Annotated in this window: 38 protein-coding genes, 2 tRNA genes and 3 pseudogenes; 22 read left to right on the top strand and 21 right to left on the bottom strand. The window is 73.7% G+C overall.

The features are described 5' to 3' along the window. Nucleotides 1–436 precede the first annotated feature (436 nt). Entirely contained in the window at nt 437–1,954 is a 1,518-nt protein-coding gene (locus tag DSZ44_RS17110; protein ID WP_110853841.1) for an HNH endonuclease signature motif containing protein, read from the top strand. A 35-nt stretch (nt 1,955–1,989) separates the two neighbouring features. Here the strand turns inward: DSZ44_RS17110 and DSZ44_RS17105 are convergent, their stop codons facing one another. Both DSZ44_RS17105 and DSZ44_RS17100 read right to left on the bottom strand, forming a co-directional pair. Continuing rightward, on the bottom strand, nt 1,990–3,486 hold the full coding sequence (locus DSZ44_RS17105) for an AAA family ATPase (protein ID WP_110853840.1): 1,497 nt from the start codon (nt 3,484–3,486) through the stop codon (nt 1,990–1,992). A 142-nt stretch (nt 3,487–3,628) separates the two neighbouring features. Further along, the gene (locus DSZ44_RS17100; protein WP_110853839.1) at nt 3,629–3,841 is read right to left on the bottom strand and encodes a helix-hairpin-helix domain-containing protein; all 213 of its coding nucleotides are present in this window, start codon (nt 3,839–3,841) and stop codon (nt 3,629–3,631) included. Between the two features lie 92 nt (nt 3,842–3,933). On the opposite strand from DSZ44_RS17100, the gene DSZ44_RS17095 reads away from it, so the two are divergent. Beyond that, a complete protein-coding gene (locus tag DSZ44_RS17095) occupies nt 3,934–4,815 on the top strand; it encodes a DUF2268 domain-containing putative Zn-dependent protease (RefSeq protein ID WP_110853838.1) in 882 nt (293 codons plus the stop codon). 4 nt (nt 4,816–4,819) lie between these two features. Here DSZ44_RS17095 and DSZ44_RS17090 read toward each other — a convergent pair whose 3' ends face one another. After that, entirely contained in the window at nt 4,820–5,653 is an 834-nt protein-coding gene (locus DSZ44_RS17090; protein WP_110853837.1) for an ABC transporter permease, read from the bottom strand. Next, on the bottom strand, nt 5,650–6,366 hold the full coding sequence (locus DSZ44_RS17085; RefSeq protein ID WP_110853836.1) for an ABC transporter ATP-binding protein: 717 nt from the start codon (nt 6,364–6,366) through the stop codon (nt 5,650–5,652). The genes DSZ44_RS17090 and DSZ44_RS17085 overlap by 4 nt, the downstream gene beginning before the upstream one ends. Nucleotides 6,367–6,519: 153 nt before the next feature. On the opposite strand from DSZ44_RS17085, the gene DSZ44_RS17080 reads away from it, so the two are divergent. From DSZ44_RS17080 to DSZ44_RS17060, 5 genes are all read left to right on the top strand, one after another. Then, nucleotides 6,520–7,716 carry a sensor histidine kinase gene (locus DSZ44_RS17080; protein WP_146237601.1) on the top strand — a complete coding sequence of 399 codons (1,197 nt, stop codon included), beginning with the start codon at nt 6,520–6,522 and terminating at the stop codon, nt 7,714–7,716. After that, nucleotides 7,713–8,363 (top strand): response regulator, encoded by a 651-nt coding sequence (locus tag DSZ44_RS17075; RefSeq protein WP_110853834.1) that lies wholly within the window; start codon nt 7,713–7,715, stop codon nt 8,361–8,363. The genes DSZ44_RS17080 and DSZ44_RS17075 overlap by 4 nt, the downstream gene beginning before the upstream one ends. A gap of 193 nt (nt 8,364–8,556) precedes the next feature. Next, the gene (locus tag DSZ44_RS17070) at nt 8,557–8,745 is read left to right on the top strand and encodes a VOC family protein (RefSeq protein ID WP_110853833.1); all 189 of its coding nucleotides are present in this window, start codon (nt 8,557–8,559) and stop codon (nt 8,743–8,745) included. Nucleotides 8,746–8,840: 95 nt separating this feature from the next. Further along, a tRNA-Gln gene (locus tag DSZ44_RS17065) sits at nt 8,841–8,912 on the top strand. Between the two features lie 55 nt (nt 8,913–8,967). Further along, nucleotides 8,968–9,040, top strand: a tRNA-Glu gene (locus DSZ44_RS17060). 264 nt (nt 9,041–9,304) lie between these two features. Here the strand turns inward: DSZ44_RS17060 and DSZ44_RS17055 are convergent. Together DSZ44_RS17055 and DSZ44_RS17050 are read right to left on the bottom strand one after the other, a co-directional pair. After that, nucleotides 9,305–11,611: a multicopper oxidase family protein gene (locus tag DSZ44_RS17055; RefSeq protein ID WP_258369676.1), complete on the bottom strand. Its 2,307-nt coding sequence runs from the start codon at nt 11,609–11,611 to the stop codon at nt 9,305–9,307. Between the two features lie 202 nt (nt 11,612–11,813). After that, nucleotides 11,814–12,206, bottom strand: a complete 393-nt coding sequence (locus DSZ44_RS17050) for a DUF3151 domain-containing protein (RefSeq protein ID WP_110853832.1) — start codon at nt 12,204–12,206, stop codon at nt 11,814–11,816. Between the two features lie 83 nt (nt 12,207–12,289). Here DSZ44_RS17050 and DSZ44_RS17045 point away from each other — a divergent pair, with 83 nt between their 5' ends. After that, entirely contained in the window at nt 12,290–12,667 is a 378-nt protein-coding gene (locus tag DSZ44_RS17045; protein WP_110853831.1) for a DUF4180 domain-containing protein, read from the top strand. Here DSZ44_RS17045 and DSZ44_RS19110 read toward each other — a convergent pair. The 4 genes and pseudogenes from DSZ44_RS19110 to DSZ44_RS17035 form a co-directional block, all read right to left on the bottom strand. Continuing rightward, nucleotides 12,656–13,330: pseudogene (locus DSZ44_RS19110) on the bottom strand (alpha/beta hydrolase); the annotation flags it as partial. The gene DSZ44_RS17045 and the pseudogene DSZ44_RS19110 sit on opposite strands and share 12 nt — an antisense overlap. Before the next feature lie 581 nt (nt 13,331–13,911). Continuing rightward, entirely contained in the window at nt 13,912–14,361 is a 450-nt protein-coding gene (locus DSZ44_RS18910) for a DMT family transporter (protein WP_258369678.1), read from the bottom strand. A gap of 112 nt (nt 14,362–14,473) precedes the next feature. Continuing rightward, nucleotides 14,474–14,710: pseudogene (locus DSZ44_RS18905) on the bottom strand (EamA/RhaT family transporter); the annotation flags it as partial. 274 nt (nt 14,711–14,984) lie between these two features. Continuing rightward, nucleotides 14,985–15,716: an IclR family transcriptional regulator gene (locus DSZ44_RS17035; protein ID WP_110853829.1), complete on the bottom strand. Its 732-nt coding sequence runs from the start codon at nt 15,714–15,716 to the stop codon at nt 14,985–14,987. Nucleotides 15,717–15,826: 110 nt separating this feature from the next. Between DSZ44_RS17035 and leuC the strand changes: the two genes are divergently transcribed. Continuing rightward, nucleotides 15,827–17,254, top strand: coding sequence for a 3-isopropylmalate dehydratase large subunit (gene leuC / locus DSZ44_RS17030; protein WP_110853828.1), 1,428 nt, complete (start codon nt 15,827–15,829; stop codon nt 17,252–17,254). A gap of 13 nt (nt 17,255–17,267) precedes the next feature. Then, nucleotides 17,268–17,942 carry a 3-isopropylmalate dehydratase small subunit gene (leuD, locus tag DSZ44_RS17025; protein ID WP_110853827.1) on the top strand — a complete coding sequence of 225 codons (675 nt, stop codon included), beginning with the start codon at nt 17,268–17,270 and terminating at the stop codon, nt 17,940–17,942. A 154-nt stretch (nt 17,943–18,096) separates the two neighbouring features. Here leuD and DSZ44_RS17020 read toward each other — a convergent pair whose 3' ends face one another. From DSZ44_RS17020 to DSZ44_RS17000, 5 genes are read right to left on the bottom strand one after another with little or no spacing between them, the layout of a single operon-like run. Further along, a complete protein-coding gene (locus DSZ44_RS17020) occupies nt 18,097–19,119 on the bottom strand; it encodes a LacI family DNA-binding transcriptional regulator (RefSeq protein ID WP_110853826.1) in 1,023 nt (340 codons plus the stop codon). 36 nt (nt 19,120–19,155) lie between these two features. Beyond that, nucleotides 19,156–20,115: a glycoside hydrolase family protein gene (locus tag DSZ44_RS17015; RefSeq protein ID WP_110853825.1), complete on the bottom strand. Its 960-nt coding sequence runs from the start codon at nt 20,113–20,115 to the stop codon at nt 19,156–19,158. A 44-nt stretch (nt 20,116–20,159) separates the two neighbouring features. Next, entirely contained in the window at nt 20,160–21,005 is an 846-nt protein-coding gene (locus tag DSZ44_RS17010; RefSeq protein ID WP_110853824.1) for a carbohydrate ABC transporter permease, read from the bottom strand. Beyond that, the gene (locus tag DSZ44_RS17005; RefSeq protein WP_258369671.1) at nt 21,002–21,931 is read right to left on the bottom strand and encodes a carbohydrate ABC transporter permease; all 930 of its coding nucleotides are present in this window, start codon (nt 21,929–21,931) and stop codon (nt 21,002–21,004) included. Before DSZ44_RS17005 ends, DSZ44_RS17010 begins: the two co-directional genes overlap by 4 nt. Nucleotides 21,932–21,989: 58 nt before the next feature. After that, nucleotides 21,990–23,312: a sugar ABC transporter substrate-binding protein gene (locus tag DSZ44_RS17000; RefSeq protein WP_110853823.1), complete on the bottom strand. Its 1,323-nt coding sequence runs from the start codon at nt 23,310–23,312 to the stop codon at nt 21,990–21,992. A 372-nt stretch (nt 23,313–23,684) separates the two neighbouring features. Here DSZ44_RS17000 and murA point away from each other — a divergent pair, with 372 nt between their 5' ends. The 9 genes from murA to DSZ44_RS16955 all read left to right on the top strand — a co-directional run bounded on the left by murA (nt 23,685) and on the right by DSZ44_RS16955 (nt 34,169). Next, nucleotides 23,685–25,004, top strand: coding sequence for a UDP-N-acetylglucosamine 1-carboxyvinyltransferase (murA, locus tag DSZ44_RS16995; RefSeq protein ID WP_110853822.1), 1,320 nt, complete (start codon nt 23,685–23,687; stop codon nt 25,002–25,004). A gap of 112 nt (nt 25,005–25,116) precedes the next feature. Continuing rightward, the gene (locus DSZ44_RS16990) at nt 25,117–26,097 is read left to right on the top strand and encodes an ABC transporter ATP-binding protein (protein ID WP_110853821.1); all 981 of its coding nucleotides are present in this window, start codon (nt 25,117–25,119) and stop codon (nt 26,095–26,097) included. Nucleotides 26,098–26,135: 38 nt separating this feature from the next. Further along, the gene (locus DSZ44_RS16985; RefSeq protein WP_110853820.1) at nt 26,136–26,960 is read left to right on the top strand and encodes an ABC transporter permease; all 825 of its coding nucleotides are present in this window, start codon (nt 26,136–26,138) and stop codon (nt 26,958–26,960) included. 35 nt (nt 26,961–26,995) lie between these two features. After that, the gene (locus tag DSZ44_RS16980; RefSeq protein ID WP_110853819.1) at nt 26,996–28,240 is read left to right on the top strand and encodes a sensor histidine kinase; all 1,245 of its coding nucleotides are present in this window, start codon (nt 26,996–26,998) and stop codon (nt 28,238–28,240) included. Continuing rightward, nucleotides 28,237–28,842 (top strand): response regulator transcription factor, encoded by a 606-nt coding sequence (locus DSZ44_RS16975; protein WP_110853818.1) that lies wholly within the window; start codon nt 28,237–28,239, stop codon nt 28,840–28,842. The genes DSZ44_RS16980 and DSZ44_RS16975 overlap by 4 nt, the downstream gene beginning before the upstream one ends. Before the next feature lie 470 nt (nt 28,843–29,312). Then, the gene (locus DSZ44_RS16970; RefSeq protein WP_110853817.1) at nt 29,313–31,166 is read left to right on the top strand and encodes a hypothetical protein; all 1,854 of its coding nucleotides are present in this window, start codon (nt 29,313–29,315) and stop codon (nt 31,164–31,166) included. A gap of 65 nt (nt 31,167–31,231) precedes the next feature. Next, nucleotides 31,232–32,260: a WxL protein peptidoglycan domain-containing protein gene (locus DSZ44_RS16965; protein ID WP_110853816.1), complete on the top strand. Its 1,029-nt coding sequence runs from the start codon at nt 31,232–31,234 to the stop codon at nt 32,258–32,260. A 104-nt stretch (nt 32,261–32,364) separates the two neighbouring features. Further along, entirely contained in the window at nt 32,365–33,147 is a 783-nt protein-coding gene (locus DSZ44_RS16960; protein ID WP_110853815.1) for a lysophospholipid acyltransferase family protein, read from the top strand. Further along, the gene (locus DSZ44_RS16955; protein ID WP_110853814.1) at nt 33,144–34,169 is read left to right on the top strand and encodes an NAD(P)H-dependent glycerol-3-phosphate dehydrogenase; all 1,026 of its coding nucleotides are present in this window, start codon (nt 33,144–33,146) and stop codon (nt 34,167–34,169) included. Before DSZ44_RS16960 ends, DSZ44_RS16955 begins: the two co-directional genes overlap by 4 nt. On the opposite strand, the gene DSZ44_RS16950 is transcribed toward DSZ44_RS16955, so the two are convergent. Continuing rightward, a complete protein-coding gene (locus DSZ44_RS16950) occupies nt 34,166–34,828 on the bottom strand; it encodes an AMIN-like domain-containing (lipo)protein (protein WP_110853813.1) in 663 nt (220 codons plus the stop codon). The genes DSZ44_RS16955 and DSZ44_RS16950 overlap by 4 nt on opposite strands. 9 nt (nt 34,829–34,837) lie before the next feature. Next, nucleotides 34,838–35,986: a trans-sulfuration enzyme family protein gene (locus tag DSZ44_RS16945; RefSeq protein ID WP_110853843.1), complete on the bottom strand. Its 1,149-nt coding sequence runs from the start codon at nt 35,984–35,986 to the stop codon at nt 34,838–34,840. Nucleotides 35,987–36,214: 228 nt separating this feature from the next. Here DSZ44_RS16945 and DSZ44_RS16940 point away from each other — a divergent pair, with 228 nt between their 5' ends. After that, nucleotides 36,215–37,381: a D-alanine--D-alanine ligase family protein gene (locus DSZ44_RS16940; RefSeq protein WP_110853812.1), complete on the top strand. Its 1,167-nt coding sequence runs from the start codon at nt 36,215–36,217 to the stop codon at nt 37,379–37,381. An 89-nt stretch (nt 37,382–37,470) separates the two neighbouring features. Here DSZ44_RS16940 and DSZ44_RS16935 read toward each other — a convergent pair whose 3' ends face one another. After that, nucleotides 37,471–37,974, bottom strand: a complete 504-nt coding sequence (locus DSZ44_RS16935) for a DUF3515 family protein (protein WP_181424705.1) — start codon at nt 37,972–37,974, stop codon at nt 37,471–37,473. A gap of 62 nt (nt 37,975–38,036) precedes the next feature. Between DSZ44_RS16935 and DSZ44_RS16930 the strand changes: the two genes are divergently transcribed. Both DSZ44_RS16930 and DSZ44_RS16925 read left to right on the top strand, forming a co-directional pair. Then, nucleotides 38,037–39,032 (top strand): thiamine-phosphate kinase, encoded by a 996-nt coding sequence (locus DSZ44_RS16930; RefSeq protein ID WP_110853810.1) that lies wholly within the window; start codon nt 38,037–38,039, stop codon nt 39,030–39,032. Nucleotides 39,033–39,082: 50 nt separating this feature from the next. Next, on the top strand, nt 39,083–40,096 hold the full coding sequence (locus DSZ44_RS16925) for a pirin family protein (RefSeq protein ID WP_110853809.1): 1,014 nt from the start codon (nt 39,083–39,085) through the stop codon (nt 40,094–40,096). Here DSZ44_RS16925 and DSZ44_RS16920 read toward each other — a convergent pair. The 3 genes and pseudogenes from DSZ44_RS16920 to DSZ44_RS18900 all read right to left on the bottom strand — a co-directional run. Then, nucleotides 40,056–40,631 carry a GNAT family N-acetyltransferase gene (locus DSZ44_RS16920; protein ID WP_110853842.1) on the bottom strand — a complete coding sequence of 192 codons (576 nt, stop codon included), beginning with the start codon at nt 40,629–40,631 and terminating at the stop codon, nt 40,056–40,058. The two genes, DSZ44_RS16925 and DSZ44_RS16920, sit on opposite strands and share 41 nt — an antisense overlap. A 96-nt stretch (nt 40,632–40,727) precedes the next feature. Then, a complete protein-coding gene (rpmB, locus tag DSZ44_RS16915) occupies nt 40,728–40,925 on the bottom strand; it encodes a 50S ribosomal protein L28 (RefSeq protein ID WP_110853808.1) in 198 nt (65 codons plus the stop codon). Between the two features lie 374 nt (nt 40,926–41,299). Next, a pseudogene (locus DSZ44_RS18900) lies at nt 41,300–41,444 on the bottom strand (IS110 family RNA-guided transposase); the annotation flags it as partial.

The following is a 41,444-nucleotide window of genomic DNA, read 5'->3' as shown; positions in this document are numbered from 1 at the left end:
CAGATCGCGGTACCCCTGGCCCGTGGTCGGGAACTGCGCATCGCCAAGTCGCGCACCGGTCGCGGCGATCACCGCCACGTGATGGGTCTCGGCGTGAGTGTCGACACCGGCGATGACATCGACTCGTTCACTGGTCATGATGGTGTTGCCTTCCTCCAGGGGACAGGCACACCGGCCAGGTGGGCAGACAAGACGTTGATGGGACTTTTGGTCGAGCTCCTATTAGGTCATGTCCACCTGGCCGGCATGCGTTACAGGCCCCGGCGAAGGCCGACGGATCATGTCGAAGACAACCCCCACAAAGAGGCGTCAGTCAGTGGCTGGGTCAGACCCCCGCTGAGGCCGTTACATCATCAACGTCAGTGGTCACTTGTAGCGTCGGGGGTAGAGGTTCCCACCCGGGAGGGTAGAGGTTCCCACCCGGGAGGTGAGCGCGATGGCCGCAGAGACGCAGGCTGAGGCGCCGCCGTGGCGGGAGGCGGGCGCCGGGCCGGCGGACCCCGTGGCCGCGGTCGGCGGGGTCACCGAGACCCTGTCGGCGCTGACCTCCGTCACCTGGCACGACCTCCCCGGCCAGGCCGCTCACGACGTCCTCGACGATCTCGAGCGGGCCGCGCGGCACCTCGCCGCGCTGCGTGCGCAGGTGCTCACCGTCGTGGAGGCCAACGGCCTGTGGGCGCTGCAGGGCTCGCGCACCTTCTCGGCCTGGCTCCGGCAGCGCACCGGCACCACCGCGGGTGCCGCCTCCCGCCAGGTCCGCGAGTCGAGGGCGCTGCGCGACCACCTGCCGCTCACCCGAGCCGCGCTCGCGGAGGGCCGCATCGGACAGGACCACGCCGCCGTGCTCGTCCGGGAGGCCGTCCGTACCCAGCAGCTGCGGACCCAGCTCACCGACGAGCACCTGGGCGAGGCGTTCCTCGTCGAGCAGGCGGCCGCGATGGACGCCGGCACCTTCACCCAGCTCGTCCGCGCCTGGGCGGTCGCGGCCGACCCCGAGGGTGCGGACAGCGCGTGGCGCGAGGCCGGCAGCAAGGAGGAGCTGACGCTCTCCCGCACCACCGACGGTTTCCACCTCCGTGGCTGGCTGGACGAGGTGTCCGGCCAGATCGTCGGCACCGCGCTGCAGGCGCACGCGGGCCGCAAGGGCAAGGGTGACGAGCGCACCCCGGCGCAGCGCCGCGCCGCTGCCCTCGTCTCGCTCGCCAGCCAGTCGCTCGACGCCGGCATCCAGGGCGCCGCTGCACGGATCCGCCCCCACCTCACGGTGACCACGTCGCTGGAGACGCTGCGCGCGCTCGCCGCGGCCATGGGCTCGGCCATCCCGCCGCACGGCCCCGACGGCCGGCCCTACGCGCCGGGTGCCACCTTCGGTCCGTCGAGCCAGGCGGCGCTGACTGCCGCCGGCGGCCCGCGGGACGCCGCGGCGCCCGAGCGGGAGGGCGAGGTCCCGCTGTTCGCCGCCTCGGAGGAGACCCGCCGCTGGCTCGAGCAGTGGGAGTCGGGGGACGAGCACGTCATCTCCACCGCCATCGACCACGAGCAGGTCCGCGGCCTCGAGCCGCCCACCCTCGAGGACGGCACCCCCATCCCGCCCGCGGTGCTCGCCCGGCTCGCCTGCGAGTCCCAGATCTCCCGGGTGATCTTCGGGGCTGTCTCCACCATCCTCGACGTCGGCCGGGAGAAGCGGATCTTTCCCGCCAACCAGGTCCGGGCCGTCATCGCACGGGACAAGCACTGCCAGTACCCCGGCTGCGACGAACCACCGGGCTTCGGGGAGATCCACCACTCGCTGTGGTGGGCCCAGCACCTCGGAGGGACCGACGTCGAGCACGGTGTGCTCCTGTGCTGGCACCACCACGACTGGGTGCACGCGCACGAGATCACCATTACGCGGTCCGACGGCCGGTGGTGGTTCCGTGACCGCCACGGCTGGCTCATCACCGCCGACCCGTAGCCGGAGGCCGAGGGGACAGGTGTGCCCGCGGCCGCTCAGTCCTCGCGTACCGCGTGCCCGGTGCCGCCCAGCACCACCCGCGTCATCGCGTTGCGGGTGTCGAGCAGCTCGCCGAGAGCGGCGTCGAGGTCCTCGGCCGTGACGGCCAGGCTCTCGCCGCCCGAGCCGCGCTCCGCCGCGAACAGGGCAGCCCGCCTGAGCAGCTCCTTGACGAAGGACGCCGTGACCCCGTCCGTGCGCTCCACCACGGCGTCGAGGTTCGACCGGTCCAGGGTCAGCGTGCCGGCGTAGAGCTCGAACAGGCGCCGCCTCGCCTCGGCGTCGGGGAGCGGGAGCTCCACCGCCTGATCCACTCGGCCCGGGCGAGCGGCGAGGGCCGGCTCGAGCAGGTCCGCGCGGTTGGTCGTGAGGACGAAGACGACGTCGGCGTCCTCCGCCAGGCCGTCCATCTCCCCGAGGAGCTGGAAGAGCAGCGGGTGAGCGCCGGAGTGGAGATCGCGGTCCTCGGCGATGAGGTCGACGTCCTCGACGACGACCATCGCCGGCTGCAGCGCCCGCGCCACCGAGCACGCCTCGCTGATGAGCGACAGGGCGCCGCCGGTCAGCTGGATGACGGTCGTGTCAGTGAGGCTGCTGACGAGGTGGCGCACCGTGTGGGTCTTGCCCACCCCCGGCGGGCCGTACAGCAGCAGCCCGCGCTTGAGGTGCTGCCCGGCGGACAGCAGCCGATCCTTGTGCCGAGCCACCTCGACGACCTGCCGCCGGATGGCCTCGGCAGCCGCCTCGGGCAGGATGACGTCCTCCGGACCCACCGCGGGACGCTCGTGGAGCTGCAGCAGCGTGCCACCGTGCCCGAAGACCTCGTGGTCGAAGGACAGCACCTGGCCGCGGAAGACGTTGTGCGTCGTGGCGAGGTCCTGGATCTCGTGCGCCGCCGTGGCGACGGTCGCCGCGTCGGCGCCGGTGATCTCGACCGTCACCGTGGTGAGGCCCGACTCCGGCTCGGCCCCGCGCAGCAGCACGGCCAGCGGGCTCCCGTGGTCGTCCACGAGGTAGACCGCGCACCGCACGCAGGACGCCACCCGTCCGCCCGGCCCGCTCGGCAGGTTGACGCGCGAGACGTTCCCCGGCCGCGGGCCGAAGGGGTCGTGGTTGCCGCCGACGCCCTCGAGCAGCTCCGCGAGACCGAACTGCCGGTGCTGGTGGCCGACGATCCCCACGAGGCGGTGGCTGCGGTGGTCGGCGGCCAGCCACGCGTCGAGACCGGCCTGCACGTTGACGTGCTCGTAGGCGGGCCGGCTCTCCTCGACGACGTCCAGCTCCTCCACCGGAGCGGCGAGGTGGGCGTGCAGCAGGCTGGACAGCGTCTCCCGCTCCTCCGCCCGGGCGACGCCGACCAGTCCGCGAGCCGCTCGCCGCGCGAGCCTGCCCACGTCGGCGAGCTCGAGCCGTCCGTCGCGGCCCGTCGTCGCCGCGCCGGCGTCGTGCAGCGGCGTGCCGTGGGCCGTCCAACCGAAGGATGCGCTCCGCATCGTGCTCCTCACCGTCGGGGGTCTTCCCGGTCCCCGGCCATCCTTGCGCAGGCGGGCCCCGCACACGCACGGTTCGCCCGGTGCTGAGGACCTCGGCCCAGCCGGGCGACGCCGCCCGTGCGGAGGCGAGCGGCGCCGGCCGCTACGGCGTGAGGTCCCGGCCCTGCTCCGCCAACGCCTCACGCAGCAGCCGGACCGCCCGGGGGCCCACACCGTGGAGCATGAGCAGCTCCCGCTCCGACATGGCAGCGACCTGGTCGAGCGTGGTCACGCCCCGATCGAGCAGGGCGCCGGTGGCCGGCCGTCCGATCCGGGGCAGGTCACCGACCTGGTCGGGCAGGTCACGGGTGCTCACCGCACCATCGTCCCCGCCGCGGGGCGCGGGGGGAAGTGCCGTCGACACACTGCTTGACCCTCCCGTGACGTCAGGCCCTAGCGTCACCGACCATGACCTTCACCGTCCTCGACAGCCACACCGCCATGAGGCGGGTCCTCACCGCACCGGTCGAGGAGCGCGCCACCCTCGTGCGCCCGTTGCTCGACCGCGCCGCCGGCATGTACCGGTACTTCCCGGGGGAGGTCGACGTCGTGGAGATGCACCACCTCGGCAACGGCTTCCGCCTCGACCGGGAGGACCACCGCTACCTCCCGGCCCTGGACCGCATGGCGGGCGCGGACGTGTGGACCCGCATCGGCAGCGCCCTGGACGACGCGCTCGCCGTGCAGCTCGCGGCCACGCCCGGCATCACGGTGCCGGACGAGATCGTCGTCCTCCTCGTCCTCGGCAACCCCGACGACAAGCTCTTCATGGACGCCGGCCGGGGCATGAGCGCCAACGGCAGCGTCACCGGCTACCTGTGGGTCAACGTCTGGCCCACCGACGAGGTCCTCACGCAGATCGAGGCGATCGCCGTCCACGAGCTCCATCACAACCTGCGCTACGCCAACCGGGTGTGGGACCCGGCCACCGTGACGGTCGGCGAGCACGTCGTCTCCGAGGGCCTGGCCGACGCCTTCACCCGTCAGCTCTACGGTGACCTCGGCTACGCGCTCGTCGGCCGCGCGGTCCTGGACGACGACGCCGCCGTCGCCAAGGTCCTCACCGGCCTCGACGTCACCGGGATGGAGCACTTCACCGCCTGGGTGCTGGGCGACGCGCACGCCACCCGTTTCGGCGGAGCGCCGGTGGGGCTGCCCACCGGCGCTGGCTACGCGGCGGGGAACCGGCTCGTCGACGCGTACCTCGCCGCCACGGGTCAGACCCCCGCCGACGCGCTCCTCGCCGACCGGGAGGACGTCATCGCCACCGCACGGGCGGCGGGCGTCTGAGCGCTCAGCCCCGCCGCGTCACCGCCTCGCGGCGGGCCGCCCACACGGTGACCACACCGAGCAGCGCCGCGGTGCCCACCACCGCGACGAGGTGGACCCACACCGGCTGCAGCGCGCGACCGGTCCAGAACTCGACGTCCTCCGCCGGCATCACGGTGCGGTAGGCGAGCTGGCCGAAGTGGTAGGTCGGCAGCCACTGCGCCACCCGTCCGACGACGTCGGGCAGCTCGCTGAGCGGGAAGAAGAAGCCCGAGGCGAAGCTCAGCGGCAGGAAGACGAGGTTGGCGATGACGGTCGCCGCCCGCGGCCGCGCGAGGTAGGCGATGGCGAAGCCGAGGGTGCTGAACAGCAGCACCCCGCTGACGAGGGCCGCGCCGAGGGCGAGCCACTCCGTCGCTTCCAGCCGTACGCCACCAAGGGTGGCGGCCGCGACCGACATCGCCACGACGATGGCCAGCGCGTGCACGACGGCGCTGGCCGCCTTGCCCGCGAGGTGCACCCACGTGGGGAAGGGCGTCGCGGCGAGCGTGCGCGGCCAGCCGCGGCCGCGCTCCTTGGCCACGTCCTCGCCGAAGGTGAAGATGGCGAGCGAGACCACGCCGTAGCAGCCGAAGGACACGAGCATCGCCAGCCCGACCCGCGTCCCGCCCGGGAGCAGGCTGCCGGCATCGGGTAGACCGAACATCGCGTAGAGGATGACCGGGACGGCGACCGCCCCGACCGCGAACTCCGCGCTGCGCAGGGACGAGCGCAGCTGGACGAGCGAGTGGTACCCGAGCAGCCGCGCGGTGCGGCCGGCCGAGGGGCCGGTGGGGAGGTGGAGAGCGGTGGCGGTCATCGCCAGGCTCCTTCCGGGGTGGTGGTGGACTCCTCGGTGAGGGCGAGGAACACGTCCTCGAGGTGGGCGTCGCCGCTGAGGAGCTCACGCGGTGGCGCGTCGACGAGGACCCGCCCGGCCGCGACGACGACGACGCGGTCGGCGACCGCCTCGGCCTCGGGAAGGTCGTGGGTGGCGAAGAGGATGGTCGCCCCGTCGGCGACGCTCGCGCGGGCGAGCCGCCAGAACGCCCGGCGGGAGGCGACGTCCATCGCCGCCGTCGGCTCGTCGAGGAGGAGCAGCTCCGGCGCCCCGACGAGGGCCATGGCGAGCAGCAGCCGCTGGCGCTCGCCGCCGGAGAGGGTGGTGACGGTGCGGCCGGCCCGGTCGGTGAGCGCCGTGCGCTCGAGGACCTCACCGACGGGTCGCGGGTCGGGGTAGGCGCGGGCCATGAGACCGACGAGCTCGCCGACGGTCACCTGCTCGGGCAGCCCGGCGGACTGGAGCATCGCGCCGACGCGCGCCCGGACGGTGCCGGGCGCGTGACCGAGCACCGAGACGGTGCCCGCCGTGGGGCGGACCAGGCCGAGCAGCAGCTCGAAGATCGTCGTCTTGCCGGCCCCGTTGGGCCCGAGCAGCGCGACGACCTCCCCACGGTGGACGGCGAGGTCCACGCCGTCCACCGCCCGCGTGGTGCCGTAGTGCTTGTGCACGTCTGTCATGAGAACGGTCATCGTGGCCTCCTAGTGGCACCACTGACGCTAGGAGGGGTGAGGGGGCCGGCGGTGGTGCCGGAAGGCATGACCTCGAGCAGTGACTTCCGGCACCCCCGGACCGCACCACGCGGGCCTACGATCGGTGCTGTGACCTACGCCACGGATGCGCGGATGAGTGCTGTGACCGGGCTCGCGGCGGCGCTCGTGGCCGGCGGCGCCGCGCTCGTCTCGGCCGCGACTGGCGGCTGGCAGCCGGAGCCGGCGCTGGCGGCCGCGTGGTGCCTGGCCTTCGCCGGGTACGTCGTCGTCTTCGTCCTCCACGCCGAGGTCCTCGTCCCACGTCCGCTGCTCCCGGACCGGGCAGCGGCCGTCCTCCTCCTCGTCGCGGGCCTCGCCGTGTGGTTCCTCGCCCCCGAGCTCAACTGGATGGCCACGCTCTTCGTCGTCACCGCCGCGTCCTGGACGTCCCTCGCGCCGGCGCGGGCCGTCGTCGCGGTCGTCGCCGTCCAGTCGGCGGCCGTGGCGGCGGGCATGCTCCTCATCGGGGCCGACGGCGCGGGCGTCCTCGGAGCGGCGGGCGCCTTCGCCTCGTTCCAGGCCTTCGCCGTCGTCGTCGTCGGGAGCGCGGAGCGTGAGGGTGCGGCCCGTGCCGAGACCGACCGGGCGCACGCCGAGCTGCGGGCCGCGCACGAGCAGCTCCGCAGCGCCCACGCCGAGCTGCGTGCGGCGACGGCCCTCCTCTCCGCGGCGAGCCGGGACGCGGAGCGTCTGCGCATCGCCCGGGACCTGCACGACGGCGTCGGTCACCAGCTCACGGCCCTCGCCCTCGAGCTCGAGATCGCGGGCCACCGCGCCACGGGTGACGGTGCCCGCCACGTGACGCGGGCCCGCGAGGTCGCCAAGGACCTGCTGGGGGAGGTCCGTGCGACCGTGGGCGCGCTGCGCGACGAGCCGCAGCGCCTCGAGCAGACGCTGCGCGAGCTCCTCGGGCGCCTCCCGGGCGTCCAGGTCCACCTCGCCGTCGACGTCCCCGAGCCGCCGGGCCAGGAGGTGGCGCTCGTCCTCGTCCGCGCGGCGCAGGAGGTGGCGACCAACACGCTGCGGCACGCGGCCGCCCGCCGCCTCGACGTCACCGTCTCGCAGGACGACGACGGCGCCGTCACCCTGCGTGCGCACGACGACGGCCGCGGGGTCCCCGCCGTGGTCCCCGGGCACGGGCTGCAGGGGATGGTCGAGAGGGTGCGGTCCGTGGGCGGGCTCGTCGTCGTCGACTCCGCGCCCGGCGCGGGCTTCTCCGTGACCGTCCACCTGCCGGCTCCCGCGCACGGTCGTGGCGCGGTGGTCGCGCGCGAGCAGGTGGTGACGTGATCCGGGTGGCGGTGGTCGACGACCAGACGCTCGTGCGGCAGGGCATCATCGGGCTCCTCACGCTGAGCGACTCCGTCACCGTCTGCGGGGAGGGCGCCGACGGTGACGACGCGCTCGCGCTCGTCGCGGCCGGCGGTATCGACGTGCTGCTCCTCGACCTGCGGATGCCCAGGCGCGACGGCATCGCCGTCCTCGAGGAGCTGGGGACCCGCGGCCTGACCCTGCCCGTCCTCGTCCTCACGACCTTCGACGACGACGACCTCGTCCTGCGTGCGCTGCGCGCGGGTGCCCGGGGCTACCTCCTCAAGGACGTCACCCTCGAGCAGCTCGTCGCCGCGATCACGCTCCTGGCCGGCGGCGGCACCCTGCTCCAGCCGGGACTGAGCGACCGGCTGTTCCGCGCCGCCCAGCGCGACCGTCCCGCCGTCACCGGCCTGGACCGTCCCGAGCCGCTCACGCCGCGCGAGCTCGACGTCCTGCGCCTCGTCGCCGCCGGGTACTCCAACGCCGAGATCTCCGGCGCGCTCCATCTCGCGCCGGGGACCGTGAAGAACTACCTCTCCGCCGTCTTCGTCAAGCTCGGGGTGCGCGACCGGACCCGGGCGGTGCTCCGCGCCCTCGACCTCGGGCTGCTCGAGACGGTGTGAGCCCTTGGCCCGTGCCCCGCGCGGGAGGACGATGGAGGACGTGTCCGCCCTCGTGCCGCACACGCCTCCCATCTCTACCGCGACGACGACGGGACCGTCGTCCACGCCGAGGCGCGGTGGCCCGACGGCGGGGGCGTCATGTTCGGCAGCCGCGGGAAGCAGGGGGACCGGGGAGCGCTCGGACCCCACGGGCGTGTCCGTCGTCGCCGCCGATGCCGCGACCGTCGACGCCGCGTGGGCGCGGGCCAGGGACGGCGCGGACCTCGGGGTGACCGAGGCGCTGCGCGACACCGACTACGGCTCGCACACCTTCGGCGTCCGGGACCGGGACGGCAACCTCTGGACGGTCGGGACCTACCGCGGTACGGGCGCGACGGTGTGACCACCCCCACCGGTCCCGGCTTTGATCCTCGCCCGCGGAGCAGGGTAGTGTTACCGCCCGGTAGGACGTTCGCAGCAGCGGGCGGAATACCCCCATGGGGTATGGTGTAATTGGCAGCACGACTGGTTCTGGTCCAGTTAGTCTAGGTTCGAGTCCTGGTACCCCAGCGGTTTGAGTGAGGCGGAGAGATCCGGTAAACTCAGCCAGGTTGAAAATGCTAGAGGCCCCGTCGTCTAGCGGCCTAGGACACCGCCCTCTCAAGGCGGCGGCGCCGGTTCGAATCCGGTCGGGGCTACACGAGAAAGGCCCCCATCCCGAGTGGATGGGGGCCTTTCGCATGTCACGCGACGAGTGCTTCCCGAGAAGTGTGGCGAGAGCCACTGCCCGGGTTCTCCCGGTGGCTGCATCGCCGCTCGGCGTCCCAGCGGCGTGAGGTAATCGCCCCGCGCCCGTCCCGTCCTGCGCCGGGTGTCGCGTCGGTCACACGACAGGCGGTGCCCGGACGCGGAAGGGTCCGGCCCTGCTGGGCCGGACCCTTCCGGGAGCGCCGAGCGCCGGCTCAGTGGTGGTCGTGGCCCGGGCCGGGCAGCGTCGTCGGCGGCTCCGTCCCCGGCTCGACGACGACGAACTGGCCCATCAGCCCGAAGTCCTCGTGGCGCAGCAGGTGGCAGTGGTACATGTACGGCATCTCGGGGTTGGCGTAGTGCTCGAAACGCATGATGAGGCGGTACTCGCGGCCCGGCTCGGTGTAGATCGTGTCCTTGCGCCCCGAGAGCTCCGGCGGCGGAGGCGCCCCGTCCACGGAGAGCACCTCGAACTGCACGTCGTGGATGTGGAAGTTGTGCGGCATCGGGTCCTCGTTGCGCACCACCCACACCTCGGTCGTGTCGACGGTGACGACCTCGTCGATGCGGTTCATGTCCATCCGCTGACCGTTGAGCGCCAGCCCCTTCATGACGAAGGTGCGCGTCGTGGCGGCGTCGGCCTCGTCGAGGCGCTCGTGGTCGGACAGCTCACCGGCGACGACGGCGGACGGCGCGAGCTCGTCGGCCGCCTCCAGGCGCAGGACGTCGAGGGTGTCCAGGGCGCCGTAGCCGTCGGGGTCGGCGATCTCGCCCAGCTGCTGCGGGTAGGAGCGCAGCATCGTCTCCGAGCCGGGCTCCATCTCGACGACGATCTCGGCCCGCTCGCCCGGCGTGAGCTGGACGCGGTTCGTCTCGTGCGGCGCCGGCAGCAGCCCGCCGTCGGAGGCGACGAGCTGGAAGGAGCGGTCGTCGTCGAAACCGAAGTTGTAGCTGCGCAGCGTCGATCCGTTGAGCAGCCGCAGCCGCACCCGCTCGGTCGTCACCTCCTGGACCGCGCCGATCGTCCCGTTGACCATGAGGGCCTCGCCCATGACGCCGCTGGGCACCGGCGACTCCATGGTGAGCTGGCCGTCCTCGGTGAAGGACTTGTCCTGGACGATGACGGGGATGTCGTCCACGCCGTACTCGTCGGGCAGCCCGACGGTGTCGGCCTCGTCGTCGTCGAGGATGAACATCCCCGACATCCCGAGGTAGACGTGCTTCTCCGTCCGGCCGTGCGGGTGGGGGTGGTACCAGAGCGTGGCGGCGGGCTGGTCGATGAGCCACGTGGGCCGCCACGTGCCGCCGGCCTCGACCTCCTGGTGCGGCCCGCCGTCCATCTCCGGCGGCAGGTGCATGCCGTGCCAGTGGACGCTCGTGGACTCCCCGAGCGTGTTGGTGACCTCCACGGCCACCTGCTCGCCGCGCCGCGCCCGCAGGGTGGGGCCGAGGAAGTCGCCGTTGAAGCCCCACGTCTCCGTCTCGACACCGTCCCGGAAGGACGTGGTCCCGGCCTGCGCGGTGAGCTGGAAGACGCGCGTGCCGTCCTCGTCGACGACGGAGTCGGCCAGCGGCGGGATGGACAGCGGCTGGTCGAAGTCGGGCTCGGGCTGCCCCGGGTCGACAGGGTCGGTGGGGCCGTCCGGGTCGCCCGGCACGACGACCGGGTCGCTCGGCGTGCCGGAGCTGCGGCGCACGGCCAGCGAGTCGGTGCCGTCGCCGTCCCAGTCGCCCACGAGGGTGACGTCCCCCGGCCGTCCGAAGGCCACGCTCCGGTCGGCGGGACCGTTGCGGAGCTGGTGAGCCAGGTGGTAGCGCGCCCCGCGACGCACGGCGAGCGCGTCCTCGCCCGAGCCGTCCCAGTCGCCCACGTACACGTCGTCGGCGTCGCGTCCGTAGCAGACGACGGTGTCGGCCGGGCCCGAGCGCATCGTCGTGTTGATGAGGTAGTGCGCCCCGCGACGGACGGCGAGGGCGTCGACGCCGTCGCCGTCCCAGTCGCCGACGACGACGGTGTCGGTCGCGCGCCCGAAGCGCAGCACCCGGTCCGCCGGGCCCGAGCTGATGGAGTCCTTGAGGAAGTACTCCCCGCCGCGGCGCACCGCGAGGGTGTCCGTCCCGTCCCCGTCCCAGTCGCCCACGAGGATCTCGTCGCCAGGGCGGCCGTAGGTGACGACGGCGTCCGCGTCCCCACCGGTGAGGGAGTTGGAGACGTGGACGGTGGTGCCGCGCCGCACGGCCAGGGTGTCGGTGCCGTCCCCGTCCCAGTCGCCCACGAGGATCTCGTCACCGGGCCGCCCGTAGGTGAGGACGTGGGAGGTGCGGCGCAGGTCGTTGTCGGCCAGGTGGAAGGTGTTGCCCGGGGGGACGGCTGCGGGTGCCGCCGCTGCGGGCGCCGCCGTCGTCGCCTGCGCGGCGCTCGCCGCTGGCGCGAGTGCCTGGGCCGGTCCGACGCAGAGGAGGGGAGTGGCGAGCGCGACGGCGGCGCCCAGCGTCAGGGCGGGACGGAGGGAGGAACGCATGGGTGCGAGGGCCTTTCACCTGTGGAGGACAGGGGCGCGGCGGAGGGACCGCTGGCACGCCGTGCGGTCCGTTCCGCGCGTGTGCTCGCACACGATCATGGCTCACCCAGGCCGTTTTGTGAACCTGTTGCTCAAAAACGGGCATATCGATGTGAGAAGCCGGACCGCACCTGGGTGCGGTCCGGCTCGAGAAGGGCGGCGGTCAGGCAGTGGCCTCCGCGAGGAAGGTCCGGCAGCGCTCGGCCTCGTCGTCCTCGCCGATGGCGGCAGCGGCGTCGCCCAGCGCCTCGAGGGCGCCGAGGAAACCCTGGTTGGGGACGTGGTCCGCGGGGATCGGGCCCTGGCCGCGCCAGCCCGCCCGGCGCAGCGCGTCCAGGCCGCGGTGGTAGCCCGTGCGGGCGTAGGCGTAGGCCGCCACCGGGTCCTCCTCGCTCATCGCCTCGCGGGCGAGCACCGCCCAGGCGAAGCTCGCCGCGGGCAGGCGCGCGGCGACCTCGCGGGGGTCGTCACCGCGCTCGACGGCGACGCGAGCGGCCATGTCGGGGTGGTCGTCGGGCAGGTACGTGGGCTCGGGCCCCAGGAGGTTCTTCTGCATCGCTCCAGTGTCGCAGGTGGCAAACCGGGAGCGGGGTGGAAAGTTCTCGCCCCGGTGTGCCCCGCGGCCGTAGCCTGCCGCGCATGAGCGTCCAGACCGTCGGGAGCACCGTCGTCCTGCACCTGCCCGCGCAGGGGAGCCCCATCGCCTCCGAGCAGGACGCCCTGGACCTCGTCGGGGACACGTGGGGGACCGGGGCGGAGGTCCTCGCCGTTCCCGTCGAGCGGCTCGCCCCGGAGTTCTTCGACCTGCGCACCGGGCTGGCCGGGGCGGTGACCCAGAAGCTCGTCAGCTACCACCTGCGGCTGGCGGTCCTCGGGGACATCGACAAGCACCTCGAGGGGAGCGGGGCGCTGCGCGACTTCGTCCGGGAGTCCAACCGCGGCCGGCACGTGTGGTTCCTCGCGGACGCGGAGGCGCTCACCGCCCGCCTCTCCGGCGGCGCCGGCTCACCCGCGTGAGCGCACCGCCCCGACGAAGGCCTCCACGCCGTCGACGACCGCGGTGAACCGCGGGGAGCGGAAGAGGTCGAAGGAGTGCTGGCCCGCCGGCAGCTCCGCGTAGACGACCGGCTCGGTGGAAGCGGCGCGCAGGTGGGCGACGAAGCGCCGCGCCGTCTCGGCGTGCGCGAGGGAGTCCTTCGCGCCGTGCGCGACGAAGAAGGGCGGCGCGCCGGACGCGTCGTGCCCGCGCGGCCCGGCCTCCGACGTCGGCCCGCCGACCTCGTAGTACCCGCCGTACCAGCCGTAGAGGCCGACGACGGCGGACACCGAGGTGTCGGCCTCGGGGAAGCCGGGCTGGTAGCGCGGCTCGTTCGGCGTCAGCGCGGCGATCGAGGACATGTGCGCGCCGGCCGACCCGCCCGCGAGGACGAGGGTGCCCGGGTCGGCACCGTACTCGCTGCCGTGCTCACGCACCCAGGCGATGACCCGCTTGAGGTCGGCGAGGTGGTCGACGAAGCTCGCGTGCGGACGCAGCCGGTAGTTCGCGGAGATCGTCACCCATCCGCGCTGCGCGAGCCGGAAGAGGAGCGCGCGGGACTGCTGGCTCTTGCGCCCGCCGGCGTACCCGCCGGCGTGGACGTGGACGAGCACGGGGGCGCCGTCGGGGCGTGAGCGGTGGCGGTAGAGGTCGAGGAGGTGGGCGCGGCCGGCGTCGCCGTAGGGGATGTTCCGCAGACCCTCGACGTCGCGCGGACGGAGGACGACCGGCAGGACCATCCGCCCCAGCGGCGGCCGGCGGTCGAGCTGTTCCCGCAGGCGACGGTCCAGCCCCTCGTCCCAGTCCGGCCCGAGTCCCTCGTCGAGCGCGGCGGCGACGACCGGGCGCGCCTGCGAGCCGCGCCACGCGATGACGAGCAGCCCGGCCACGAGGAGCAGCGTGAGGACGAGCGTGAGCGTCTGGCCGGCCGGCTCGTCCCAGCCGTCGACGAGCCCGGGCACCGTGCCGACGAGGACCACGAGCAGGATGAGGAAGGGCGCCTCGTTGTACGCCGCCGCGACGCGGAAGGACAGGCCCGCCAGCCACGCCGGCCGTCGGGGGGAGACGAGCGTGAGCGCGACCAGCGCCCCGTGCACGAGGAGGCCTGCGAGCAGTCCGTACCGCATGCCCAGCACGGTATGGGGAGTGGCGGGGGAGCTGTCGCCCCCTTTTCCGGGGAGCTCAGCCGCGGGGGACGCGGGGGCTCGCGCGCCGAGTACGCCCGTCAGCCGGGGGGCGTGCTGCCGTCGGCACGAGCCGGTCGCGGGGGTGCGGTCCTCCGGCCGAGGGCGACGCCGGCCACGGCGATGACGCCACCGGCGAGCGTCAGCACGGTGGGGACCTCGCCGAGCAGCACCCACGAGAGGATCACCGACACGACGGTGACGAGGTAGGACACCGAGCCCAGCCGCCCGGCGGGGATGCGTGCCAGCGCGTACGCCCACGTCGAGAAGGCGAGCGCCGTGGAGAACACCCCCAGGTAGACGACGCCGAGGATCGCCTCGGTCGAGGCCGTCCCCAGCTGGTCCGTCAGGGCGGGGGCGAAGGGCAGGAGGACGACGGACCCGACGACGAAGCCCAGCCAGGTCGCGGCGACGCCGTCCAGCTGCCGCAGGATGACCTTCTGGAGGAGCACCGACGCGGCGTAGAGCACCGCGGCGAGCAGCGCGAGCACCGATGCCGCGGGCCGTGCCGGGACCGATGAGCCCGCCGCGGGGGACGCCGAGGGACATGATCGTCACTCCGACCAGGCCGACGGCACTGCCGAGGACCAGGCGCCGGGGCAGCCCCTCTCCCAGCAGGGTGCCCGCCCCGAGGGCGATGAGCAGCGGTGCGACGTTGACGAAGAGGGCGGCCGTCCCGGCGGCGATGTGCTGCTCGGCGGCGTTGACCGCGAGCTGGTACCCGGCGAACCACAAGGCGCCGTAGACGAGCACGAGGAGGAGGACGCGCCCGCGGGGGAGGCCACGCAGCACGCCGGCGCGCAGGGCGACAGGGGTGAGCGCCACGGTGGCCACGGCCATGCGCAGCAGGGCCATCGGGGCCCGGCGCGAGCTCGGGGCCCGCCGCCCTGATGACGACGAAGGACGAGCCCCACATGAGCACGGTGACCGCGACGGCAGCAATGGCCAGCCGTGAGCCCGTGCGCGCAGGCGGTGCGGGAGCGTCGAGGGTCATGCGGTCAGGTCTCCCCGTGTGGTCGAGCACGTCCCCATTTTCGGACGTCGACCGCCGGGTGTCGCACTGTTTCCCGGCAGGAGGGCCCGCCGACGGCGGTGGACGCCGTCGGGGCGGGCCTCAGCCCTCCTGGGTGTCCTCGGTGCGACGCAGCACCTCGGTGAGGCGGTTGGCGGCCGAGACGACGGCGCCGGCGTGGAGGCGGCCCGGCTGGCGGCCCATGCGCTCCATCGGCCCGGAGACCGACACGGCGGCGAGCACGCGGCCCGAGGGCCCGCGCACCGGCGCGGAGACCGAGGCGACGCCCGGCTCGCGCTCGCCGACCGACTGCGCCCACCCGCGGCGGCGCACCCCGGAGAGGATCGTCGCGGTGAAGGTGGCGCCCTGCAGGCCGCGGTGGAGGCGGTCCGGCTCCTCCCAGGCGAGGAGGATCTGGGCCGCCGAGCCGGCGGACATCGTCAGGGTCGCCCCGACCGGGATCGAGTCGCGCAGGCCCATCTGCCGTTCGGCGGCGGCCACGCAGATGCGTTGGTCGCCCTGGCGGCGGTAGAGCTGCACCGACTCCCCGGTGTGGTCGCGCACCGCAGTGAGCACCGGTCCGGCGGCCGCCAGCAGGCGGTCCTCGCCGGCTGCGGACGCGAGCTCGCTCAGGCGGGGACCGAGGATGAAACGGCCCTGCATGTCGCGTGCGACGAACCGGTGGTGCTCCAGTGCGACGGCCAACCGGTGGGCGGTGGGCCGGGCGAGGTGGGTGGCAGCGACGAGCTGCGCGAGGGTCGCCGGCCCTGCCTCGAGGGCGCCGAGAACCGTGGCGGCCTTGTCAAGGACGCCGACTCCGCTAGAGTTGTCCATGTGGCGATATTGGCATCTCAGCCACTGAGATGCAAGCCCCCGGGCCGACCAGGGTCCGGGAATGGACTGAGAAGGGCCGCGGCTACCGCCGCGCCCGAGAGGTGGAGAACATGAGCGGCACCCTGGCGGAGAAGGTCTGGAACGCGCACATCGTGCGCGAAGGAAGCGACGGCGCCCCCGACCTCCTCTACATCGACCTGCACCTCGTGCACGAGGTGACGAGCCCGCAGGCCTTCGAGGGACTGCGGCTCGCGGGACGCCCGGTGCGCCGCCCGGACCTCACGATCGCCACCGAGGACCACAACACCCCCACCCTCAACATCGACCTGCCGATCGCGGACACGACGAGCCGCACGCAGATCGACACGCTGCGCCGCAACGCTGAGGAGTTCGGCGTGCGCATCCACTCCCTGGGTGACGCCGACCAGGGCATCGTCCACGTCGTCGGTCCCCAGCTCGGGCTGACCATGCCCGGCCTCACCGTCGTGTGCGGCGACTCCCACACGAGCACCCACGGCGCCTTCGGCGCGCTCGCCTTCGGCATCGGCACGAGCGAGGTCGAGCACGTCCTGGCCACCCAGACCCTTCCGCTGCAGCCCTTCAGGACGATGGCGATCAACGTCGACGGCCAGCTCCCCGAGGGCAGCACGGCCAAGGACATCATCCTCGCGATCATCGCCAAGATCGGCACCGGCGGCGGCCAGGGCTACGTCCTGGAGTACCGCGGCGAGGCCATCCGCTCCCTGTCGATGGAGGCGCGGATGACCATCTGCAACATGTCGATCGAGGCCGGCGCCCGCGCCGGCATGATCGCCCCGGACGAGACGACCTTCGAGTACCTCAAGGGCCGCCCGCACGCCCCCGAGGGTGCCGACTGGGACGCCGCCGTCGAGTACTGGAGGACCCTGCGCAGCGACGACGACGCCATCTTCGACGTCGAGGTCAACCTCGACGCCTCCGACCTCGAGCCCTTCGTCACCTGGGGCACCAACCCCGGCCAGGGCCTGCCGCTGTCGGCCACCGTGCCCGACCCCGCCGAGATCGGCGACGAGGGTGACCGCGTCGCCGCCGAGCGGGCGCTGGAGTACATGGGCCTGGAGCCGGGCACCCCGCTGCGCGACATCCCCGTCGACACCGTCTTCATCGGCTCGTGCACGAACGGGCGCATCGAGGACCTGCGCGCCGTCGTCGACGTCATCAAGGGGCGCAAGAAGCACGACGACGTCCGCGTCCTCGTCGTTCCCGGTTCGGCCCGCGTCCGCCTCCAGGCCGAGGCCGAGGGCCTGGACCAGGTCTTCCTGGACTTCGGGGCCGAGTGGCGCAACGCCGGCTGCTCGATGTGCCTGGGCATGAACCCCGACCAGCTCAAGCCGGGGGAGCGGGCCGCCTCGACCTCGAACCGCAACTTCGAGGGCCGCCAGGGCAAGGGCGGGCGCACCCACCTCGTCTCGCCGCTCGTCGCCGCCGCGACCGCCGTCCGGGGGACCCTGTCCTCGCCCGCCGACCTCGAGCCCGCCCGCGAGCTCGTCAACGCCTGAGAAGAGAAGCGCCATGGAGAAGATCACCCAGCACACCGGCGTCGGCGTCCCGCTGCGCCGCAGCAACGTCGACACCGACCAGATCATCCCGGCGGTCTACCTCAAGCGGGTGACCCGGACCGGCTTCGAGGACGCCCTGTTCGCCGCCTGGCGCGGTGACCCCGACTTCGTCCTCAACCAGGACGCCTACCGCAGCGGCTCGGTGCTCGTCGCGGGTCCCGACTTCGGCACCGGCTCCTCCCGCGAGCACGCCGTGTGGGCGCTCAAGGACTACGGCTTCAAGGCCGTCCTCGCCTCCCGGTTCGCCGACATCTTCCGCGGCAACTCCGGCAAGCAGGGCCTCGTCGCCGGCATCGTCGCGCAGGAGGACATCGAGCAGATCTGGAAGGTCCTCGAGACCGCGCCGGGCACCGAGGTGACCGTCGACCTCGTGTCGCGCACCGTCAGCTGCGGCTCGGTCGTCGCCCAGTTCGAGATCGACGACTACACCCGCTGGCGCCTCATGGAGGGCCTGGACGACATCGGCCTCACCCTCCAGCACGAGGAGGACATCACCGCCTACGAGGAGTCCCGCGCCGCCTGGCGGCCCCAGACCCTGCCGGCCAAGCACCTGCCGCCCGTCGAGATCGTGGCCGCCCGCCCCGTCGACGACGGCGTCCCCGCCCACGAGCAGGCCCCCCTCCGCTGACACGGGGCGCTCCCAGCCGCCCATATCGCCGAGAGCTGAGTTGTTACGCGCAACAACTCAGCTCTCGGCGTGTGTGGGGGAGTGACAACTCAGCTCTCGGCGTGTGTGGGGGAGTAACAACTCAGCTCTCGGCGTGTGTGGGAGGGGGAGGGGGCTAGGCGGGCGGCGGCGGGGCGACGGAGCCGCGGCGGACGACCGGGCAGGGGACGAGGAGCTCGCCGGCAGGGTCGGCGCCGTCGCGCTCGGCGATGAGGGCACGCGCGGCGAGCCGGCCCATCTCCCGGTGCGGCAGCGCCATCGTCGTCAGGCCCGGCGTGAGCTCGCTGGAGACGACGTAGAGGTCGTCGAAGCCGATGACGGACAGGTCCTGCGGGATCCGCACCCCCCGAGCCGCGGCGGCCCGGTAGACCCCGATCGCCATCTGGTCGTTGAAGGCGAAGATCGCCGACGGCGGCCGCTCCGAGTCCAGCAGCACCCCCGCGGCGCGGTCACCGCCCGCGGAGTCCGAGCGTTCGCGCACCACCAGGCCGGGGTCCCCCTCGAGCCCGTGCGCGGCGAGGACCTCCTGGTAGCCGCGCAGCCGGCGGTCGACCGCCGGGCCGTCGTGCAGGTCGCGGATGAAGCCGATGCGCCGGTGCCCGTGCCGGACGAGCTCCTCGACGGCGGACTCGGCACCCTGCTGCTCGTCGGGCACGACGAAGGTCGTCGTCCCCTCCGCGGGGCGCGAGTCGAGGAGCACCGTGGGCAGCCCGTCGAGCACCGGCGGGAGGGTCACCGAGCGGTGGTACATCGTCGCGTAGAGCGCGCCGTCGACCTGCTGCTGGCGCAGCGCGCGCACGGCGTGCTCCTCGAGGGTCTTGTCCCCGCCGGTGTTGACGAGCATGAGGAGGTAGCCGGCCTCCCAGGCGGCGTCCTGCGCGCCCTGGATGAGCTGGCCGGCGTACGGGGTGGTCGCGATGACGTCGCTGATGAAGGCGAGGGTCCCCGAGCGCCGCGTGCGCAGCCCCCGGGCGAGGGAGTTGGGCACGTAGCCGAGCTCGGCGGCCGCCGCCCGCACCCGGTCACGGGTGCTGCCCGCAACCCGCGCACCGGCCGTGTCGTTGAGGACGACGGAGACCGTCGACGGCGCCACCCCCGCGAGCTCGGCGACGTCGCGGATACGTGGCCTCCTCGTCACCCCGGACCTCCCTCGTCGGCTGCTCGCCCCCACACTCTAGGACGGTCGCGTCACCCGGATCGTCCCGTCCTCGTCCACGGACACCGGCATCGGGTCGCTGATGCGCCCGCCGAAGCCGCCGTCGTCGTCCACGTGCTCCCAGGCGAGGAGGGACCAGCTGCCGCGGTGCTCGACGAAGCGCCCCGCGTAGAGGCTGGCGGTCGCGTCGCCGAGGAGGAACTGCTCGGTCTCCAGCCGGAACGGGCCGAGCGGCCCCGGGCCGGTGAGGACGTGGGTGCCGCCCTCCGCGACGAAGCCCGGACGGTCGCGGCGGACCGCGCTGTGCTCCCCGGCGGTGAGGCAGAAGGCCACCCGCCAGGCGCCGCCGAGGTGGAGGAGCTGGGGGACCTCGAGGTGGTAGAAGTCGCCGGGCTCCGAGACCGGCGGCAGCGCCTCCCACCTGCGCAGGTCGTCGGAGACGGCGTGGCCGATGACGCCCCGCCCGTCGACCGGGCCGTGGTCGGCGCGGGCGGTGAGGTACATGTGGAAGCGACCCGTCGTCGGCTCGTGCCACACCCACGGGTCGCGCCAGGCCTCCTCGCGCACGCCGTCGTGCAGGCGCTCGTACCAGCGGGGGTCCGCCTCGAGGAGCAGCCCCTGCTTGGTCCACGTGAGGAGGTCGGGGGAGGTGGCCAGGCCCACGCGCTGGACCGCGCCGCCCTCCGCCGTCGAGACGCCCGTGTAGAACATGTGCCACAGACCGTCGTGGCGCATGACGCTGCCCGTCCACGTGGCCAGGGAGTCGAAGTCCTCACCCTCGCCGGGCCCGAGCGCGTCGGGGAGGACCTCCCAGCTGCGCAGGTCGCGGCTCACGGCGTGCCCGACGGTCGCGCTGTGGTGGCGCAGGTCGGGGTCGCCGAGGGACTTGGGTGCCTGGAGGTAGAAGACGTGGACGTCGTCCCCGTCGTGGGCGAACCAGAAGTCCCAGACCCAGCGGTCGGGCAGGGCGAGTGGCATGCAGCTGCTTTCTCTCGGTGGTGGAGCGGGCGAGCGGGCGAGTGTCAGCCCTTGAGGCCCGAGGAGGCCAGGCTCTGGACGAACCAGCGCTGGAAGAGCAGGAAGACGACGAGGACGGGCAGCACCATGAGGACGCCGAAGGCGAAGATCTGGCCCCAGTCGTAGGGCGGCTGGCCCTGGAACACCGCGATCGCCAGCGGCAGCGGCCGCTTCTGCGGCTGGTCGACCATCATGACCGGCCACAGGAAGGAGCCCCACGTGGTGAGGAAGGACAGGATCGCGACCGTGGCGAAGACCGGCTTGGACATCGGCACGATGATGCGCAGGTAGGTGCGCCACACGCCCGCGCCGTCCAGGCGCGCGGCCTCCTCGATCTCCTTCGGCAGGCCGATGAAGAAGGAGTAGAAGAGGTAGATGGAGAAGGCGCTCGCGACGAACGGCAGGATCTGGATGTAGTACGTGTTGCGGTGCTCGTTGAGCGCGTAGAACAGCGGCACGGCGATCGCCTCGAAGGGCAGGATCGTCAGGGCGACGACGCCCAGCATGACGGCGTCACGCCCGCCCCAGCGCAGCCGCGCGAGAGAGTAGGCGGCCATCGAGTTGACGAGCAGACCGAGGAGGACGACACCGGTCGTGACGAGCAGCGAGGTGAGGAAGAAGTCGGCGAAGTACCCGGTGGCGGGGCTGGAGAAGCGGCCCAGCATCCCGGTGTAGTTGTCCAGCGACAGGTCCCGCGGCACGAAGCCGCCGACGCCGTCGATGACCTCCGAGGACGGCTTGAAGCTGCCGATGACGAGGTAGGCGATCGGCGCGACGAAGACGAGCGCGAGGACCGTGAGGACGAGGTAGCTGCCCGCGGTGCGCGCGGGACGGGAGCGGTGGGTGGTCATGCGATCTCACGCTCCTCGCGCAGCACGCGACGCTGGATCAGGGTGATGGTCAGGACGATGACGAAGAACAGGACCGTGATGGCCGACGCGCGTCCGACGTTGTTCGCGGTGAAGGCCGTCGTCACGGCCTGGTACATCACCGTCGTCGTCGCGTCCTGCGGGCCGCCGCCGGTCATGATGTAGACCTGGTCGAAGACGCGGAAGGACAGGATCGTCGTCACCATCGCGACGAAGATCAGGGTGTTGCGCAGGCCCGGCAGGGTGACGTGCCGGAACCGCTGCCACGGGCCGGCCTTGTCGAGGGCCGCGGCCTCGTAGAGCTCCCCGGGGATGCCCTGGAGGCCCGCGAGGAGGATGACCATCTGCAGCCCGACGCCCTGCCAGATCGACATGATGATGATCGCGGCGAGGGCGGTACTGGGGTTGCCCAGCCAGTCCTGGGTGGGGAGGAGCCCGAAGGAGACGGTGTCGAGCACCGAGTTGAGCAGGCCCTGCTCCCCGCGGGTGTAGATGACCTTCCACACGACGGCGACGAGGGCCATCGGGAAGACGACCGGCATGAAGAAGAAGGTGCGGAACACCGGCATCCCGCGCAGCGGCCGGTTGAGCAGGACGGCCAGCGCGAGCGCCAGGCTCGTCTGCACCGGCACGACGACGGCGGCGAAGATGAGGTTGTTGCGCAGCCCGGTGAGGAACTCCCCGCGGAAGTCCGGGTCGAGGAGGATGCGCCGGTAGTGCTCGAGCCCGAACCACGACGGCGGCTGCGGGGTGTCCAGGCGCACGTTCTGCGTCGACAGCCAGCCCGCCAGCACGAAGGGCAGCAGCACGAACAGCAGGAGCCCGATCGCGGCGGGCGCGACCATCGCCCAGCCCGCCAGGGTCTCCGGGCGCCGGGCGCGTGCCCGGCGTGTCACCGCAGTGGTCATGGTTCCTCCTCGCGAGGGTGCTGGGGGCGGGAGCGGTGCTCCCGCCCCCAGCGGGTGGTCAGCTCAGGCCGTAGCCGTCGTTGTCCTGGAAGTCCAGGTCGATGGTGCGGGCCGCGGTGTCGAGCAGCTCCTGGGCGTCGCCGCCCTCGTAGGCACCGAAGAAGGCCTCGGAGAACTGCTGGCTGATCACCGGGTAGGCCGGCGTGATCGGGCGGGGCACCGCCACGCAGTCCTCGCTGGGCACGGCGTCGCCGCACGTGGCCTGGAGCGACTCGGCGAAGATGGCGAGCGGGCCGTCGGCGCCGTAGAGCTCGCTGGACTCCAGGACCGTGGTCGTGGCCGGGGGAGCGGCGTTGGCCTCGGTCATCGCCGCCACCTGCTCGTCGGTGGTGAGGAAGTCGAGGAAGGCCGCGGCGCCCTCGGCGTTGTCGCTCTCGGGGTTGACGCCCCACGCCCAGGAGCCCTGGCCGCTCTTGGGGCCGGCGCCGAAGTCGGGCAGCGGCAGGACGACGAGGTCCTCGCCGAGTGCCTCGGCGTAGGGGTTGTACATCCAGTGGCCCACCCAGCTCATCGCGACGCGGCCGTCGACGAAGGCGGCGTCGTCGGTGTTCGGGTCGATGTACTCGCGCCAGCCGGCGAAGCGCTCGACGGCGGCGACGACCTCGGGGCTGTTGAGGTTCCCGTCGGCGGTGTTGTCAGCGATGATGTTCTGCCCGGTGGACCAGGCGACCGGCAGGAAGCCGTAGGTCGGCCACTCGGCGCCGTAGTTCTCCTTGATGTCGAGGACCTGCCCGTCCTCGTCCTCCGCGGCGAGCGCCTCGAGGGCGGCCTCGAACTCCTCGACCGTCCAGGCGTCCTCCAGGCCCTGCGGGTAGTCGACGCCCGCGGCCTCGAGCATCGACGCGCTCGCGTAGATGCCGAGGGAGGCGTCGAACTGGGAGACGCCGTAGACCTCGCCGTCACTGGGGTAGGTGTTCTGCGCGAGGGCGGAGTCGGTCTGGTTGTCCAGCGTCTCGGCGGAGACGAGGTCACCGACCGGGGCGAGCTTCCCGGCGTAGACGAGCGAGGCCATCATCGGGCCGTCGTACTCGAGGACGTCGGGCAGGGAGTCGGCGCCGGTCGTCGTCACCGTGCTCGTGTAGTCCGCCTCGGGGACGAGCTGGAGGGTGGCCGTGTACTCCTCCTGGGAGGAGTTGAAGCCGTCGACGGCGGACTGGAGGGCGGTGACCTCCGACTCCTGGCCCTGGTGGGCCCAGACGGTGATCTCACCGCCGCCCTCGCCGTCGCCGCTGCCGGACGAGGCGCCGTCGTCGTTGCTGCATGCCGTCAGTGCGAGTGCCGCCGCCAGGGCGATCCCGATCCGTGTCCGTCGATTGTTCATCTGCGCTCCCGACGCCTGTGTCCGATGGGGGGTCACGATCCGGCGCCGTGGAGGTGCCGAATCGATTCGGCAGAAGCGTGGCACCGGTCACCATGCCTGTCAAGGCGGTGGCGGGGCGGGCCCGCCGGGACCCCGGCGACGTGCCCGCCGGTCCAGGTCCGGTGACCTCCCCGCTTCTCCTCCGACCTCCCCGGTCCGCACGGCTCCGGGTGAGGTGAACCGGGGAGGTCGGCGCGGGGCGCCTGGGCAGAGTCGCCCGCGTGAGGTTGGGCACCTTCACGGACCCTTCACGTCCTCTCATCGCTCCCTCACATCAGCCGCCTATGCTGGACAGTCCGGGCCGCGCGGGTCCGGGTCGGCGATGAGGTGGGTATGAGCGCAGTACTGCAGGTGAACGGCGGGACGCCCCTGAAGGGCGAGATCAGCGTCCGGGGCGCGAAGAACTTCGTCTCCAAGGCCATGGTCGCGGCCCTCCTCGGCGAGGACCCGTCCGAGCTGCGGAACGTCCCGCAGATCAAGGACGTCGAGGTCGTCTCGGGCCTGCTGCGCCTGCACGGGGTCACGGTGGACTACGACGTCGAGGCCGGCGTCATCCGCCTGGACTCCAGCGACGTCGAGACCGCGCACGTCGCGGACATCGACGCCCACGCCGGCTCCAGCCGCATCCCGATCCTCTTCTGCGGCCCGCTGCTCCACCGCCTCGGGGAGGCCTTCATCCCCGACCTCGGCGGCTGCCGCATCGGCGACCGCCCGATCGACTACCACCTGTCGATCCTGCGCGAGTTCGGCGCCGTCGTGGACAAGCGCCCGCAGGGCATCCACATCACCGCCCCGCGCGGGCTGACCGGCGCCAAGATCGCCCTGCCCTACCCGAGCGTCGGCGCCACCGAGCAGCTGCTGCTCACCGCCGTGCGTGCCAAGGGCAAGACCGAGCTGAGCAACGCCGCCACCGAGCCGGAGATCATGGCGCTCATCGCCTTCCTCCAGCGCATGGGCGCGATCATCTCCGTCGACACCGACCGCGTCATCCGCATCGAGGGCGTCGACCGCCTCGGCGGTGCGACCTACACCGCGCTCACCGACCGCATCGAGGCCGGCTCGTGGGCCTGCGCGGCGCTGGCCACCGGCGGCGACATCATGGTCCGCGGCGCGGACCAGCACGGGATGATGGCCTTCCTCAACACCTTCCGGAAGGTCGGCGGCGACTTCGAGGTCACCGACGAGGGCATCCGTTTCTGGCACCCGGGCGGCGAGCTCAAGTCGATCGTCCTGGAGACCGACGTCCACCCCGGCTTCATGACCGACTGGCAGCAGCCGCTCGTCGTCGCGCTCACCCAGGCCACCGGCCTGTCGATCGTCCACGAGACCGTGTACGAGAACCGCTTCGGCTTCACCGAGGCGCTGCGCGGCATGGGTGCCCAGATCCAGGTCTACCGCGAGTGCCTCGGCGGCTCGCCCTGCCGCTTCGGGCACCGCAACTTCAACCACTCCGCCGTCGTCTCCGGCCCGACGCCGCTGCGCGCCGCCGACATCGAGGTCCCCGACCTCCGTGGCGGCTTCTCCCACCTCATCGCGGCCCTCGCCGCCGAGGGCACCTCGCGGGTGAGCGGCATCGACATCATCTACCGCGGCTACGAGGACTTCATGGGCAAGCTCCGCGCCCTCGGCGCGGACGTGCAGCCGCTCGACTGAGCAGGTCCACGGCCGGCCCATGACACGTGTCATGTGCCGGCCGTGCGTCGTCCACCGGACGTGATGACGCCGTGCACTGCTGCACGCGCGAGACCGGGTGGAAGGTGGGGACATGACCACCACCGACACCAGCTCCGTCATCACCGTCACCGGCGTCCAGCGCCGCTACGGCTCCGGGAAGAGCGCCTTCACGGCGGTGCGGGGCGTGGACCTCACCGTCCGCCGCGGGGAGCTCTTCGCGCTCCTCGGCACCAACGGCGCCGGCAAGACCTCGCTCCTCGAGGTCGTCGAGGGCATCGCCCCGGCCTCCGCCGGCAGCGTCCGCGTCCTGGGCCGCGACCCCTACCGCGAGCGTCACCTCGTGCGCCCGCGCACCGGGATCATGCTCCAGGAGGCCGGCTTCCCCGCCGACCTCACCACCGCCGAGACCGCCCGGATGTGGCACGGCACCCTCGGCGCCCCCATGCCCGTGGCGCACGCGCTCGAGCTCGTCGGGCTGCGTCACCGCGCCTCGGTCCAGGTGAAGTCGCTGTCCGGCGGTGAGCGCCGCCGCCTCGACCTCGCCCTGGCGATCATGGGCCGCCCCGAGGTCCTCTTCCTCGACGAGCCGACCACCGGTCTGGACCCGCAGTCGCGCCGCGACGCGTGGGAGCTCGTGCGTCAGCTCCTCGAGGCGGGCACGACGGTCGTCCTCACCACCCACTACCTCGAGGAGGCCGAGGAGCTCGCCGACCGGCTCGCGATCATGCACGGGGGCCGCGTGGTCCGCGAGGGCACGGTCGCCGAGATCGTCGCCGGGGAGCCGGCGCGCATCCGCTACCGCACCTCGTCCGGTGAGCTCGCCGACCCGCGCACCCTGCACGCCCTGCCCGCGCTCCTCACCGCCGGGCGCACCCGCACCGGCCTGGTGGAGATCGAGTCGCACGACCTCCAGGCCACGCTCACCGCGCTCCTCGAGCGCGCCAACGCGGCCGGTGAGGCGCTCGCCAACCTCGAGGCCAGCCACGCCTCCCTCGAGCGTGCCTTCCTCGCGGTGGCCGGGGAGGACGACGACGCCGCGGCGCCGCCGGTCCCCGAGCTCGCCACCGCCTGAACCGCTCCCGTCAGACCTGCCCCGAAGGGACCTCGACCATGACCACCACCGCCCTCAAGCCCGCCACCGCCTCCGCCCCCCGAGCCTCGCGCCCGGCCCGCATGCTCTCACTCGTCCGCGCCGAGCTGCTGCTCCTCGTGCGCAACCGCACCACGCTGTTCAACGCCGTCGCCCTCGCCCCGCTCACGGTGCTCCTCTTCGCCTCCCTCGGGATGACGCCGGACAGCGGCGGCTCCGCCGTGGCCGGCATGCTCCTCACCTCGCTCGTGGCGCTCGCGCTCGTCATCGTCGTCTACTACAACCTCACGACGACGATCGTCGCCCGCCGCGAGGAGCTCGTCCTCAAGCGGCTGCTCACCGGCGACGTCTCCCGCGGCGAGATCATCACGGCCACCGCCGCCCCGGCGGTGCTCGTCCTGCTCGCCCAGCTCGTCCTCGGCGTCGTCGCGATGGCCGTGTGGCTGGAGGCGCCCACGGTGCAGAACCCGCTGTGGGTCGCGGCCGCCGTCGTCGGCGGTGTCGTCCTCTTCGTCCTGCTCGCGGCGGCCTCCGCGGGGCTCACCCGCACGGTCGAGACCGCGCAGCTGACCACGCTGCCGATCCTCATGGTCGCCACCGCGCTGTCCGGGCTCGCGATCCCGCTGCACGTCATGCCCGATGCCCTGGAGACGGTCGCGCAGTGGACGCCGATGTACCCGGTCGTCGCCCTCGTGCAGCACGGCCTCGGCGCCGTCGCGCTGGACGGGACGGTCGCGTCGGGTGCGCTGGCCGACGTCACCCAGCCGCTCGCGGCCCTCGCCCTGTGGATCGTGCTCGGCGGGCTCGCCACCCGGCGCTGGATGCGGTGGGAGCCGCGCCGCTGACGGTCCCACCCCGCGACTGCTGAGAGGATGCGTCCATGCGAATGGTCGACTCGTGGCGCCGGCGCACCGGCCCGGAGCGCTTCGAGACGTACACCCGCTGGACGCTCTACCTCCTCCTCGGTTTCGTCCCGCTCCTCGCCGCCTCGGTCATCGGCACCACCGAGCTCGACGAGGAGCGGGTCGTCGCGTTCACCGCCTACGCCGGCCTCGTCACCCTCGAGGCCGGCCTGGCGATCCTCGTCATCCGCCAGGGCGTCACCGCCTTCCGTGACAGCACACCGCTGCCGCGCGGGCCCGTGGTGCTGCTGCTCGCCGTCGCGGGCGCGGCCGTGGTCGCCGCGATGCTCGGACTGCCTCCAGCCGCAGACATGGGGTGGGCCGGCAGGGGCGGGGCCGTGCTCGTGGCCCTCGCCACGTGCCTCTTCGCCGTGACGCCGGTGCTCACCTCCCCGGTGCTCCTCCCGCTCGCGCTCGCCGCCAGCGCGGTCGCCGCACTGGCCAACCGTCCGGCGATGGACTGGCCGCTCGTCGTGCCGACCTTCATGCTCTTCGGCGTCGTCATGGTCGCGATCACGCCGAGCTTCCGGATCTCGGTGTGGATGCTCGGGGTCGTGTGGGAGCAGGAGCGCACGCGCCAGCTCCACGCACGCCTCGCCGTCGCCGAGGAGCGGCTGCGCTTCTCCCGGGACCTGCACGACGTCGTCGGCCGGGCGCTGTCCGCCATCGCGCTCAAGAGCGAGCTCGGCGCCGAGCTCAGCCGCCGGGGCCAGGGGGAGCGGGCCGCCGAGCAGATGCTCGAGGTCCGCGAGCTGGCAGGCGACTCGCTGCGCGAGGTGCGCGCCGTCGTCGCCGGCTACCGGCAGGCGGACCTCGCCACGGAGGTCGCCGGGGCGCGCTCGGTGCTCCGCTCGGCCGGCGTGCGCACCCGGGTCATCGGCGAGGACACCGCCCTGCCGCCGCGGGTCCAGTCGGCGCTGGCGTGGGTGGTGCGCGAGGGGGCGACGAACGTCGTGCGCCACTCCGCGGCCACGACCTGCACCATCGACGTCGCGGTCGTCGAGGAGGGCGGGCAGCGCCTGGGGCAGCTGACCGTCGTCAACGACGGCGTCACCGGGCCACCGTCCACCGGCTCCGGCCTCGTCGGCCTGTCCGAGCGTCTCTCCGGCCTCGGCGGCACGGTGACGACCGAGTCCTCCGGTGGCTCCTTCACCCTGCGGGCGCGCGTCCCGCTCGGCCGCGGCGACGTCGACGCCGGCGGTGGCACGATGGGCGCACCATGATCCGCATCCTCCTGGCCGACGACGAGAACCTCATCCGCGACGCCCTCGCCGGACTCCTCGGGCTGGAGGAGGACATCGAGGTCGTCGCGCAGGCGGCGTCCGGGCCCGAGGCGGTCGCCGCGGGCCGGCACCACCGCCCCGACGTCGCCGTCCTCGACCTGCAGATGCCGGGGCTGGACGGGATCGCCGTCGCCCAGCAGCTCGCGGCGGAGGTCCCCGGCTGCCGCTCGGTCATCGTCACGAGCCACGGACGGCCCGGCTACCTCAAGCGGGCCCTCGAGGCGGGCGTCTCCGCGTTCCTGCCCAAGACCGTCTCCGGGCGGGTGCTCGCCGACGTCGTGCGCCAGGTCCAGGCCGGTGGGCGCTACGTCGACCCCGAGCTCGCCGCCGAGGCGATCAGCGCGGGCGACTCCCCGCTCACCCCGCGCGAGGCCGACGTCCTCGAGCTCGCCGCGGACGGCACGCCCGTGGAGGAGATCGCCCAGCGCGCCCACCTGAGCCCCGGGACCGTCCGCAACTACCTCTCGGCCGCCGCGATGAAGCTCGGTGCGGCCAACCGCCACGAGGCCGTCCAGGTCGCCCGCCGCCACGGCTGGATCTGAGCCCGCCCGCCACGCGCCGCCCCCTCACCGTCGCAGCTGGTGGGTCGACTGACGTGATCGGCGCCCGAGGCGCCGGTCAGATCACCATCGCGAAGCTCGGGGCCGGAGGCGGCACGCGCCCGCGGAAGAATCATTCCGATGGGCACGTGAAATGCGTCGAACGCTGGATGACAAAAAGGACGTCGAGTGGTTGTCGGGCCCTTTTCGACGGTTTCGGACAATCAAAAGACGGCGACCTTACAGCACTGTCATTCACCCGGCGCGTCACTTGGGTGCGCGCCCCGCGGACACGCCATTGTCATGACCGATAAAGGCCGCTAACGTCTCGCTCGTCGGGGGGCGTGATCGTGCTGGACGACGTCGTCCGCCGACATTTCGCAAATCCGGATGTGATCGCGGCCTGTGTGCGCGTGTGAAACGGCATCCAGTCGCAGGACGTCATCACCACGATGAAGTGAGGATGTGCAGTCATGACAATTCCCATCAGACGAGGGCGGGCGGTCGGCACCACGGCCGTCGCGGCCCTCGGACTCGGTCTGCTCGGCGCGGCCCCGGCGCTCGCCGCGCCGGCCGACGCGCAGATCAGCGACGCCGTCGTCCTCGTCGAGACCCTCGACGAGGGCGCCAAGGTGACGGCGCTCGCGGTCCAGTACTCCGAGGAGCTCGACTTCGGCGACGTGCCGCTGGACCCCGAGGCGTTCACCGTCACCGCCCGGCTCGTCGGCTCCACCCCCGGCAACACGAGCACCGGGGAGCGGACCGTCACCCACGCGTACCTCAGCGACGAGCCGGAGCGTTCCCCGGACCGGGCCGGCACGAGCGGTGAGTGGGTGATCCTCGAGCTCTCCCGCTACGACGCCAACGCCGGCGTCCTGTTCTACACGGGCATCAACAACCAGTACCCGCTCGACGGCGCCTACTCGGTGCAGCAGACCGAGGACCTCGTCGGCGACGACGAGACCGTCCCGGCCCGGTCCACGACGGTCGTCAACACCGCCGTCGACCGCGGCGTCGTCGACGAGTTCTCCGTCGAGCAGTGGACGGGGGAGGGCTCGGACTTCGCCTACCGCTTCTTCCAGCCCGAGGCGGTCCGCGACGGGGAGGACGACGGACGGCTCTACCCGCTCGTCCTCGCGCTCCACGGGTCGGGGGAGTCGGGCACCGACAACGCCGCCCAGCTCCTCGCCAACCGGCTCGTCACCTCCTGGGCCGAGCCCGAGGCGCAGGCCGAGCACCCCGCCTTCGTCCTGGCGCCGCAGCGTCACCCCGACCTGTCGTGGCAGGACGAGGAGGGCCGCGCCGGCCTCCTCGCGATGGTCGAGCACGCCAAGGAGACGCTCCCGATCGACCCGGACCGGGTCTACATCACGGGCCTGTCCCTGGGCTCGATCGGCACGTGGAACCTCCTCGTCGACGACTCCGACGTCTTCGCCGGAGCTGTCACCGTCGCCTACGGCCCCGGGGCAAACCCCGGCCTGGCGGAGCTCGTGGACGTCCCGATCTGGCAGTTCCACTCCGAGGACGACCGCACCGTGCCGGTGCAGGGTGTCTACGACAGCGTCGCCGCCCTCGAGGAGCTCGGGGTCGACGTCGTCCAGCGCCGGTGGGCGGGCAACCTCCCGCGCGCCGAGGCCGTTGCGCTGCAGACCGAGCAGCGCCGGGCCGCGCAGGACATCGGTGCCCACCACCTCGTGACGATCTTCGAGGAGGGCACGACCGGCACACCGCCGGACGCCGACGGGCCGAGCATCCCGCTCAGCGGCCACTTCTCCTGGGTCCCGGCCTACAACAACCCGGTCACCCACGACTGGCTCATGTCCCAGGTCCGCGGTGCGACCCAGCCGGTGACCGGGCAGACGACGGACGGCTTCGACGTCGAGGTCTCGATCCCCGAGTCCGGTGGCCTCGCCGTCGCGGTCGGCGCCGAGCAGGTGGATCTGGGGACGGCCGCGCTCGAGACCGGGCTGAGCCACCTCGCGGCGTCGGGCGACCTGCCGACCATCACGGTGGCCGACACCCGCCCGGCCGACCCGGGCTGGTCGCTCACCGCGGAGGTGACCGACTTCCGGGCCGGGGCCGCGGTGCTGGAGGGGCAGTACCTCGGGGTCACCCCCCGCGTGCTGTCCGCCGCGCCCACCCAGGAGGTCACCGCCGGGGAGCCCGTCGCCCCCGGTGAGGGCTTCACCGAGGGCACGACCCTCGCCTCGGCCGCCCCCGGCGGTGGTCGTGGCACGACGACGGTCGGCGGGGAGCTGCTCCTGCACGCTCCCACCTCGACGGTGCCCGGCGACTACGTCGCCCGGGTGACCGTCACCGTCTTCTAGCAGGTCCGCCGGTGCGGGAGGGCACCCCTCCCGCACCGGCGCCTCACCCACCCAGGAGGACTCCCATGAGACGTCTTGCCACCGCGGCCGCGCTCCTCGCCGCCGCCCTCGTCGCTCTTCCCGCCGCGGCGGAGGAGACCCCGCCGCCCGCCGCCTGGGAGGTCCTGCCCGCCCCCGACGACGACGGGCCGCGGCAGGCCTTCGACCTCACCCTCGACCCCGGGCAGACGCACGAGGACACCGTGCTCGTCCGCAACCGCGGCGCGGAGGAGATCACCGTGGACGTGTGGGCGACCGACGCCGTCACCACGCCCTCGGGCGACCTCGGCCTGCTCCTGGCCGAGGACACCCCGCGCTTCGCGGGCGCCTGGATCACGCCGGACACGGCGCGCGTCACCCTCGGGCCCGGCGAGGAGAGCGCCGTCCCGTTCACCGTCACCGTCCCCGGGAACGAGCAGCCCGGCGACTACGTGGCCGGCGTGGTCGTCTCGATGCCGCGGGAGGAGACGACGAGCGCGGGGGAGCGGGTGCTCGTCGAGGCCCGCGTCGCCAGCCGCGTCTACCTGCGGGTCCCCGGCGACCTCGCGCCAGCGGTCACCGTCTCCGACCTCACGCTCACCCGTGATGCCCCGTGGTGGAACTTCTGGTCCGGGGACACCCGGGTGGACTTCACCGTGGCGAACGAGGGCAACGCCCGGCTCGCGCCGCAGTCCGCCGTCACGGTGAGCAGCCCCTTCGGCCCGCTCGCCGCGGCACCCGCGACCGTGCCGCTGCCCGAGCTCATGCCCGGTGACCGGCTGCGCGCCTCGGCGCTCACCGCGCCGGGCGTGCCCGAGTCCCTCGTCCTGCCGGACGTACCGGCGTGGGGCGTCCTCACCGCCGACGTGTCCGTGCTCGCGCGCCTCAGCACCGGCCCGGACGCCGTCCGGGAGACGGCCACCGTCTCCGCCGTTGCCGTGCCGTGGGTGCCGGCCGCCGTCGTCGTCCTCCTCCTGGGGCGGGTGGCCGTCGGCGTCGTCCGCGTCGTGCGGCGGCGGCGCGCCGCGCGCCGCCCTGTCCCGACCCGTCCGCCGGCTCCGCACCTGGTGGGCTGACCGACGCCGCCGGCGCCCGGGGCGTCGCACAACTCACCAATTGGCGGGTCGGGGGAGGGGTGTCCACCGCCGGGGGGCGCCGGGCCCGGCGATACGATCCCCGGATGACCAGACCCGTGCCCCCGATGTACCGCGCCGTGGCGGGGCTGCTGCGCCCGCTGCTGCGGGTGACGATGCGCCGTGACTGGCGCGGCGCCGAGCACCTGCCCGCCGAGGGCGGTTTCATCGCGGCCGGGAACCACCTGACGAACGTCGACCCGCTCGTCTTCGCGCACTACCTCTACAACCACGGTGCCGCGCCGCGGTTCCTCGCCAAGCACACGCTCTTCGCGGTGCCGGTCGTCGGCTGGGTGCTGCGCAAGGCCGGGCAGATCCCCGTCGAACGGGACAGCGCCTCGGCGATCACGGCGCTCGAGCCGGCGCGGCAGGCGCTCGCGCAGGGCGTGTGCGTGGGGATCTTCCCCGAGGGCACCTTCACCCGTGACCCCGACCTGTGGCCGATGACGGCGCGGCTGGGCGTGGCCCGCCTCGCGCTCTCGGCGCGGGTGCCGGTGGTGCCGGTCGCGCAGTGGGGACCGCAGGACGTGCTGGCCCGCTACGGGCGGACGCTCCACGTGGTCCCGCGCCGCACCGTGCGCGTCGAGGCCGGCCCGCCCGTGCCGCTGGAGGACCTGTACGGCCGCGAGGACGACCAGGAGGCGCTGCGCGAGGCGACCGAGCGCGTCATGGCCGCGGTCACCGAGATCCTCGCCGGCCTGCGGGGCGAGGAGCCCCCGGCCCGTGTCTACGACACTCGCCGCGACGGCGACCCGCACGCCGCCGAGCTCGCCGCCCGCGCCGACCGCAAGCGCGCCCGCCGCGCCGCCCGCACCGAGAGGGATGCATGACCAGCACGACCACCGCCCCGGCCCCGCGCGCCGCGGTCCTCGGCACCGGAAGCTGGGGCACGACCTTCGCCGCCGTCCTCGCCGACGCCGGCAACGAGGTCACCATGTGGGGCCGCTCGCCCGAGGCCTGCCGCGAGATCACCGAGGAGCACCGCAACGAGCGGTACCTGCCGGGCGTCACCCTGCCGGGCGGCGTCGCGGCGACGACCGACCTGCGGGCCGCGCTCGCCGGCGCCCACGTCGTCGCGGTCGCCATCCCGTCGCAGGCGGTGCGCGCGGTGCTGTCCGGCTCCGCTGACGGGCTCGAGCCGGGCGCCGTCGTCGTCTCCCTCATGAAGGGCGTCGAGCTCGGTACCCACGAGCGGATGAGCGAGGTGCTGCGCGAGGCGCTCGGCCTGGAGGAGCGCCGCGTCGCCGTCGTCTCCGGGCCCAACCTCGCCCGCGAGATCGCCACCCACCAGCCCACGGCCACCGTCGTCGCCGCGAGCGACGAGGCCACTGCCGCTCGGGTCGCACACGCCTGCGCCACCCCCTACTTCCGGCCCTACACGAACACCGACGTCGTGGGCGTCGAGCTGGGCGGAGCGGTGAAGAACGTCATCGCGCTCGCCGTCGGCATGGCCCAGGGCGCCGGCTTCGGGGACAACACGACCGCGACGATCATCACGCGCGGGCTGGCCGAGACCACCCGTCTGGGGCTCGCCCTCGGCGCGCAGGCCGAGACCTTCGCCGGCCTCGCGGGCCTCGGCGACCTCGTCGCGACCTGCGCCTCACGGCTGTCGCGCAACAACACCCTCGGCCGGCACGTGGGGGAGGGGATGTCGCTGGAGGAGGCCGTCGCCGCGACCGGCGGGACCGCCGAGGGTGTGAAGTCCTGCCGCGCCGTGCTCGAGCTGGCCGCCGCCCACGACGTCGACCTGCCGATCAGCCAGGCCGTCGCCGCCGTCCTCCACGAGGGGCTGCCGGTGCTCGCGATGACCGAGGCACTGCTCTCCCGGCCGCGGAAGGCCGAGGGCGTCTAGTCCTCGGGGTCGGCGACGTCGATGACGAGGCGGGCCGGGTCGGCGAGCGTGAAGACCCGGTAGTCCGCCGGGCCGCCGTCGACGCCGATGAAGAGCTGGGTCAGGCCCTCGAAGGTCCCCAGGTAGTGGACCTCCTCGACGACGTCCGGGCCCTCCAGCGGCTCGCCAGGGACGTAGTGCTCCTCGCCCTCGTCGGGGTAGCGGGTGCCGGAGACGTGCACGGAGAGGATCGCCTCGCCGTCGACGTCGACCTCCTCACCGCGCCCGTCCTCGATGGCCTCGTCCACGTACTCGACCTGCCAGCCCGGTACGCCCTCGCCGGCGAGCTCGACGACCACCCGGTCGAAGCCCTCGTGGTCACCCACGCGCAGGTCGACGGGAAGCAGGGGGTCACCGCTCGGCTCGGCGCTCTGCGCGGTGCCCGCGGGGCCGAAGGCCGGCCCGTCGGTCGGCTCGTCGGTCGGTGCCTCGGTGGGGTCCTCCGGGCTCGCGGACGGGTCCTCCGTGGGGGAGGGGTCGGTCGTCGGCTCGGAGACCACGGGCGGCGGGTTCGTCGACGAGGACGGCGAGGGCTCGCCGTCGTCGTTCCCGCACGCGGCGAGGGCGAGAACGGCGAGCGAGGCGGCGGCGACGATCCGGGTGGTGTGCGAGGCGGTCATCCCCCGATGTTAAACGGCGGCTGCCGCGGCCAGCCCGTCCTGCAGGTCGGCCCACAGGTCCTCGACGTCCTCGACGCCCACGGACATGCGCAGGAGGTCGTCGGGCACCGTGGGCGCCTCGGAGGCGAAACGCCGGCGCCGCTCGAGGCTCGACTCGACGCCGCCCAGGCTGGTGGCCGGCACCCACAGGCGCACCGCGGAGGCGAGGGCGTCCGCGCCGGCCTGCCCGCCGACGGGCCGCAGCGTGATGATCGAGCCGTAGCCGTCCATCTGCGCGGTGGCGCGCTCGTGCTGGGGGTGGCTGGGCAGGGACGGGTGGGACACGGCGACGACGTGCTCGTGGCCCTCGAGGCGGCGCGCGAGCTCCGCGGCGTTGGCCTGGGAGCGCTCGACGCGCAGCGCCAGCGTGCGCAGGCCGCGCAGCGCGAGCCACGTCTCCCACGGGCCGGCGATGCCGCCGCCGATGTCGCGGCGCAGGCGCACGGCGTCGTAGAGCTCGCGGGAGCTCGTGAGCACGGCCCCGAGGATGAGGTCGGAGTGGCCGGCGAGGTACTTGCTCACCGAGTGGACGACGACGTCGGCACCGAGCTCGAGGGGACGCTGCGCCAGCGGGGTGGCGAAGGTGTTGTCGACGACGACGACCGCCCCGGCCGCGTGGGCGGCGGTGCTGATCGCGGCGATGTCGGCGATCTCGAGCATGGGGTTGGTGGGCGTCTCGACCCACACGAGCGACGTCGTGCCGCCCTCGATCGCGGCGACCACCGCCTCGGTGTCGGCGATGTCGACCTCGACGAGATCGACGCCGGTCCGCTCGACGAGGTGGCGGGCCGCGACGAGGGAGGCGTGGTAGGCGTGGCGGGGGACGACGAGGCGGGTGCCGGGGCGGGTGAGGTCGAGCGCGGCGCTCACCGCGGCCATGCCCGAGGCGAACACGAGACCGGGCTCGGCGGCGCGCTCGAGGCCGGCCAGCGCCTCCTCCAGCGGCTCCCACGTCTCGGTGCCCAGGCGCGTGTAGACCGGGACGCCCGCCGCGGCGGCGCCGCGGCCGACGTAGGTGGAGGAGAGGACCACCGGCGGGTTGACCGGCGCCCCCTCGGTGCGCTCGGGGCGCCCGGCGACGACGGCGTAGGTGGCGGGGCTGAGGTCTCGGTCGTTCACCCCCACAGGGTACGGCGCGGTGGGTGCTGCCCCGTGAGTCGTCCCACGTCGCGGGTGGGCCCCCTCCCCTCCCCGACCGTGCTCCCTCTGGTCCACCGTGCGCCCGGTCGACCGGGCGCACGGTGGACCGAGGAGGCGCACAGATCGGCGGAGGCCTGGCGCGGAGCGAGCACGGGGCGCGGCGGGTTGCCGGGGCGGCGTCAGCGGCCGCCGGTAGTCTCACAGGCGATGAGCGACTCGACCCAGCCCGCGCCCCCTTCCCCCGCCGCCTCCGGCGCCGCCACCGGGGAGGCACGGCGCACCCGGGTGGCGCTCGTCTTCGGCGGGCGCAGCGGCGAGCACGCGATCAGCTGCGCCACGGCCGCCGGGGTGCTGCGCGCCCTGGACCGCGAGCGCTACGACGTCCTGCCCATCGGCATCACGCCCTCGGGCCAGTGGGTGCTCGCTCCGGACGACCCGGACGCCCTGTCCCTCGCCGGCTCAGACCTGCCGCAGGTCGCGGCGGCGGACGGTGACGTCGTGCTGCCCATGGCGGACGTGCGCCGCGAGCTCACCGTCACCGAGGCCGGCGAGGTGCCGCGCAGCCTCGGTGAGGTCGACGTCGTCTTCCCCGTCCTCCACGGGCCCTACGGCGAGGACGGCACGCTCCAGGGCCTGCTCGAGATGGCCCAGCTGCCCTACGTCGGCTCGGGCGTGCTCGCCTCCGCGGCGGGCATGGACAAGCACTACATGAAGGTCGTCCTCGCGGGGCACGGGCTGCCCGTGGGCCCGTACACGGTCATCACGCCGCGGCAGTGGCGCACCGACGCCAAGGCCGCGATGGACGCCGTCGACAGCCTCGGCTACCCGGTGTTCGTCAAGCCCGCGCGGGCCGGCTCGTCCCTGGGGATCACCAAGGTGGACCACAGGGACGACCTCGTCGACGCCGTCGCCGAGGCGCAGCGCCACGACCCCAAGGTCGTCGTCGAGGCCGCGCTCGAGGGCCGGGAGATCGAGTGCGCCGTCCTCGAGGGCCGCGGCGACGACGCCCCGCGCACCGCCCTGCCGGGGGAGATCGTCGTCGACGGGCACGACTTCTACGACTTCGAGGCGAAGTACCTCGACGCCGCCCACGTGCAGCTCAGCTGCCCTGCCGAGCTGCCCCAGCGCGTCATCGACGAGGTGCGAACGGTCGCGGCGCAGGCCTTCGAGGCGCTCGGCTGCGAGGGCCTGGCGCGGGTGGACTTCTTCGTCACCGGCTCGGGGCGGGTGACGGTCAACGAGGTCAACACGATGCCCGGCTTCACGCCGTACTCGATGTACCCCCTCATGTGGGAGCGCAGCGGCGTCCCCTACGCCGAGCTGGTCGACGAGCTCGTCCAGCTCGCCCTCGAGCGCCCCGTCGGCCTCCGCTGACCCGCGCCCAACCTTCGCAGCTGGTGGGTCGAGCGACGCCGGAGAGCGATATCCGCGTCGCCCGGCTCACCAACCGGGAAGAGTGGGGGTCAGACGTCGTCCGCGCCGATGCAGGTGCGCTCGGCCGTCGTGAGCTCGACGGCCGTCGCCAGGTCGACGAGCACCCCGGTCGGCTGGTCCCCGCCGCGCTCGGTCGGCACGACGACCTCCACCGCGGGCACCCGCCCGTAGGTGATGAAGGTCCACGAGCCGTTCTCGCGGCGGGCGTGGTCGGGCACCATCTCGTCGTCGGCCTCCAGGGCGAGCCAGTCGACGGACGTGTCACCGGACTCGACCGTGATGCACCGCTCGGTGCTCGGGCCGGGGACGTCGACGCCGCAGCGCAGCGTGATCGCCGGCTCGCCCCACCCGGCGATGGACTGGCTGGCGATCGAGCGCTCCTGCCCACCGGCGAGCTCGCCGGGCAGCGCCTGGAGCACCTCCGCGCACACCGGGTCGGCGGCCTGCGGGCCGGCGGGCACCGTCACCGGTGAGGCGCAGCCTCCGACCGCCACCACCGCTGCCGCCACCGCCACCGTCCGCCGTCGTCTCACGTCCCTCACGGTAACCCGGCGCGCGGAGCGGCCGCGGCGGTGCCCCCCGGTAGCGTGGCCGGGTGACCGAGACCTCCGCGCTCCTCGTCAGCGCGCTGAGCGAGGGCGAGCTCATCGCGCGCTTCACCCCGCTCCTGCCGCGCGGGCGCGCCACCCTCGTCCCCACGGGCGACGACGCCGCCGTCGTCGCCGCCGCGGACGGGCGCTTCGTCGTGTCGACCGACGTCCTCGTCGAGGACCACCACTTCCGCCGCGGCTGGGGCACCGCCCGCGACGTCGGCGCCCGGGCCGCGGCGCAGAACCTCGCCGACGTCGCGGCGATGGGTGCCGTCCCGACGAGCATGGTCGTCGGCCTCGTCCTGCCGCCCACCACCCCGGTCCGCTGGGTCGAGGACCTCGCCCGCGGCCTCGCCGACGTGTGCGCGCCCCTGGGGGTCGGCGTCGACGGCGGCGACCTCAGTGCGGGGCGGCAGCTCGTCGTCGCCGTCACGGTCCACGGCGACCTCGAGGGCCGTGACCCGGTCCTGCGCTCCGGCGCCCGGCCCGGGCACGTGCTCGCGCACGCCGGCGCGATCGGTCGGGCGGCCGCCGGTCTCGCCGTCCTCGGCCCCCGCGCGGAGGGGCAGGACGACGACGGCGCAGCAGCCGCCGCCGTCGGCGCCTTCCTGCGCCCCGCCCCGCCCTACGCCGCCGGACCGGCCGCTGCCGACGCGGGGGCGAGCGCGATGATGGACGTGAGCGACGGCCTGCTGCGCGACGCCGGACGGCTGGCCCACGCCTCCGGCGTCGAGATCGTCCTCGACCCGCTCGCCGACTCGGTGCCCGGCGACCTCGCCGCGCTCGCACCGGTGGCCACCCGGCTGGGCGTCGCGCCGGAGAGCTGGTTGCTCACCGGGGGAGAGGATCACGGCTTGCTCGCCACCTTCCCCGAGGGGGCCGAGCTCCCGGCGGGCTTCCGGCGTCTCGGCGCGGTCCGCGCGGGCGCGCCGGGCGTCGTCACGGCGCCGCAGGACGCCCCGCACGCCGCCGCCGTCGGCTGGGACCACTTCCGGCGGTAGTGCCCCCGCGTCCCTGCCGCGCGACCGCCCGGGTGCCTACGCTGGGCCCCATGACGAACCTCGAGGCCAGGCCGCAGGAGCAGGTGTGCGCGGCCGGCTCGGAGCCGGCGGCGGTCGAGCTCATCGAGCCGCGGGACGTCCCGCTCGGCGGGCCGCGGGCGATGACGGTGCGCCGCACGCTGCCCTCGCAGCAGCGCTCGCTCATCGGGGCGTTCTGCTTCGCCGACCACTACGGCCCGGACGACATCTCGGTCTCGGGCGGGATGGACGTGGCCCCGCACCCGCACACCGGGCTGCAGACGGTGACGTGGCTGTTCGAGGGGCACGTGCTCCACCGGGACGCGCTCGGCTCGGTGCAGACGATCGAGCCGGGCCAGCTCAACCTCATGACGGCCGGCGACGGGATCTGTCACTCCGAGGAGGGGACGCTCGCGCGCTTCCCCGACCAGGGCCGGCTGCACGGCGTCCAGCTCTGGACCGCCCTGCCGGGCACGGCCCGGGCCGGCGAGCGCGCCTTCGAGCACGTGCGGGACGTCCCGACCTTCGAGGTCGACGGTGCTCTCGTGAGGGTCTTCATGGGCTCGCTCGGCGGGGCGACGTCACCGGCGCGGGCGTACTCGCCGCTCGTGGCCGCGCAGATCGACATCCCTGCCGGAGCGACCGTCCGGCTGCCGGTGGACCCGGCCTTCGAGCACGGGGTGCTGCTGGACTCCGGGGAGCTGACGGTGGCCGGCACCCCCGTGGCGGAGGCGTGGCTCGCCTACCTCGCGCCCGGCCGGGAGGAGATCCTCCTCGAGGCCGGTGACACCCCGGTCCGCGCGGTGCTCATGGGCGGCACCCCGTTCGAGGAGGAGGTCCTCATGTGGTGGAACTTCGTCGGCCGCACCCACGAGGAGGTCCTCACCGCCCGCGCGCAGTGGCAGGCGGCGATCGCCGGCGAGGCCGAGGGCGTCGCCCGCTTCGGCCGGGTCACCGGGTACGACGGTGCGCCCCTCCCCGCCCCCGAGCTGCCGCAGGTGCGGCTCAAGCCCCGCTCCCGGCTCGAGCGGCCCCGCTCCCGCTGACCCCCGCCTCCGCGACGAAGAGCTCGCTCGTCACGTTGTAGAACCGGTCCGTCGTGCCGCGGTGCTCCATGCCGAGGCGCAGCGCCACCCGCTGGGAGGCCTGGTTCTGCGGGTACGTCACCGCGACGACGCGCGGCAGCCCGGCGGCCAGCGCGTGGGCCAGCACCGCGGCCGCCGCCTCGCTCGCGTACCCGTGCCCCCACGAGTCCGGGTGGAGGTGCCAGCCGATCTCCGTCTCGCCGGAGGGCTGCAGCGGCAGGGTCGGACCGGAGCGCGGGATGTCCTTGAGGAGCAGCGTGCCGTGCCGCCGGCCGCCGTCACGGTCGGTGACGAGCCAGATGCCGTGCACGGGGTGGTCGTCCAGGCTGCGGTAGCGCGCGACGCGCTCGACCGCCTCGGCACGGTCGGCGACGACGCGCGGCTCGGAGCCGAGGAAGCGTTGGACCTCCCAGCGGGAGTGGAGGTCCAGGGCGAAGTCGACGTCGTCCTCCGTCCACGGGCGCAGGAGGAGGCGGTCGGTGGTGAGCTCGGGCACCGCGACACCGTACCCGGGCACACCGAGAGGGCCGCCCGGTGCTCGGGCGGCCCTCTCGGTCAGGCTCTGGTCACCCGGCGGGCCGGGTGGGGCAGATCAGGCGCTGGTGGCGCGCTGCACCTTGCCGGCCTTGAGGCACGAGGTGCAGACGTTCATCCGCTTCGCGGTGCCGTTCACGTTGGTGCGCACGCGCTGGATGTTCGGGTTCCACCGACGGCTCGTCCGCACGTGGGAGTGCGAGACACTCTTGCCGAAGCTGGGGTGCTTGCCGCAGACGTCGCAGGTGGCAGCCACGGTCTTCTCCTGAATCTCTTGCTGGCAACACGATCTGCTCGATCGTGGGGGTCTGTCGTGGTCGACGGCGCAGGCCGGTCGACCGCCCGTACGGGCAACCTGAGCAGGATACCCGACGGCGCCGGGCACGCCCAAACGGCGCCGGGCGAGGTGCGTCACCGTGATGCTCCTATGGTCTGTCAAGCGGCGAGGAGCCATTGGCGGTAGCGGTGGGCGAGGTCGTCGTCGCGGCGTTTGCCGCGCTCGATGGTGGAGATGTGGGCGGGCCAGACGTTGAAGTGTGTGGCGACGGTCTGCAGGGTCATTCCTCTCGCGTGTCGTAGCGGGCGCAGGTCATCGACTCGGGGCACGGGCTTGGGGTGGACGATGTGGTGGTAGACCTCGCGTGCGACGGTGCGCTTGAGGCAGCGCATGATCTCCTTCTCGCTCTTGCCCTGGGCGGTGCGTTTGGCGACGTAGGCGCGGGTGCGAGGGTCGTGGGCCATGCGGACCAGGACGATCTGGTGCAGGGCGGCGTTG

It is taken from the genome of Georgenia satyanarayanai, assembly GCF_900116375.1.
GTDB lineage: Bacteria > Actinomycetota > Actinomycetes > Actinomycetales > Actinomycetaceae > Oceanitalea > Oceanitalea nanhaiensis.
The sequence above is the reverse complement of the archived record's forward strand: the minus strand, read 5'-3'. Positions and strand labels throughout refer to the sequence as shown.

Bases quoted from the DNA above. Each gene is read 5' to 3' on its own strand.
- DSZ44_RS16955 (WP_110853814.1), top strand. From the start codon at position 33,144: ATGACCAGCACGACCACCGCCCCGGCCCCGCGCGCCGCGGTCCTCGGC.
- DSZ44_RS16980 (WP_110853819.1), top strand. From the start codon at position 26,996: ATGCGAATGGTCGACTCGTGGCGCCGGCGCACCGGCCCGGAGCGCTTC.
- DSZ44_RS16965 (WP_110853816.1), top strand. From the start codon at position 31,232: ATGAGACGTCTTGCCACCGCGGCCGCGCTCCTCGCCGCCGCCCTCGTC.
- DSZ44_RS16990 (WP_110853821.1), top strand. From the start codon at position 25,117: ATGACCACCACCGACACCAGCTCCGTCATCACCGTCACCGGCGTCCAG.
- DSZ44_RS16925 (WP_110853809.1), top strand. From the start codon at position 39,083: ATGACGAACCTCGAGGCCAGGCCGCAGGAGCAGGTGTGCGCGGCCGGC.
- DSZ44_RS17010 (WP_110853824.1), bottom strand. From the start codon at position 21,005: ATGACCACCCACCGCTCCCGTCCCGCGCGCACCGCGGGCAGCTACCTC.
- murA (WP_110853822.1), top strand. From the start codon at position 23,685: ATGAGCGCAGTACTGCAGGTGAACGGCGGGACGCCCCTGAAGGGCGAG.
- DSZ44_RS17015 (WP_110853825.1), bottom strand. From the start codon at position 20,115: ATGCCACTCGCCCTGCCCGACCGCTGGGTCTGGGACTTCTGGTTCGCC.
- DSZ44_RS17095 (WP_110853838.1), top strand. From the start codon at position 3,934: ATGACCTTCACCGTCCTCGACAGCCACACCGCCATGAGGCGGGTCCTC.
- DSZ44_RS16950 (WP_110853813.1), bottom strand. From the start codon at position 34,828: ATGACCGCCTCGCACACCACCCGGATCGTCGCCGCCGCCTCGCTCGCC.
- DSZ44_RS17050 (WP_110853832.1), bottom strand. From the start codon at position 12,206: ATGCAGAAGAACCTCCTGGGGCCCGAGCCCACGTACCTGCCCGACGAC.
- DSZ44_RS16960 (WP_110853815.1), top strand. From the start codon at position 32,365: ATGACCAGACCCGTGCCCCCGATGTACCGCGCCGTGGCGGGGCTGCTG.
- DSZ44_RS17105 (WP_110853840.1), bottom strand. From the start codon at position 3,486: ATGCGGAGCGCATCCTTCGGTTGGACGGCCCACGGCACGCCGCTGCAC.
- DSZ44_RS17085 (WP_110853836.1), bottom strand. From the start codon at position 6,366: ATGACCGTTCTCATGACAGACGTGCACAAGCACTACGGCACCACGCGG.
- DSZ44_RS17080 (WP_146237601.1), top strand. From the start codon at position 6,520: ATGAGTGCTGTGACCGGGCTCGCGGCGGCGCTCGTGGCCGGCGGCGCC.
- leuD (WP_110853827.1), top strand. From the start codon at position 17,268: ATGGAGAAGATCACCCAGCACACCGGCGTCGGCGTCCCGCTGCGCCGC.
- DSZ44_RS17000 (WP_110853823.1), bottom strand. From the start codon at position 23,312: ATGAACAATCGACGGACACGGATCGGGATCGCCCTGGCGGCGGCACTC.
- DSZ44_RS17045 (WP_110853831.1), top strand. From the start codon at position 12,290: ATGAGCGTCCAGACCGTCGGGAGCACCGTCGTCCTGCACCTGCCCGCG.
- DSZ44_RS17005 (WP_258369671.1), bottom strand. From the start codon at position 21,931: ATGACCACTGCGGTGACACGCCGGGCACGCGCCCGGCGCCCGGAGACC.
- DSZ44_RS16975 (WP_110853818.1), top strand. From the start codon at position 28,237: ATGATCCGCATCCTCCTGGCCGACGACGAGAACCTCATCCGCGACGCC.
- DSZ44_RS16940 (WP_110853812.1), top strand. From the start codon at position 36,215: ATGAGCGACTCGACCCAGCCCGCGCCCCCTTCCCCCGCCGCCTCCGGC.
- DSZ44_RS17090 (WP_110853837.1), bottom strand. From the start codon at position 5,653: ATGACCGCCACCGCTCTCCACCTCCCCACCGGCCCCTCGGCCGGCCGC.
- DSZ44_RS17035 (WP_110853829.1), bottom strand. From the start codon at position 15,716: ATGGACAACTCTAGCGGAGTCGGCGTCCTTGACAAGGCCGCCACGGTT.
- leuC (WP_110853828.1), top strand. From the start codon at position 15,827: ATGAGCGGCACCCTGGCGGAGAAGGTCTGGAACGCGCACATCGTGCGC.
- DSZ44_RS16985 (WP_110853820.1), top strand. From the start codon at position 26,136: ATGACCACCACCGCCCTCAAGCCCGCCACCGCCTCCGCCCCCCGAGCC.
- DSZ44_RS16970 (WP_110853817.1), top strand. From the start codon at position 29,313: ATGACAATTCCCATCAGACGAGGGCGGGCGGTCGGCACCACGGCCGTC.
- DSZ44_RS17055 (WP_258369676.1), bottom strand. From the start codon at position 11,611: ATGCGTTCCTCCCTCCGTCCCGCCCTGACGCTGGGCGCCGCCGTCGCG.
- DSZ44_RS17110 (WP_110853841.1), top strand. From the start codon at position 437: ATGGCCGCAGAGACGCAGGCTGAGGCGCCGCCGTGGCGGGAGGCGGGC.